Here is a 57,131-nt window from a genome sequence, read left to right on the forward strand (position 1 = left end):
GCTGCAGCAACTGATGAAACGCGGTGTTATGATGTGACAAAGCCTGAATCCTTTGTGATTAAAGTGTTTGCTCGCACACTCATTTTACTCACATGGATTCAGGCTTTCTTATTTATCCCAAACTATGGGACAGCAGTGACCGATTGGTTGCCTTTTTATGATGGAAGTCTGCTTACTTCTTAGCGCGCTTACGCTCGTTCTCTTTCAGCAGTTTCTTACGCAGACGGATGTTGTTAGGCGTTACTTCTACCAACTCGTCGTCTTCGATGAAGTCCAGTGCCTGCTCCAGGGTGAAGCGTACCGGTGGTGTCAACTGGATGTTCTCGTCAGAGCCGGACGCACGAACGTTGGTCAGCTGCTTACCCTTGGTTGGGTTCACGGCCAGATCGTTGTTACGGCTGTGAATACCCAGGATCATGCCTTCGTACACTTCGATGTTCGGATCGATCGCCAGACGGCCACGGTCCTGCAGGTTCCACAGGGCGTAACCCAGGGCCTTACCGGTGACCATGGATACCAGTACACCGTTGATACGGCTTACCACGTCACCTTCCTTCACAGGACCGTAGTGGTCGAAGATGGAGGTCATGATGCCGGTACCGGAGGTCATGGTCAGGAACAGGGAGCGGAAACCGATCAGACCACGGGATGGGATCATGAAGGTCAGGCGTACGCGGCCTTTACCGTCCACTTCCATGTTGGTCATGTCGCCCTTACGTTTACCCAGCTCTTCGATCACAGAACCCTGGTGCTCGTCTTCCACGTCGATCATCACCAGCTCGTACGGCTCCTGAATCTCGCCGTCGATCTCTTTCTGGATTACTTCCGGACGGGATACACCCAGCTCGAAACCTTCACGACGCATGGTTTCGATCAGTACGGACAGGTGCAGTTCACCACGGCCGGATACTTTGAATTTCTCTGGGGTTTCGCCATCTTCAACGCGCAGTGCCACGTTGTGGATCAGTTCACGCTCCAGACGGTCTTTGATGTTACGGCTGGTGATGAACTTACCGTCCTGGCCTGCAAACGGAGAATCGTTTACCTGGAAGGTCATGGAAACGGTTGGCTCGTCTACGCTCAGAGCCGGCAGCGCTTCAACGTTGTCTGGATGACAGATGGTGTCGGAGATGTTCAGCGCATCGATACCGGTGATACAGATGATGTCACCCGCAGTTGCGGTGTCGACTTCGACACGCTCCAGACCGTGGTAACCCATGATCTTCAGTACGCGGCCGGAACGGACCTTACCTTCGCGGTCGATCACTTTTACCGGGGTGTTGGTGCTTACGCTGCCACGGGTCACACGGCCAACACCGATAACGCCAACGTAGCTGTTGTAGTCCAGCGCGGAGATCTGCATCTGCAGCGGTCCGTCTACGTCGACTTTTGGTGCTTCTACGTGCTCAACGATCGCTTCGAACAGTGGCGTCATGTCTTCTGCCATCTCTTCTGGATCGTTACCGGCGATACCGTTCAGGGCGGATGCGTATACAACCGGGAAGTCCAGCTGTTCGTCGGTAGCGCCCAGGCTGTCGAACAGGTCGAATACCTGATCCATTACCCAGTCAGGACGTGCGCCAGGACGGTCGATCTTGTTGATTACAACGATCGGACGCAGACCCTGGTCAAACGCTTTCTGCGTTACGAAGCGGGTCTGAGGCATTGGGCCGTCTACGGCATCAACCAGCAGGCAGACGCAGTCAACCATGGACAGTACACGCTCTACTTCGCCACCGAAGTCCGCGTGCCCAGGAGTGTCCACAATGTTAATGCGGTAGTCGTTCCATTTGATGGCGGTGTTTTTCGCCAGAATGGTGATGCCGCGCTCTTTCTCCTGGTCGTTGGAGTCCATGATGCGCTCGGTGCCCTCGTCGCGGCGACCCAGGGTGCCGGACTGAGAAAGCAGCCCATCGACCAGGGTGGTTTTACCGTGGTCAACGTGAGCGATGATTGCGATGTTACGCAAGTTGTCGATGTTAGAAGACATGTTAACTATTCAACCGGATAATGGAGTGGAATCAGTACACAGGTGTGCCTGTCATAAAAACGAACCCGGCACTGCCAAGCAGTACCGGGTGTATATTTTGCGCGCATTATACATGGATTGTGATGACAGAACCTTATATCCGTGGTGTGAATGATAATTTCCTGATCACTTTCTGAGCGACAGCTTTTGACGCAGATAAACAAAACCCGATATCGACGCTGCAAAAGAGAGCACTTTAAAAAAGGTTGGAGTATGATGTTTCCGCTACTACAAAGCGGATGTGTATGACAAATCCAGTGTTTTGCACCAAGTTGGTGCGTCATGATTGGTCCTTGCATTATATTGGTGCAAAAAAGGGCGGAGCGCTGGTTAGCAATGTCCCAAAAATAAGCACTTACGAGCGATTTCAGTGCTGGCACGCTACTTGCTAAGTGTAATGGCAAGTAACGAACATAAGCTCAGCACTGCATACTGCGAGTCTGGCAAATTCTAATAGTGGAGAAAGCCAAATGTCAGAGAAGACTCTGAATCTGATCAAAGAAAGCGAAGCGAAGTGGGTTGACCTGCGTTTCACCGATTCTCACGGTAAAGAGCAGCACGTAACCATCCCAGTTTCCGACATGGGTGACGACTTCTTCGAAGAAGGTAAAATGTTTGATGGTTCTTCCATCTCCGGTTGGAAAGGCATCAACGACTCCGACATGATCCTGATGCCTGAAGACAGCGCATCCGTACTGGATCCATTCTCTGAAGCAACCACTGTTATCGTACGTTGTAACATCGTTGAGCCTGCGACTGGTCAGGGCTACGAGCGTGACCCACGTTCCGTTGCTAAGCGCGCGGAAGAGTACCTGAAGTCTACCGGTATCGCTGACACCGCTATGTTTGGTCCAGAGCCAGAGTTCTTCGTATTCGACGAAGTTAAATGGCACGCTGATATTTCCGGTTGCGGTTACACCATCGCATCTGAAGAAGCTTCTTGGGCGTCTAGCCACAACATCGAAGGCGGTAACATCGGTCACCGTCCACGTGTTAAAGGCGGTTACTTCCCAGTACCACCAATCGATTCCCTGCACGACCTGCGTGCCGCTATGTGTGACGCGATGGAAGCGATGGATCTGACTGTAGAAGTACACCACCACGAAGTAGCAACTGCTGGTCAGTGTGAGATCGGTGTTGGTCCTAACACTCTGACTAACAAAGCAGACGAAGTACAGGTACTGAAGTACTGCGTACACAACGTTGCTCACGCATACGGCAAAACTGCTACCTTCATGCCTAAGCCGCTGGTAGGCGACAACGGTTCCGGTATGCACGTTCACATGTCCCTGTCTAAAGACGGTGTGAACCTGTTCTCTGGTGACGCTTACGCGGGTATGTCTGAAACTGCTCTGTACTACATCGGCGGTATCATCAAGCACGCTAAAGCACTGAACGCGCTGACCAACTCCTCTACTAACGCTTACAAGCGTCTGGTACCAGGTTTCGAAGCACCAGTAATGCTGGCGTACTCTGCACGTAACCGTTCTGCTTCCATCCGTATCCCATACGTGACTAACCCGAAAGCACGTCGTGTAGAAGCACGTTTCCCTGACCCATCCGCTAACCCATACCTGTGCTTCGCAGCACTGATGATGGCGGGTCTGGACGGTATCGAGAACAAGATCCACCCTGGCGACGCTGCTGATAAAGACCTGTACGACCTGCCAGCTGAAGAAGCTGCAGAGATCCCACAGGTAGCGGCTTCCCTGGAAGAAGCTCTGAACGCTCTGGAAGAAGACCGTGACTTCCTGACCAAAGGTGGCGTATTCACTGACGACATGCTGGACGCATTCATCGCGCTGAAGCGTGAAGAAGTTGAGAAAGTGAACATGACTACTCACCCAGTAGAATTCGACCTGTACTACTCTGTATAAGGTCTCGCTACTGAGCAAAGAAAGCCTCCTTCGGGAGGCTTTTTTTTGGCCTGAAGAAAGCGAATTCCCCGATCTGTGACTCCAACTAAGTGTGGTGGGCAGTTTGAGGGTGGTTGTGACAGGTCAGGATTGATGGTGATTGCAGTGCAATTTCGGGGCAGGATTATTTTGATGCACTAAAATGGTGCAATAGATATGGGCGAGTTTAAAGGGCTTGCGGTAGCGTGCTATCCAAAAGGGCCTGGAATGTGCGCAGATTGGGCGGTTTTTGCCCCGTTTGCCTGTTTGTGGCCCATATGGCGTGAAAAGCATAAAGCTGGTTTGGTTTTTGCATTTTCATAAATAACAGAGAACGGGACGCCGCAGCGGACCGGAGTGAGAGAGGCTCAATACCGATGCTGGTTAGCGAGATGTACAAAAAGATACTGGAGAACCTGGGGACAGCCGTGGTGCTGCTCGATGGTCAGCTGTATATCCAGTACATGAACCCGGCGGCTGAGATGCTATTGGCGGCCAGCGTGCGTCAGCTGCGTCGTCGGGATCTCGGTGACTGGTTTGGTATCGAGCAGTCGCAGATTGATGGTTTACATGAATCGTTGCGGAGCGGCCACCCGTTTACCCGCCGTGAAGCTAAGCTGCGTAACCTCTCCGAGCAGATCCTTACGGTCGACTACACGGTTAACCCATTGCCGATGACCGGTGAAAACTGGTTGTTGCTGGAGATTGAGGCCCGTGACCGCCTGATCCGCATCGAACGTGAAGAGGAGCTGCTGACCCGCCATGCCACTGCGCAGATGCTGGTGCGTGGTCTGGCACACGAAATCAAGAACCCACTGGGTGGCTTGCGCGGTGCCGCGCAGCTACTGGAGCGGGAACTGGATGATATCTCCCTGCACGACTATACCCAGGTAATCATCGAAGAGGCGGATCGCCTGCGCAACCTGGTCGACCGGATGCTGGGGCCGCGTAAATTGCCGGATATTGCGGATGTGAATATCCACGCCATCCTGGAGCGGGTGTGCAGTCTGGTGGCAGCCGAGAGTGGCGGCAGTGTGGAGCTGGTCCGCGATTACGACCCGAGTATCCCAGAGTTCCGTGGTGATGCAGAGCAGCTGATCCAGGCGATCCTGAACATCGTGCGCAACAGTATGCAGGCTCTGCAGAGCAGCAATACCGAACAGCCAACCATCCGTTTGCAGACCCGCACCTTGCGCCAGATTACCCTGGGTACCGAGAAGCACCGCCTGGTATGCAGCGTGCGCATTGAGGACAACGGTCCGGGTATTCCGGAGGAACTGCTGAGCCAGATCTTCTACCCGATGGTCAGCGGTCGTGCGGATGGCTCAGGTTTGGGACTGTCGATCGCCCAGTCGATCATCAATCAGCATCACGGTCTGATCGAATGCGAGACCCGTCCCGGCCGAACCCTATTTGAACTATTTATCCCTTTGGAGCTGAACCATGAGTCTGTCAGGTAGTGTTTGGGTCGTTGATGACGACCGCTCAATTCGTTGGGTACTGGAAAAAGCGCTGTCCGCAGAAGGTATCAACAACACCGTATTCGACAGTGCTGATGTGTTGATTCAGGCGCTGGAACGCCAGAAGCCGGATGCCATCATCAGTGATATTCGCATGCCGGGCACCGATGGCCTCGCATTGCTGGATCATATCCAGGCGCGTTATCCACAGATCCCGATCATCATCATGACTGCGCACTCTGATCTGGATTCTGCTGTCGCTTCCTATCAGGGCGGGGCGTTTGAGTACCTGCCTAAGCCGTTTGACGTGGATGAGGCGATCGCCCTGGTGAAGCGTGCCCTGGAGCATGCCATCGAGCAGCAGAAGCAGGTCGAGGAACAGACCTCTGAGCCGGAAACCGAGATCATCGGTGAAGCACCGGCAATGCAGGAGGTGTTCCGCGCGATCGGGCGTTTGTCCCAGTCCAATATCACTGTGCTGATCAACGGTGAGTCGGGTACCGGTAAAGAGCTGGTGGCCCATGCGCTGCATACCCACAGCCCACGCCGTGATGCGCCGTTTATCCCGCTCAACATGGCGGCGATCCCCCATGACCTGATCGAGTCGGAACTGTTTGGTCACGAGAAAGGTGCCTTCACCGGTGCGGCGGCTGCACGCCGTGGCCGCTTCGAGCAGGCCGATGGCGGTACGTTGTTCCTGGACGAGATCGGTGATATGCCGGCTGACGCCCAGACCCGTCTCTTGCGTGTGTTGGCAGACAGCGAATTCTACCGTGTGGGTGGTCACACCCCGGTGAAGGTGGACGTACGTATTATCGCTGCAACCCACCAGAACCTGGAAAAGCTGGTACAGGAAGGGCGTTTCCGTGAGGACTTGTTCCACCGCCTTAACGTGATCCGTATCCATCTGCCAACGCTGTCTGAGCGCCGGGAAGACATTCCACGTCTGACCCGCCACTTCCTCAACAGCTCTGCCGAAGAGCTGGGGGTCGAACCGAAGATTCTCAGCGGCGAAGCGGAAACCTATATGTGTGGCCTGCCTTGGGCGGGTAACGTGCGTCAGCTGGAAAACACCTGTCGCTGGCTGACCGTGATGGCCTCCGGGCGTGAGGTGCTGGTCTCTGACCTGCCACCGGAACTGCTGGAAGCGGAAGCGGCGCAAACTACCACCGGTAACAACTGGCAGGGTGCTTTGCGCAACTGGGCTGATCAGCAGCTGTCACTGGGGCAGAGTGGTTTGCTGGATGAAGCGGTACCCGCGTTCGAGAAGATCATGATCGAAACCGCACTCAAACATACGGCGGGCCGTCGGCGTGATGCGGCCAACCTGCTGGGCTGGGGCCGTAACACCCTGACCCGTAAGATCAAAGAGCTGGATATGGATGTGGGCAACAACAGCGCCGATCCGGAATAAGCACCCGCTCAGCTCACTGGGGCTGTTGAACCACAGCAGCCCCTGCCTTACACTCCCGCCACACCTCTTTCTCTGCTATTACCGCGGGTATCGCCATGCTGCACGTCGTCCTGTTTGAACCTGAAATCCCACCCAACACCGGCAACATCATCCGCCTGTGTGCCAATACCGGTTTTCAACTGCATCTGGTGGAGCCGCTGGGGTTCGATTTTGACGACAAAAAGCTGCGCCGGGCGGGACTCGACTACCATGAGTTTGCGGCGGTGAAAGTGCACAAGGATCTGGATACGGCACTGGCGGTGATCCAGCCAAAGAACGTCTGGGCGCTGACCACCAAAGGCAGTCGCAACTACTGCGATGCGCAGTTCCAGCCGGGTGATGTGCTGTTGTTTGGACCGGAGACCCGCGGCTTACCGCCTGAGGTGCGTGATGCGCTGCCGCAGGAAACTCTGTTGCGTTTGCCGATGAAGGAAGAGAGTCGCAGCCTTAACCTGTCCAACGCCTGTGCCATCGTTGTGTACGAGGCTTGGCGTCAGCTCGGTTTTGAAGGGGGTAAGTAAGTAGTTGCTTACGCCGGGTATAAAGAAAGTTAGATAAGTGTCCAGTCGCTGAAGGTGGCGGCCTGGCCGCAGTAGTGGCCGTGGGAATCAGTCAGATTCCACACCACGGTTTTGCCCAGCTCAAAACGTTTGCCGGTTTTGCTGATGCGGATGCCCTGGTAGTCATCGATATAACCATCGCACTGCACCCGTTCCAACATCGCGGCGCGCACCTCACGCAGATCCGGTTCGGCCGAGTAACGCGAGGGCATACCGATAAACTCCTCCCACTCCAGTTCCCATAGCTGTTGCGCCGTCAGGTTGGCGTAGGTAAAGCGTGGATCGCTGCCACCGTCGTGGGCCAGCACCACGCAGGGTGCTTCATAGAGCGCTTGGGCTAATTCTTGCTCAGATGCGTGCTCGGACAATCCGGCTAATGGATACTGTAAACGTGCCTGGAAACTCCGGATAATGGTGTTGGAAAGTTGGATAATCGATTTGGTTTGCCAGGGCTGCATAGGGATCACGGAGTCCTTGTCATGATGAAGCTTCCACTGAGATACTACCGCTCTACATGAATAGAATGAACCTTAAATCATGAAGCAGGATGCTATAATCCTCACCCAGTTCGACCCTATAGCGTCGTCGCCAGGCTGCCTTGCGGCAGTTGATCACCTCGGCGGACGGATTCTCTTTCAGGCAGGTGTTTCCCAGCGCGTGAATATTCTGGCGCTGCAGCAACAGTTACTACCCTGTGTAGTGCTGGTGGATGGATTGCAACAACTGGCCGACTTCAAACAGGTTTCAGCAGACAGCATGATCAGTATCTTGCCGATGACGGCGGGCGAAGTTGATGCTGTGTTACAGGCCGGGGCTGCGGACAAACTGCTGCGAATGGCACGCGGAGAATCCGCCTAAGCAAACCGCAATTCGCTTTGATTGATTTAAGTTACAGGTAATAAAATGCGGGTGATCGTTTCCTTTCTCGCGATGTTGTTCGTCAGTGCATCGTTGCATGCAGCGCAGCCTGCTGCCGGTGCTGATGAAGTGGCCCAGATGTGTAAGAAGATCAGTGGCCGTCTGGCCAGCGTCTCTTACAAAGAGTGCTCCAATATTCATTTTTACCAGCCGCGTTTTTACTCCGCCAACAACCTGCCGATTCTGGAAGCGCACTATGCGGCCAAGACCGGCACCAAGAATCCGGTGCGTATTCTGTTTATCGGGGGCATTCACGGTGACGAGCTGTCCAGTGTCAGCGTGACCTTTAAGTGGCTGAACACCCTTAACAAACATCACAGCGGATCGTTCGACTGGCACTTTGTGCCGCTGGCCAATCCGGACGGGTTGATGCGTCGTCCGGCGACCCGTGTGAACGCAAACAACATCGACCTCAACCGCAACTTTATTCCGGCCGAGGCAGAGCTCACGCCGCTGGAGTATTGGCAGCAGCGGGCCAAGATGCGTAAGCGTTACTATCCGGGGCAAGCACCGCTGAGCGAACCGGAAAGTAAGATGATCCACAAGCTGATCGAGGAATACCGTCCGACCGTTATTGTGTCGGTACATGCGCCACACGGTATGCTGGACTTTGATGGCGACAAACAGCCACCACAGCGTCTGGGACCGCTCTACCTGCGCCACCTGGGTACTTATCCTGGGTCGCTGGGTAACTATGGCTGGTATGTAAAAAATATCCCGGTACTGACCATCGAGCTGCAGTACGCAGGCATCATGCCGTCACCGCAGGATATCAGTAAGATGTGGGTGGATCTGGTGCGTTGGGTGCGTTACAAAGCGAAGCCTAAGAATCAGATCGCCGAGGGTGGGGAGGAGCCGTAAGCCTTTTCCTCCAGGTATCCTGCAGATACAAAAAAGCCGGAGCAGTTGCTCCGGCTTTTTTAATGTTAAAACAGACGCTTAGTGTGCGTTGCCTTCTGCCTGTGCCTGCTGCTGTGCCAGCTGCTGAGCGTACAGGGCATCGAAGTTTACCGGTGCCAGCATCAGCGGAGGGAAGCTTGCTTTGGACGCCATGTTGTCGATCGCTTCACGTGCGTATGGGAACAGGATGTTCGGGCAGAACGCACCCAGGGTGTGGTGCAGTTCGCCTTCTTCCAGGCCAGCGATAGTGAAGATACCTGCCTGCTGGATCTCCGCCAGGAACGCAGTTTCGTTGTCGTTCTTCACCGTTACGGTCAGTGTCAGAACTACTTCGTACGCACCTTCACCCAGCTGCTGGGTGCGGGAGTTCATGTCCAGGTTAACTTCTGGCTGCCAAGGCTTGGTGAACACTTCTGGCGCATTTGGGGATTCCAGGGACGCGTCTTTCAGGTATACACGCTGTACTGCAAACTGCGGTGCCTGTGCTTCAGCCTGCTGGTTCTGTTCGTTCTCAGACATCGTAAGATCCTTTCAATAGAAGTTGTGTTATTCGGCGAGCAAGGCGTCGAGTTTACCCTGATGCTCTAACGCAAATAGGTCGTCGCAACCGCCCACATGGGTATCGCCGACAAAGATCTGCGGTACGGTGTGGCGTTGGGCGCGGGCCATCATCTCCTGACGGGCGCCAGCCTGGCGGTTTACGTCGATCTCAGTGTATTGCACACCCTTGTGATCCAGCAGCATTTTGGCACGGATGCAAAATGGGCAGATCGCAGTGGTGTAAATCAGTGTGTCTTTCATGGTTTATTTAACCACCGGCAGTGACTGACCCTTCCATTCGGTCATGCCACCAGACAGGCGCATTACATTGGTGAAACCTGCCGCCTTCAGTTTCTTGGTTGCCGCACCTGCAGTCTGGCCCAAGTTGCAGACAACAATGATCGGCTTCTCTTTGTATTTGTTCAGTTCGTCGATGCGACGCTCCAGCTCCGCCATCGGGATGTGACGTGCGCCGGTAATGCGGCCAGTATCCCACTCTTTCTTTGGACGGATATCCAGGATTACTGCGTCTTCTTTATTGATCATCTGGGTGGCGATGGCCGGTGTCACGGCTTTGCCTGCACGGCGGCTTTCGTTCCACAACAACATGGCCAGGGTCAGCACCCAGGCTGCAACCAGAAAGACATGGTTGCCAATAAACTCAATCACTTGTTCCATCATTTTTTCCGACTCGGAGGACCGCTTGGGTCTGGCGTTAAATCAAAGCCGGTAAGTATACAACGCGATCAAGACGGGTATAACCCGCATTTGTCATGAAGGCGCAGGTAATTATGTTTTAAAGAGAGGTAAGGCATAAGTTCGCGCAAAATATCAGAGGCTTACGCGACAAAACTTCATGTTGCTGATTGGGTATCTGAACATTCTGGCGTTGCATCTTGCTCCATTGGCCTTGAGCCTTGGAACCACCAAGGCCCAGCATCCAATAAAGCAACCTGCTTAGCCATAATGCCCAGATCTTCCAATCCCTTCATGCAAAGTGCGGGTTAAGGCGCATAATCAAAAACTCGACAATTGTCCGATCTTTTCTTTTATATACGCCTTTTTCATGGTGAGAGTCGTTCGCGTTCAGGCGGCGAAATGCGTAGAATAGCGGGCCATCTGAACTCATTTAATGGCGATAAAACAAGAACCGTTATGACGAACGCGCGCGCACCTAAAGCACTTATCATTCTGGATGGTTTCGGTATCGAATCGTCCGAGTCTTCCGCAATCGAAGCGGCGAACACTCCGGTATGGGACAACCTGCTGGCGACCAAGCCGGTATCCCGCATTGCTACCTCCGGTATGGCGGTGGGTCTGCCGGAAGGGCAGATGGGTAACTCCGAAGTGGGGCACATGAACATCGGCGCAGGCCGCACCGTGTACCAGAACTTCACCCGTATCTCCAAAGCGATTGATGACGGCGACTTCTTTGAAAACGAAGTGCTGATAGCTGCAATGGATAAAGCGATTGCGGCAGGTAAGGCGGTTCACCTGCTGGGTCTGCTCTCACCGGGTGGTGTGCACAGCCACGAAGAGCACATCCTGGCGCTGATCGATATGGCGGCCAAGCGTGGTGCCAAGGCGATCTACCTGCATGCGATTCTGGATGGCCGTGATATGCCACCACGTTCCGCCGAGCCATCCCTGCTGAAAGTGCAGGCCAAGTTCGAAGAGCTGGGCCTGGGGGGGATTGCTACCGTTGTGGGACGTTACTTCGCCATGGACCGCGACAACCGTTGGGACCGTGTCCAGCTGGCCTTTGATGCGATGACCCAGGGTAAAGCGCCGCAGACTGCACAGTCCGGTACCGAAGCGCTGGCTGCAGCATACGCGCGTGACGAAAACGATGAGTTCGTACAGGCAACCGTGATCACCGATGCATCCGGTGCACCACTGGCGAAAGTGGAAGACGGCGACACCCTGATCTGCGCCAACTTCCGTCCGGACCGTGCCCGCGAAATTACCCGCAGCTTTGTGGAAGGTGACGCGTTCGCCGGATTCGAACGTGCGGTTAAACCGGCACTGAGCCAATACGTGATGATGACCGAGTACGCGGCCGACATCGACACCGCGTGTGCATACCCGCCGCTGAAAATCAGCAACGACCTGGGTGAGTACCTGTCTGGCATGGGTAAAACCCAACTGCGTATCGCCGAAACCGAGAAGTATGCCCACGTGACCTTCTTCTTCAACGGCGGTCAGGAAGATGTATACCCAGGTGAAGAACGTATCCTGGTGCCAAGCCCAGACGTTGCAACCTACGACCTGCAGCCGGAAATGAGCGCACCGGAAGTGACCGAGAAGCTGGTGGAAGCGATCAAAAGTGGCAAGTTCGACCTGATCGTTTGCAACTTCGCCAACGGTGACATGGTGGGTCATACAGGTGTATTTGATGCCGCGGTGAAAGCGGTGGAAACCGTGGACGACAGCATCCGCCAGGTACTGGAAGCGATGGCTGAAGTGGGCGGCGAAACCCTGATCACCGCCGACCACGGTAACGTGGAGATGATGGTGGATCCGAAATCCGGTCAGCCTCACACCGCACACACCATCTGGCCGGTAGCGCTGGTATACGACGGTCCGCGTGCCGACGAGATCAAACTGGAAGACGGTGCTCTGTGTGACCTGGCGCCAACTCTGCTGGATCTGATGGCGCTGGAGCAGCCAGCGGAGATGACCGGCAAATCCCTGCTTGTTGCCAAGTAAGCGACAGGCCGGATCAGGATGGAGCCGTACTTGACCCGGCAAACAGGGGCAGGCTTGGTGCTGCGCGTTTTCGCCAGAGTCTGCCTGCCGCTGCTACTCCTCTTTTCCCTGACGTCTGTGGTGCATGCCGCAGACGGTCAGGCCTCCGAAGCCCAGATTCGCAAGCTGAAGAAAGATATTGCGAGTCTGCAGAAACAACTCTCCAAGAGTGAAGGCGAGGCCTCCAGCCTCAGCAGCCAGCTACGCAAAAGCGAGTTGGCGATCTCCCGCATCAGCAAACAGATCAGTGCCCTGGACAAGCAGCTTTCCCGCCTGGGGTCCCATGCCGGGTCTCTGGAGGGCAAACGTGACGCCCTGCGCAAGGAGCTGAACAAGCGTGCGGTGTCGATTAGTCAGCAGCTGCGTGAACAGTACAAGCTGGGGCAACAGCCCTGGTTACAGGTGCTGTTGATGCAAAAAGACCCGGAAGAGCTGTCGCGCATGATGCGCTACTTCGGTGTCATCAACAGCGAGCTGGCCGGTCAGATCAAAAGCTTCAAATCCCGTCTTGCCCAGCTGAACAATACGGAAACCGAGCTGTCCGACACAGAGCAGAAGATGGTGGTGAAACGCCGTCAGCTGAAACTGGAGAAAAACGACCTCGAGAAGAACCGCGCCCAGCGCGCTAAAACGCTGGCAGCGATTCGTGGTGAGATCAAATCGGATCAGCAGCGTCTGGCGCGTCTCAAGGCCAACCGTGAGCGCATGGAAAAAGTGCTGAAAGAGGTTCGGCGGGCGATCGACAAGGTCGCGCTGGATCGTGACGGCAAGGCGTTCCGCGAACTCAAAGGCAAACTGCCATGGCCGGTGAGCGGCAAGATCCGGCGCGGCTTTGGTAGCGTATCGGACAATATCCGTTATGATGGAGTCTGGATCGCTACCAAGGCGGGGCGGGATGTCAAAGCCGCCCACCACGGACGTGTGGTGTTTTCCGACTGGCTGCGTGGCCATGGTCTGGTGATGATTATCGACCACGGCGGAAACTATCTTTCCCTTTACGGCTACAATGAAACACTACAGCGTGATGTCGGGGATTGGGTCTCTGCCGGTGAAACCATCGCCACCGTTGGCGCCAGCGGCGGCCGCAGTGAACCGGGGCTCTATTTTGCGATCCGATATAAAGGAAAGGCGACCAACCCGAAACGCTGGCTGGCAAAACGATAGCCGCTTCCGGACGATAAGGAACAGAATATGAAATTGCGCAAGGCAGTGCAGACCGCACTGCGTTCACTGGTGTTGGCATCCCTCTGTGGTGTGGCGTTTAACGCAACCGCAGAAACCCCGGCCGCACCGCAGGAGCCCGCCAAGCAGCTGCCACTGGAAGAGTTGCGTCTCTTTGCCGAAGTATATGACCGCATCAAAAACGCCTACGTAGAACCGGTCGACGATGCCAAGCTGCTGCAGGATGCCGTACGTGGCATGCTCGCTGGCCTGGATCCCCACTCCAACTACATGGACGCCGAAGAGTTTGAAAGCCTGCAGGTACACACCAGCGGTGAGTTCGGTGGCCTGGGCATCGAAGTGGGGATGGAAGAACCCTACATCCGTGTGATCACGCCCATCGACGATACCCCGGCGCAACGTGCCGGGGTGAAAGCGGGTGACCTGATCACGCAGCTGGACGACAAACCCGTTGCCAGCATGACGCTGGAGGAAGCGATCAACCTGATGCGAGGTGAGCCGGGCGAGCCGATCACCCTGACCATCCTGCGTGAGGGCCGTGATGCGCCCCTGCAGATCAAGGTGGTGCGTGACATCATCCACGTGGCCAGCGTGAAAAGCCGTCTATTGGAGCCGGGTTACGGTTACCTGCGTATCACCCAGTTCCAGGTAAATACCGGTAAGGAACTGATCCGCCAGCTGGAGAAACTGCGCGAAGAGGGTGAGCTAAACGGCATGGTGCTGGACCTGCGTAACAACCCGGGTGGTGTACTGCAGGCCGCAGTGGACGTGAGTAACGCGTTCCTGTCCGAAGGTACCATCGTATATACCGAAGGTCGTCTGCCGAACTCTGACCAGTTGTTTGAAGCCAACGGCCAGACCGTGGCGGCGGACCTGCCGCTGGTGGTGTTGATCAACGGCGGTTCCGCGTCCGCCTCCGAAATCGTGGCCGGGGCGCTGCAGGATCAGAAACGTGCCGTGATCATGGGCACCGACAGCTTTGGTAAGGGCTCGGTGCAGACCATCCTGCCGCTGGCCAAGGACCGTGCGATCAAGCTGACCACCGCCCGTTACTTCACCCCGAACGGTCGCTCCATCCAGGCACAAGGTATCGAACCGGATATCGAAGTGGCGAATGCCGAGCTGAAACCGCTGGATAGCGGGGTTGGTCACCTGAAAGAGAAGGACCTGAGTGGCCACCTGGAAAACGGTCAGAACAGTGAGGGCGAAGCCGCTGCCAGCCGGGTGCAGGATAAAGCCTTGCTGCGCGAAGACTTCCAGCTGTTTGAGGCCCTGAGCCTGCTCAAAGCACTGTCGATCGTGAAGTTACAGGATAAGTAAATTTGATCTCACTAAGGACGCTGGGCCTGCGGCTCAGCTTTTTGCTGTGGATAACAGCGTTTTCCGGGCTCCTGCAGGCGGAAGAGTCCGACTTCGAACCACGGATGGTGCTGATCATTGATGATATGGGTTACAACCTGCGAAAAGGTGAGGCCGCCCTGGCCCTGCCCGGCGCTGTAACCTACTCAATCCTGCCGTTTACCCCCTATGCCAAGCGTTTCGCCAATGCAGCCCATGACAGTGGGCGTGAAGTGATGCTGCACGTGCCGATGGCCAACACCCGTGCCAAGGAGCTGGGACCGGGTGCACTTACGGCGGATATGCAGCGCGAAGCGCTCCAGGCGGGCCTGAACAAGGCATTGGATGCAACGCCGCATGTCAGTGGCGTAAACAACCATATGGGCAGCCTGCTGACCAGCATGGAGCAGCCGATGAACTGGGTAATGGAAACTCTGAAGGCGCGGGATCTCTACTTTATCGACAGCCTGACCACGGTAAAAACCGTGGGCTGGAAGAAGGCGCGGGAAGCTCAGGTGCCGTACCTGAAACGCCACGTCTTTCTGGATCACCAGATCGATGAGACGTTTATCGATGGCCAGTTCAAGCGTGCGCTGGATGTTGCGGAGAAATTTGGTTTTGTGGTGGTGATCGGACACCCCTACCCGGAAACCTCCGCGTATCTGGCCAAGACTTTGCCTACCCTGGGCGAGAAAGGCATCCGCCTGGTGCCGGCGTCGGCCATCGTGAATCCCGACGTTAAGCGTCAGCTGACCCGCTATGCCCAGAACCGCATTGAATTGGCGGCTGCAGCGCAACTTTCGTCAAAACAGCCGCCTTCAGAACAGCAGGGCGAGGCCGTCACCGATTAGCTTGATCCCCACCATTACGGTCAGGGTCTCAAAGGCCCGCTTGACCAGCTTGTTGCCACGGCTGATCGCTAGATGGGCGCCGGTATAGGATCCGATGATGGCCCCCACCAACAACGCCGGCAGCCAATCCCACTGGGGTGGTTGCTGTAGCGCCACGGTCACCGCGCCGGATGAGTTCCAGAACAGTCCCACCAGAATCAGCACATAGGTGACGGCACGTTTGTAGTCGAAACCAAACCAGAACACCAACCACAGGGTCACAAACAGACCGGTACCCGAGGTCAGCGAGCCGTTGAGGAAACCGATCAGGAACAACACCGCGCCACCGATAATCAGGCCTTTGCCCTCCCGATTGCGTGGTTCGTACGTCATACCCAGCTGTTTCTTGCTAAACGAGTAGATCCCGAGGCCTGCGGTGAGTATGCCCAGCGCCAGGATGGTCCAGGCTTCCGGCAGTTGCAGGATGACGTAGGCCCCCAGCACAACGCCCGGCAGGCCCCAGGCGAGGATATACCCGCAGAAACGGTAATCCAGCGAGCCTTCGCGCAGGTGACGCAGGGTCGCGCCGATACCGAGTGCGACACTGGCGATTTTGTGGGTCGCCAACGCCACCGGAAAACTCAGCCCCAGAAACAGCAGTACCGGCAGTTGTAGCAACCCGGCGCCCCCACCCGCCATCGCCGAGAGGCCGTTGGCAAAGAGGGAGAGGGTGAATAGCAGCAGCTGGTCCAGTATCAGGTCCATGGCGTGGTCAGTCCGTCAGAGTGGTCTTGGAGGTGGTAATACAGATACGGGAGGCAGAGGCCTCCCGTATTGGATCGAGCAGGGTGGTTAACCTGCTGGGCGGAATACCGCAGCGGCCAGGCGTGGCCACTGGTCGTCCCACTGCTCGGTAGGGCTACGCTTGAACTCGCTGCGCACAAACTGGCGGATACGGCCTTCTGCCGCGGCCATCAGTAGGTTGGCGCTGGCGCCCGGGGTGATCTGCGTACGCAGGCCTTCGCGGGCTTCCGCTTCGCGCAGAACCTGCTTGATCTGGGTTTCCAGCCGTTCGAAGAACTGGTTAACACGGGTGCGCAGGCGATCGGTTTCGCCGGACAGGGCGTCACCGGTCAGGATGCGGGCCATGCCCGGATTCTTCTGGACGAAAGCCAGCAGCAGTGTGAGGATCTGCTCACACTGACGGATGCCGTCGACGTCCGATTTGGTAATCATGCTCACGCGGGTGAAGACGGTGTCTTCGATAAAGCCGATCAGGCCTTCAAACATGCGTGCCTTGCTTGGAAAGTGGCGGTACAAAGCAGCTTCCGATACGCCAACCTCTTTGGCCAGCGCAGCGGTAGTGATGCGGGCACCCGGATTTACTTCCAGCATCTGGGCCAGGGCCTGCAGGATCTGCTCGTAACGGGATACTCTCTGTTTCTCTTGTGCGGTCATTCCCGGTCCTTACTACGAACGGTTGGTAATCAGCGTACCCACACCTTCATCGGTGAAGATCTCAAGCAGGCAGGAGTGTGCCACACGACCGTCGATGATGTGAGAACTGGTTACGCCGGATTTTACCGCACCCAGGGCGCAGTCGATCTTCGGCAGCATGCCGCCGTAGATGGTGCCGTCTTCGATCAGCTCGTCCACCTGCTTGGTGGTCAGGCCGGTCAGTACGTTGCCGTCCTTATCCAGCAGACCGGCGATGTTGGTCAGCAGGATCAGCTTTTCAGCCTGCAGCACCTCAGCAACCTTACCGGCTACCAGGTCAGCATTGATGTTGTAGGAGTCGCCGTTTTCGTCCACACCGATCGGTGCAATCACCGGGATGATGTCGGACTGGGCCAGCATATCCAGCACCTTCACGTTCACCTGGGCTACTTCGCCCACGTGACCGATATCGATGATCTCCGGTGCTTCCATCTCTGGGGTCTTGTGCTTCACTTTCAGCTTGCGGGCGCGCAGCAGCTGGCCGTCTTTACCGGTCAGGCCGATGGCGCTGCCGCCGTTGGCGTTGATCAGGCCCACGATCTCTTTGTTCACCATACCGCCCAATACCATCTCCACCACGTCCATGGTTTTGGAGTCGGTGACCCGCATGCCGTTGATGAAGTGGGATTCGATACTCAGCTTGTCCAGCAGATCGCCGATCTGTGGGCCACCACCGTGAACCACGATCGGATTGATGCCGATTAGCTTCATCATCACGATGTCACGGGCGAAGCTGTTCTTCAGTTTTTCGTCGGTCATGGCGTTGCCGCCGTACTTGATCACGATGGTCTTACCGACAAAACGCTGGATGTATGGCATCGCTTCGCTGAGAACCTCAGCGGTGGTCATGGCTTCTTTACGATTAAGAGGCATTTTTTATTGTCCTTCTGTACGCAGAAGCGCCCGACACCTCAGGGTATCGGGCGCTTGGGATCAAACTCACTCCTGAGGGATGGTCAGGGACGCATCAACCTGTGACAGGCGCTGTTGGAACTGGTCGCGAATACGCTCCAGGGCGGTTTCTGATTCTGCTTCAAAACGCAGCACCAGAACCGGTGTGGTGTTGGATGCGCGGATCAGGCCCCAGCCGTCCGGGTAGTCCACACGTACACCGTCGATACGGTTGGCGTTGCCACCTTCGAACTCCAGGGCCTGCAGCCCTTCGATGATGCTGAATTTGCCTTCGTCGGTGACATCGATGTTCAGCTCCGGAGTACTCACGTCTTCCGGGTAGGCGTCAAACAGGGCGTCGGCATCTTCTTCACGGTTGGCGAGGATCTCCAGCAGACGCACGGCACTGTACAGGCCGTCGTCGAAACCGAACCAGCGCTCTTTGAAGAAGATATGGCCGCTCATTTCACCGGCCAGCAGAGCACCGGTCTCTTTCATCTTGCCCTTGATCAGGGAGTGGCCGGTTTTCCACATGGTCGCCTTGCCGCCCGCGTCGCGAATCACGTTGGCCAGCAGACGGGAGCATTTCACATCGAAGATTATCTCTGCGCCCGGGTTACGGCTCAGGATATCTTCGGCAAACAGCATCATCACGCGATCCGGGTAGATGATCTTGCCCTGTGGGGTGATCACACCCACACGGTCACCGTCACCGTCAAAGGCCAGACCCAGGTCGGCACCAATCTCTTTTACCTTGGCAATCGCATCGACCAGGTTCTTTGGCTTGCCCGGATCCGGGTGGTGGTTCGGGAAGGTACCGTCCACGTCGCAGTACAGCGGCGTGACGTCGCAGCCCAGCTTCTCGATCAGGCCCGGTGCGATGTCGCCCGGGATGCCGTTACCGCAGTCCACAACCACTTTCAGTGGGCGTGCCAGTTTCACGTCGGACAGTACGCGCTCCAGGTACTGTGGGCGTACATCCTGCTCGCGCACGCTGCCTTCACCTTCGGAGTAATCTTTTTCGATGATGCGGCGCTTCAGTTCCTGGATGTCGTCACCGGACAGGGTGTGGCCGTTGATCATCATCTTGAAGCCGTTGTAGTCACTTGGGTTGTGACTGCCAGTGATCATTACACCGGTGCACTGCTCGTCGTGATTCGCTGCGAAGTAGAGCAGTGGGGTTGGTACGTAGCCGTTGTCGATCACGTTGCAACCACCGTCAGTCAGGCCCTGGCTCAGCAGGCCTTTCAGGTGGGGGCTGGACAGACGACCGTCGGCCGCCACGTTAACGGTGTTGATGCTCTGGCTCAGTGCCTCGGCCGCGAAGGCTCGGCCCAGGTGGTACACGGTATCGTCGGTCAGCGCGGTGCCTACAATGCCGCGAATGTCGTAGGCACGAAAGATGGTCTGATCGAGATCCTTAAGTTCGTAACGCATGGTGCAATGTCCTTTTGAAAAATGATTAATGGCGACCCGAGGAGCCAAAGCCGCCTTCACCGCGGTGGCTGTCAGTAAATTCGTCTACAACTTCAAATTCGGCCTGGACCACAGGGACCAGGACCAGCTGGGCAATCCGTTCGCCCGGCGTAACTTCAAATGTGGTGTGACCGCGGTTCCAGCAGGAGACAAACAGCTGTCCCTGATAGTCGGAATCGATCAGGCCCACCAGATTGCCCAGCACGATGCCGTGTTTGTGACCCAGGCCGGAACGCGGCAGGATCATTGCGCACAGGTTTGGGTCTTCGATATGGATCGAGAGGCCGGTTGGGATCAGCTCGGTTTGACCCGGTTCCAGAGTCAGGGTCTCATCCAGGCAGGCGCGCAGGTCGAGGCCTGCTGAACCCGGCGTGGCGTACTCCGGCAGCGGAAACTCGGTGCCGATGCGGGGATCGAGCAGTTTAACTTGTAGTTTCTTCATGGCCTGGTAATCAGCGTACTTTGTGATAAGACTGGGCGATATGCTCGATCAGCTGGCCTGCCAGCTGGCGTTTGGAGGCCTGCGGCAGTTCCAGCTCGGCATCGGCGGTCACCAGGGTGACGGCGTTTTCGTCGCTGTTGAAACCGATATCGCTGCGGGATACGTCGTTGGCCACGATCATATCCAGGTTCTTGCGCTCCAGTTTGCCGCGGGCGTAGGTCAGCACGTCCTGGGTCTCGGCCGCAAAACCAACGGTGAACGGTTTGTTTTGCTGAGAGGCTACGGTTGCTACAACATCCGGGTTTTTCACCAGGTGCAGCTCCATGATCTCCTCGTTACCCTTCTTGATCTTGTGCTCGGCGATCGCCGTTGGGCGGTAGTCGGCCACAGCAGCGGAGGCGATAAAGATATCGCACTGCTCCAGACCATTGAGGGAGGCGGCCAGCATATCTTCAGCCGACTGTACGGAGACCCGTTCGACACGATCAGGGGGCGCCAGGTTGACCGGACCACTGATCAGTTTCACCTTGGCGCCAGCGTCGATTGCGGCTTCCGCCAGGGCGTAACCCATCTTGCCGGAGCTGTGGTTGGAGATATAACGCACCGGATCCAGCGGTTCGCGGGTCGGGCCTGCGGTGATAAATACAGTCTTACCGGTCAGCAGTCCACGCTCGAACTGGTTCGCGGCCAGCTCGGCCAGTTCAACCGGCTCCATCATGCGACCCGGACCGGTATCGCCACAGGCCTGTTCGCCGCTCGCCGGACCGAACAGCTTCACGCCACGGGCTTCCAGCTTCTTGGCGTTTGCCTGGGTGGTATCGTCACGCCACATCGCCTGGTTCATGGCCGGTGCCAGGCAGATCGGCGCATCGGTGGCCAGGCACAGGGTGGTCAGCAGGTCGTTGCCCTGACCGGCCGCCATACGAGCCATAAAGTCGGCACTTGCTGGAGCAATCAACACCAGGTCGGCCCACTTGGCCAATTCGATGTGGCCCATGCCCGCTTCCGCTTCGGTATCCAGCAGGTGCAGATGCACCGGATTGCCAGACAGCGCTTGCAGGGTCAGTGGGGTAATAAATTCGGTCGCTGCCTGGGTCATCACTACCCGAACATCAGCACCGGCACCCTTCAATAAGCGGGTCAGTTCAGCGCTCTTATAGGCGGCAATTCCGCCGGTAATACCTAAAACAATCTGTCGGTTAGTAAGTCTCTGCATACCGTGCAACCACGATCAACTGTGAATTCTGTAAAGAGCGTGTAAGATACCATTTCAGCGTAAGGTTGCGTAGGGCAGGAAGCCTATAAATACGTAGCAGGCGGTGTCCATCGGGTCGCAATGACCGGTATCAAATCTGTTTGGGCACAGTCTCCCTCAAGACCATGACAAGGAGGTGAATATGGCAATTCGTGACTGGCCGGAAGGTGAACGGCCCCGTGAAAAATTACTCAATCTGGGCGCCCAAGCCCTGTCGGATGCCGAACTACTGGCGATCTTTCTGCGAACCGGTGTGGCCGGGAAAAGTGCTGTCGATCTGGCGCGGGAGCTGCTGACCACCTTTGGTGGCCTGCGTCCGCTATTGGAGAGTGGTGCGGATGATTTCTGTGCCGCCCATGGTTTGGGACCGGCCAAATACGTGCAGCTGCAGGCGGTGCTGGAGATGGGGCGTCGCCATCTGGCCGCCTCCCTGGAGAGGGATTCTGCGCTGGAGAGCCCCGATGCGGTGCGCGCTTATCTCTCTTCCCGTCTTCGCCACGAAGCGCGTGAGGTCTTTGCGTGTCTTTTTCTCGATAACCGCCACCGGGTAATCCGTTTTGAACCGATGTTCTTTGGCACCATCGATGCCGCATCCGTCTATCCGCGCGAGGTGGTGCGGCGGGCGTTGGAGAACAATGCTGCGGCACTGATCCTGGCCCATAATCATCCCTCAGGTGTAGCGGAGCCCAGTCGCGCCGACAAGCAGATCACCGACCGGTTGGTGCAGGCGCTGGGGCTGGTAGACATTCGGGTACTGGATCATATGGTGGTGGGGGATGCCGAAGTGGTGTCGTTTGCCGAACGTGGACTGATCTGAGGATAGCTTGATGCCGTGCAACGTAACCTTCCGTTAGCGATGTAAAGTTTGGTTAAAACAGAGTTATTTAAGCGCCCGCTGATATATAACTATGCTGAACTATATCTTCTTGCTATCTCTTTCGGCCGCTGGTGATTGGATCCGACGATGAAAAAACTGCTGCAAAAACCCATTATCCTGCTGATTGTTCTGGCCCTGGGCATTGGTCTCACGGTCATGATGGTGAAGAACAAACCTCCGGTGCAGCACAACAACACTCAGATGAAACCCCGCACGGTGGAGGTGATCCCGGTTGAGTCGCTGCCGTTCCGGGCCCGCGTGAGTGCCTACGGTAATGTGGAGCCCGCCATCAGCCTGCAGAGCAAAGCGGAGTTGAATGGCAAGATCACCTACCTGCACCCGGAGCTGAAGCAGGGCGGCAGTATTGCGGCCGGTACCGTAGTGGTGCGGATCGAGGCGGATGACTTCCTGGTCTCCCTCAAGCAGAGTGAAGCAGATCTCCAGTCCAGCGAGTCGGCACTGAAACAGATTCAGGAGGAGCAGCGCACCACGGCCCGCTCGCTGAAGCTGGCACAGGAAAATCTGCGGGTGGGCGAGAAGGAGCTGGCCCGTGTGCAGGATATCTGGAACAAACGCCTGATCGCCCGCTCCACTCTGGATGCTGAAGAACAGAAGGTGATCCAGTTGCGTCAGTCGGTGAGTGACCTGCAGGGGCAGATGAACACCTACGCCAGCCGCATCGCTGCCGAAAAAGCCAAGATCACCCGTGCCGAGGAGCAGGTTAAAGGCCAGCAGACCACACTGGGCCGCACCGAGATCACCATGCCGTTTGATGCCCGTATCGGTGATGTGCCGGTGGAGCAGGGCGAGTTTGTCACTGCCGGAGCCCTGCTGTTTGAAGCGCTCAACCTGGATGGCGTAGAAATCAACGCCCAGGTGCCGGTGCGTCAGATGCGTGGTCTGGTGGCGCCGCTGGGCACCCGGGAGGTCAATCTGGATGTCACCAACCTGTCCAACGTCCTGAAGGCGATGCAGTTACAGGCCGAGGTGACGCTGGTGGGGGATCCACAACAAGCGCGCTGGCAGGCGGAAGTGCAACGTTTGTCCGAATCGATCGATCCCCAGCGCCGTACCCTCGGGATTGTGGTGGCTGTGGATAAACCCTACGAAAAAGTGATTCCAGGTGTGCGCCCGCCGCTGATCAAGGGAATGTTCACCCAGGTTGAGATCTACACCCCACCCCGTGACGCCCTGGTGATCCCGTATAAAGCGTTGCATCAGGGGCGCGTGTATCTGGTAGATGCCGAAGGCAATCTGGAGATCCGTCCGGTTGAGGTGGCGCTGCTGCAGGGTGAACTGGCGGTGATCAAACATGGCCTCAGCGGTGGCGAGCAGTTGATCGTGAATGACCTGATCCCGGTCATTCCGGGCATGCCTCTGACTGCACAGGTGGATGAAGAGCTACAGCAAGATCTGCGTGAGCAGGCCGCCGGGGCCCGTTTGCAGGCTTCCCCGGCTGAAGGAGCGGTGGCGCAATGATCCGCTATTTCGCAGCACACCCAACCGCCGCCAATATCCTGATGGTGGTGATACTGCTATTGGGCGCGGTGGCGTTGCCGTCGCTGAACAAAGAGACCTTCCCGGAAGTGAAGCAGAACAAGGTGCAGGTGACCGTGCCGTACCCGGGCGCTAGCCCGTCCGAAGTGGAGGAGGGGATCTGCAACCGCCTGGAGGATGCTACCGACGGTATCAGCTTCCTGGAAGAGCAGGCCTGTGAGGCCCGTGATGGCCAGGGTACCCTGACCCTGGATATGCAGGAGCAGGGCGACATCAAGCAGTTCCTGGACGACGTCAATGCGGCCGTGGACGGCATTACCGAGTTTCCGGATAACGTGGAAAAGGCGGTGGTGAAAGAGCTGGGCCGTACCGAAGCGGTGCTGAGCGTGGCAATCACCGCCGACCTGACCCAGCCCGAGCTGAAAGCGCTGGCCGAGTACTACCGTAACCGCCTGCTGACCTTGCCGGAAGTGCCAATCGTCACCGTCAGTGGTTTCTCTGATCACGAACTCAGTGTGCTGCTGAAACCCGAGGTGTTGCGCCAGTACAACCTCAGCGTGCAGGACGTAGCCGACCTGATCAGTGCACAGGCGCTGGATCTGCCGGCCGGTGTGCTGGATGCCAGCGCGGGTTCCTACCAGGTCCGCTTTGAGAACGAGCGCCGCACCATCCGCGAGTTGGAAGAGTTGATCATCCTCAACAGCGAAAAGGGTGGTCAGCTACGTCTGGGGGATATCGCCCGCATCGAGGATAACTTCTCCGACGAGGAGAAACGCACCGAGCTGAACGGCCATCCGGCGGCACTGATTCAGGTGAGCAAGAATAAAACCGACGATACGCTGACCGTCTTCAACGCAGTGAAAGACTTCGTGGACCAGGAGAACGCCCGCCTGCCGGAGACAACCCGCCTGGTGATTACCCAGGATGCGGCATCCATCGTCAAGGACCGACTCAACCTGCTGCTCAACAACGGCTGGCAGGGATTGCTGCTGGCGACCTTTGCTCTGTTTATGTTCTTTGCCTGGCGTTACACCTTCTGGGTGGCGATGGGACTGCCGATCTCCTTCCTCGGTGGCCTGGTGGTGATGAGCACCTTTGGTATCAGCATCAATATGATCTCCATGGTGGCGCTGTTGATGGCGATTGGCATCCTGATGGATGACGCGATTGTACTGTCGGAGAGTATCGAGAGCGAATTCCGCAAGGGTAAAGACGCCCTGAATGCGGCGATCGACGGGGTGAAAAAGGTGGCGCGTGGGGTATTCTCCTCCTTTGTCACCTCTGCCATCCTGTTTGGCAGCCTGTTGTTCCTGAAAGGTGATATGGGCCAGATCCTCGGCGTACTGCCCGTGGTGCTGCTGGCGGTGCTGACGGTCAGCCTGGTGGAGGCCTTTCTGATCCTGCCGCACCACCTCAAACACTCCCTGGAGCACCGTGCCCAGGAGCAGAAGCCTGCATGGCGTGACAAATTTGAACGCGGCTTTGAGCACCTGCGTGAGCGTGTCGGGTGCCTTGCCGATCTGGCAATTGCCTACCGTTATCTGGTGGTGGGCCTGGCGCTGGTGATGTTTGTTTTCTCGGTGGGCCTGATGGCTGCCGGGGTGGTGAAGTTTAAGGGCTTCCCGGATATCGAGGGCAACCGTCTGGAAGCGCGAGTGCTGATGCCGCAGGGCACACCGTTTGCCCGCACCGAAACCGTGGTCAGCGAACTGCTGGCCAGCCTCGACAATTCCCTTGCCCAGCTGCCGCCGGAACCACAGGGGGAGCTGGTGAAAAACGTCCAGGTCTCCTTCAGTCAGAATGCCGATGCCAATGAAGAGGGTGGCCATCTGGCCACTATCAGCCTCGACTTGCTTGATGCGGAGAAGCGCCAGACCTCGCTGGTGGAGCTGATGCGTCTGTGGCGGGAAACCTCGCCGTTATTCCCGGATGCGGTATCGATCCAGTTCAAGGAACCACAGTTTGGCCCGGCCGGACAGGCGATCTCAATCCGCCTGCAGGGCGATGATCTGCAGCAACTGTCCCGTGCCAGCTGGGAGTTGCAAACCTGGCTCAAGGGTTATGACGGTGTCTCCAACATCATGGACGACCTGCGACCGGGTAAACCGCAGTTAAACGTGCGTCTGCTGCCGGGTGCGCTGGATTCGGGTATCGATGCACGTGATCTGGCGAACCAGCTGCGGGCTGCCTATCAGGGCGTGAAGGTCAGCGATATTTATCAGGGCCGTGACGCCTACGAAGTGACGGTAAAGCTGGACAGTAGCGAAGAACAGGCCCTGAGCGACTTTGAAAACCTGGTGCTGTTTAACAAGTCAGGTCTGGATATCCCCCTGAGTGCAGTGGCGGCGGTACAGGAGGAGCGTGAGTTCTCCCGTATCCAGCGCATCAACCATCAGCGCACGGTGACTATCTCCGGTGATGTGGACTCGGAGATCGCCAATACCAGCGAAATCATCAGTGATACCCGTAACCGCTTCCTGACGACCTTGCAGCAACGTTATCCGGAGCTGACCTTCAGCCTGGAAGGTGAGGTGAAAAACAACCAGGAGACCAGCGGTTCGGTGCTGACCGGTTTTGTGCTGGGCATCGCCGGCGTGTTCTTGCTGCTCAGTTTGCAGTTCCGTAACTACAAGGAACCGCTGATTGTCCTGCTGAATATTCCGCTGGCGCTGATCGGGGTGATCTGGGGCCATATGCTAATGGGGCTCAACCTGAGCCTGCCGAGTATGATCGGTTTTGTCTCCCTGGCTGGGGTGGTGGTGAACGACTCAATCCTGTTGGTGGAGTTTGTGAAGATCCGCTCCCGCGAGGGGCTGAGCCTGCATGATGCAGCCGGTCAGGCGGTACGTGATCGCTTCCGCGCCATCTTCCTCACCTCGGTGACTACCGTGGCGGGCATGTTGCCGCTGCTGTCGGAAACCAGTTTGCAGGCGCAGGTGTTGGTACCGCTGGTGGCCAGCGTGGTGTTTGGCATGATCACCTCCACCCTGCTGTTATTGCTGGTATTGCCGGCGGCCTACGCCATCCTAGAAGACTTTGGTTTTACCGAGATCGATGAGTCCGATACGGATGAACCGGATGTGGATAATACACCGGGACTGACCACCGCCTGAAACGGTGGTCAGCGGCTAGAACCGGTGCTGAGAGAGGGTTCGGATTAGGCTTAAGCCAGGAACAGGGTGCTGGCCAGCTCGTTGATACGTGGGTGCAGCTTTTCCAGGCGACGGTACTCGGCGCGCAGATCGCTGAAGCTGATGCCTAGCGCGTCGTTTTCCAGCGGGGTCAGACTGTCCGGCGTGGCCTCACCCAGCTGTTTGATCATTGCTTTGCTCAGGCGCAGTAGCTCCGGACCCTGCCACAGATCGTCCCGGTAGTGTGGATCGTTCTGGTGCGCCAGCACCCGGGTGATCGCATCCGGCAGTTGCCAGGTGGTACACAGCGCTTCAGCCGCAACCGCGTAGTCAAATCCACAGGTGCGGATCAGCGCTTCGCTGAGGCTGATGCCGCTATCCTCCAGTGTAAGCGTCAGCGCTGCCTGGGTCTCCTCCGGCATACTGTCGGCCAGCCAGAGCAATCCCAGGTTATGTAGCAGGCCCATGGTACGCATAGTTTGGTCACACAGGGGCTCGGGCAGTTGGTTGGAGCTGAGTCCGAACGCGGCCTCGGCAATCAGCATCGAATCCCGCCAGTACTGCACCGGCGAAAACAGCGGGCAGCGGTTGGGATTAAACGGCGCCGACACGATCAGCGCGATGCTGGTGCTACGCACGACGTTGAAGCCAAGGCGGGTGCAGGCATCGGGCAGGTTGGTGACTTCGCGGGCGGAACCGGCCCAGGCGGAGTTGGCCAGTGCGATCAGGCGTGCAGTGATAGTGGGGAAGCGCTCGATGACCGCTGCCAGCTGGTCAAACGGGATCGTATCGTCCGACAGTTGCTGCATCAGTGTGGCAGCCCCCGGCGAGATAACAGGCAGACGCAGGGTTTTACCCTGCAGGGTGAGCGCGTCGGTCATGCAGTTTAGTTTCCTTATTCAGCCAAATCGGCTGTGGATTCTTTCGGATAGAGTGATTGATCGCCCGACGGCAGTTCCAGCGCCGGAACCGGGTGACAGAAGTAATATCCCTGCACCAGATCACTGCCAACACCATGCAGAATGCGGGCTTGCTCCAGCGTTTCTACCCCCTCTGCGATTACCTTGGCACCAAATGCGTGTGCCGCACCGATAATCGTGCCAAGAAGGATAGCAGCCTCTGGCTGTTCTGCGAGTGGCGCAATAAACGATCGATCAATTTTGATGGTGTCGATCTCCAGCTGTTGCAGCAGCTGAAGTGACGAATAGCCGGTGCCAAAATCATCAACGGCTACATGTACACCCATGCGGCGCAGGGCTGTTGCATTGGCCTGGCCCGCCTGAGTTTGCAGGATACGGGTTTCGGTGATCTCCAGCTCCAGGTACTCCGGCGGCAGGCCGGAACGCAGCAGCGCATCCTTCACCGTTGGCAGCAGTTCCGGATCTTCAAAATGCAGCGGGGAGATATTCACCGCGATGGTAAAGCGCTCGCGGCCACTCTGGTACCACTGCATCGCCTGGGTGCAGGCAGTATTCAGCACCCACTCACCCAATGCATCAATGATGCGCAGGCGCTCGGCGGTTTCGATAAACTGCAGTGGCATGATCAACCCTTTTTCCGGGTGGCGCCAGCGTACCAGCGCTTCGACGCCTTTCAGCATGCCGGTCTGCAGGCAGATCTGAGGTTGGTAGTGCAACTCCAGCTCGTTGTGCTCGATGGCGTAGCGCAGGTCCTGCTCCATCTGCAGGCGCTCCATGGCCGCTTCGGTCATATGGGGCTGATAACAGGCGTAGCGGTGCTTGCCGGCAAACTTGGCGGAGTACATGGCACTGTCGGCCGCTTTCAGCAGGCTGTTGCAGTCTTCGCCATCTTCAGGAAAGTAAGCGATGCCGATACTGGCGCGTGGCATCACCGTACGCGGGCCCAGATCAACCGGATCGCTGATCTCCTGCAGGATACGCTGTGCGGCAGCCGGGGCCGAGTAATCGCCGGACAGGTCCTTGATCAGGATGCAGAATTCGTCGCCGCCCAAACGTGCGGCAAAGTCGGAGCCGCGCAACTGGGAACGCAGGCGACCCGCCACATGCTGTAGCAGGTAGTCGCCGGCATCGTGGCCCATGCTATCGTTTACGTCCTTGAAGCCGTCCAGGTCGATGTAGAAGATCGCCAGGCGGTTGTTCTGACGCTGAGCCAGCGTGATCTCGCGGTTGAGCTGCTCCATAAAGTTGGAACGGTTGGCCAGTGCGGTCAGAGAGTCGAAATAGGCCAGTCGCTGCATCTTCTCTTCAATCGCCATCTTGGCGGTGACATCGCGGGCCACGGCGAAGATCAGTTTTTCGTTCGGGGCTGCGGTGCCGCGCCAGCTCAACCAACGGTAATTGCCGTCATGGGTGCGGTAGCGGTTACGGAAGTCGGTGATGGTTTCACCGTTACGCAGGCCTTCCATAATCTGATTGGAACGTGACAGATCATCCGGGTGAATCAGTTGCTTGAGCGGGGTGTGCAGCAGGAACTCTTTATCGTGACCAAGACTGCTCACCCAGGCCGGGTTGATCTGCTTAAAGTAGCCGTCAAAACCGACCACGCAGAACATATCCACGGACATATCAAAGAAGGCATCGACTTCGCTCTCAGCGAACTTGAGTCGTTTGCGTGTATCCCGCGATGCCAGTCGGTCTTCCAGCAGGCGTGCCGCACCCATTCCAAGTGCCAGGCCCAACAGCATGATCAAAACCGGTGTGGCGTACTGATCCATCCATGAGAGCAACAGCGGCCTTTCGGCGGTCAGGTGCCAGTGGCGTCCTCCAACGGCGAAGGTGACCGAGGCTTTCAGTGGCGGCTGTTGATCAGCGTTGGTGTCCGCAGATTCAGACTGGTGTGGGCTGTAAAGCAGGTCGGCGGCATTGAGTTGCTTGGGATGAGCCAGTTCCGTACTGCCTGCATCGTACAGACTGAACTGCAGGTTGTTTTGGGTCTCTTCCTTGAGAATCTGCTGCAGTGCATAGCGGATGGTAAATCCGGCCGATATAAAACCGATATGGGCGTTACGCCGCTCCTGCAGGGTATCTGTTGGCATACCGGCCGCATAGATCGGGCTGAGCAGGAGCACACTCTTGATGCCGGTTTCCGCATCCTGTGACAGCACCACCGGGGCCGAGAGGATCGGGCGGCCACCATCAAGGGCGCGCTGGGCCGCGTATCGTCGGGCAGGCAGGGCCCAGAGATCAAAACCGTACACCTTGTCGTTGCCCGCCAGCGGTTCGACCAGGATAGCAGGGAAGTACTCCTCCCGATCTCCGTCCGGCTGGAGTTGGAACTGGGGGTATTTCAGGTGCTGTCGCTCCGGATCACTCGCCAGGCGTTTCTCCAGCAGGGGCAGATCTTCCGCCATCAGGCGTGGAGCATAAGCGATCGCCCGAACGGTGGGAAACTGCTTAAACAGGTCGGCGCTGTACAGGTAGTTATGGAATTCGTGTGCGCTCAGGCCCGGGTGTGTGGAGGCGAGGCCGCCGACACCGTTCACCGCCACAAAGATACGCTGCATCTGGGTCTGGATATGGCTGGCCAGCGCTTCGGTCTGGTAGCGGAAGTCGCGTTCGTGGTCGCTAGTCTGATAGCTGTAGGTGATGAGTGCGGCCCAAGCGGATGCCAATAGGAACAAGGCGACTACGGATAACTGGCGCAGAAACTTTGAACTAGGCATACAGCGAAACATCCTGCTTGTCGGTGAATAATACCTGGCTTGATCAGGCGCAAATGATTGGGTGAAATCTGCGCTATTTCTGGTATCGAGTCTACATCAAATGGGGGTAACCCCGCACGTTCCATTTGTAGCCGCAATCCTCAGACCTGATCTCAATCAGCTGTGGGCAGCCTGCGTCCCAGCGGCCAATGATGTGTTGGTGACAAAATACGCAGAAAAGCTGGTGCTGGCTATGGGATCGTGTATAATTTGCCGCCTTCTTGCCCCACTCCGGTATGGTATTCTGTCTTCGTATAGGACGCTCCGCCTGAGAAACAGCATGTTGTGAGCCTGAGAGTGCAGGTGTTGAAAGCTGTTTCAATAAATATCCGGTGAGAAGTATACGAACATTTATATAAGGGTTTTTAGCAATGGCTAAAGTATGCATGGTAACTGGTAAGCGTCCAGTAACCGGGAACAACGTTTCCCACTCTCAGCGTAAGACTCGTCGTCGTTTCCTGCCTAACCTGCACTGGCACCGTTTCTGGGTAGAAAGCGAAAACAAATTCGTACGCCTGCGTGTATCCTCTAAAGGTATGCGTATCATCGATAAAAAAGGTATCGATGTTGTTCTGGCTGACATCCGTGCCAACGGCATCAAAGTTTAAGGAGCTGGATCATGGCTAAAGGTACTGTTGATAAGATCAAACTGGTTTCCTCTGCGGGCACTGGTCACTTCTACACCACTACTAAGAACAAGCGTAACACTCCGGACAAGTTCGAATTCAAGAAATACGACCCGGTTGTTCGCAAACACGTGATCTACAAAGAAGCTAAAATCAAATAAGATTTTTCTTCTGATAAAAAACCCGGCCTTGGTCGGGTTTTTTTGTGCCTGCAAGACAGGAGCCGACGCCCGGGGTACGGGGCATATGAAAGACCGGTGGGTGGTTTGCGATGCGTGAAAGGGGAGGCTTGCGGCAAATAAAAAGGAGTGGATACAGCGCCACTCCTTTTTACAATTACTACTGACGCGACTTACTTCGCTTTTTTCAGCAGTTTTTTCAGTTTTTTCAGTTTGCCTTCATGCTTAGCGATTTTAGCCTGGCGTGCTTTGATGTCTTTCTTGACTGCTTTGACTTTAATCTTAGCCATGATTTAGAGCTCCTAGCGTGAGTTGTGTCATACATTGACAAAAGGCAGCTGAAACGACGCTTCAACTGCCGGAATCGGTACCATTCTCTGCGACAAAGGCGCGAATGAAACGACGTATCTCACGGGCAGCACTGGTATCCAGCTCTTCACACAACGAAACAAAGTTGTCTCGTTCCTGATCATTTATGCGAATGACCAGTTGGCTATTCTTCTTCGCTTTCTTCTTTTTTGTTCCAGTCATCTAATTCTGACCTCAGGCCGGTGTCCTTGCAGTGGCTAAAGAATAAAGCAAATCGTGCTGATACCCAATGCATATCGTTTGTACATCGAATGTATATACAGTTTTATAGCAATAGGTTTTTGATATTTCAAACCTTTCAGGCAAGTTTCATAAAACTGTAGTAAAGGTTGATTGATATTCAACCTGGGTGCTTTCCCAACATTCTCGCAATTCGGGTTTTGGCCTATATTGATGCTATTTGGCACCGGGAATCAGGGGTTAAGACGGGGCGTTAAAAATGGAGCTGGGACGTAAGTTAAAAGTCTACTATTTCACGGCGGTGTTCAGTGTGGCCTTCTCGTTGGTCGGGTTCAGTTACAACGCCTGGCGACTGGAGGTGACGGAAGACAACAGCAATATCCGTATGGCGGCGTTCGAGGTGCTGAACAACCTGTCGGAGCTTGAGCAACTGGTCTTTGCCGCACACTACGATCAGGACCAGGTTGCAGGTAATCCGCGCAAAGGCTGGGTCAAAGTGGGCCTGATACAGGACCTGAGCAGCCTGATCAGTCCCGAAGTGGGTAACAAAGCGGAGCAGTTACGTAAAACCTGGGGCGGAAGCTGGAATGCGCTGGGCCGTGACGATGATGCCGCTAACGCAGTCGTGGGTGAAATCGACGCGGTGCGGGCCGAGATCAAGATGGTGATCAAGGATCTGAAATAGGTACCAGGGTGGATCGGCCACTGGTACATGTAGGGCCAGAAAACTTAAAACAACGGGGAGGGAGTTTCGATGGTATTTAAGAAAGTAGGTATAGCGTTGGCTGCAGCGCTGATAAGTGGCCAGGCATTTTGGGTGCAGGCCGAAAATCATGGGCATAAGGCGGATGCACCCGCTTTTCGCACTACACCTGTAAGCGAGCAGGTGCTGTTACTGCAGGGGAAAGGCGGCAACATCGCGCTGTTGAAAGGTGATCAGGGGATGTTGCTGGTGGATGATGACTACCGCCACCTGTCGCCCGCACTGAAAGAGGAGCTGAACCGGCAGGGTGGCCTGGATGCTCTGACCTACGTGATCAACACCCATTGGCATGGTGACCATACCCAGGGCAACCTGGCGTTGGGTGAGCACGCCCGGATCGTCGCCCATGACAATGTGCGTACCCGACTGCTGACGCGGCAGGAGATCAAGCTGTTTAATATGGTGTCAGAGCCCTACCCGGAGTCGGCCGTTCCATCCCTTACCTACGACAGTACCCTGACACTGCATATGAACGGTGAAACGGTCAAACTGGTGCACTATCCGGGTGGGCATACCGACGGTGATACCGTGGTGTTCTTTGACGAAGCCAACGTGGTTCATACGGGCGATCACTTCTTTAACGGTTTCTTCCCCTTTGTGGATGTGGACAGCGGTGGCAACGTGCTGCAGATGGCCGACAACGTGAAGGCGATCCTGGACCGGATTAACGACGACACCAGGATCATTCCAGGGCACGGTCCATTGGCGAATAAAGCTGACCTGCAAGCGTTCCATGAGATGCTGGTGGGGACCGCTGCGGAAGTGAAAGCGATGAAGGACCAGGGTATGAACCTGGGGCAGATCCAGCTGAAAGGATTGAGCGATCGCTGGGATGCGTGGGCTGATGGTTTCCTCTCGACCCGGGTCTGGATCGGCATCGTATACGCCAGTCTTTGATCCGTTTACCCAGGCTGGCGTTCTGCTGGTCTGGGGGATTCCGCTTTCTCTCATCCAATACAAAGCCCTGGCTGGTACAATGCCCGTTCACCTTTCGCAACGGTAGCCGTATGACCTCCCGATCCTCCAAGGCTCAGTCCCATTCCCGAATAAAGGCCCGGACACAGCCACAAACAAAGCCATCTAAAGCCCAGTCCGGCAAGCCGGGTTTGCATCCGCGCAATCCACACTCGGGGCGTTACGACCTGCCAATATTGATTGAGGCCTGTCCCGAGCTGGAACCGTTTGTGGCCGAAAACCGGTTTGGTGACCTGTCGGTTGATTTTGCTGATCCTGCGGCGGTGAAAACTCTGAATAAAGCGCTGTTGATCCATCACTACGGTTTGCTGCATTGGGATATTCCGCCCGGTTATCTGTGCCCGCCGGTGCGGGGCGCGCCGACTATATCCACCACCTGGCAGATTTGCTGGCCCGTGACAACGGTGGCGAGGTTCCAACGGGACGTGGCATCCGGGGACTGGATATTGGTACCGGTGCCAACCTGATTTACCCGATTGTGGGTCATCGCAGCTACGGCTGGGGTTTTGTGGGGGCGGAGATCGACCCGGTTGCGTTGGCTTCTGCGAAGCTGATCAGCGAGGCGAACCCGGTATTGAAAGGTGCTATTCGTCTGCGTCAGCAGAAGCAACCGCAGCAGATTTTCAACGGTGTGATTAAGCGGGACGAGCTGTTTGACTTCAGCCTCTGTAATCCACCGTTCCATGCCTCCGCAGAGATCGCGGCCGCCGGAACCCGCCGTAAGCTGAAAAACCTGGGGCTGGAAAAGAACACGAAGGGCAAACCCACGCTGAACTTTGGCGGTCAGAACAACGAACTGTGGTGTCCGGGGGGCGAGTTGGCCTTTGTGCGTAGCATGGTGGAGGAAAGCCAGGCTTTTGCCGACCAGGTGTGCTGGTTTACCAGCCTGATCGCTAGCAGCGACAACCTGTCCCCCCTGAAAAAGGCACTCAAACAGGTAGGCGCAGTCTCTGTTGAGGTGATTCCAATGGGGCAGGGCAACAAGGTCAGCCGTATCCTGGCGTGGAGTTACCTGAGTGAGGACGACCGCTGGCAATGGGCGGCATCCCGCTAAAGATGCCGTCAGCCTGCGCGCTGTATCTCCGCACGGACCAGTTCACTTACCCGGACCAGGGCATTACGGATCTCGCTACTGCCATCGTAGACCGAGAAGTTAAGGCGGATGCAGTGGCGGTAGATCCCCTCGGTTGAAAACAGGCTACCCGGTGTGATGGCGATCTGCTCTGCCAACGCTTGTTGGTAGATGCGGTCGCCGTCACAGCCTTTGGGCAGTTCCAGCCAACACAGATAGCCGCCTTCCGGATGGGAATAGATCACCTCGCCGGGCATGTGGCGGTTCATATCTTCAGCAAACAGTTCCCAGCGTTGCTTATAGGTTCGCTTCACCCGGCGCAGGTGACGGGCAAAACGACGTTCGGCCATAAACTCCGCACAGGCCTCCTGGATCAGACCGGAGGAAGCCAGCGTGGTGACGTACTTGAAGTAGTTCACCTCCTCGTAGAACTTGCCGGGAATCACCCAACCCAAGCGGATATCGGTATCCAGTGTCTTGGAGAAGGAGCTGCACAGAATCACGCGACCATCGCGGTCCAGTGCCTTGAGGGGCGGTGCGCGGTGGCTCTGGTAGTTGAGTTCGCCAAACACGTCATCCTCGATGATTGGCAGCTGATACGGGGCGGTGAGTGCCATCAACTTTTCCTGATGGCTGCGCTGTACCTGAAAGCCCAGCGGATTATTGATATTGGGGTTGAGCAACAGGGCCTTGACCGGCCATGCCTTCAGCAGTTTTTCCAGCAAAGAGAGATTGATCCCCTCGCCGGGAATCGTGGGCACTTCCAACACTTTGAGTCCCAACGCTTCAATACACTGCAAGGTGCCGTAAAAGCTGGGTGATTCCACGGCGATGATGTCGCCGGGCTGGGCAACTGCGCGCAGACTCAGGCTGATCCCCTCCTGAGTGCCGTTGCAGATGATGATCTCCTGCGGCTGGCAGCTGAAGGCGGTCTCGCTAATATGGTGCGCCAACCGGGTACGCAGCAGGTCGCTGCCAGGTGGCGGCTGGTAATGGCTGATTGCAGGCTGGAAATGGGCGCGGGCCCGGGCGTTGCGCGCCACGGTTTTGTACAGCTGGGTACGCGCCGGAAAACGGGTGTCCGGGTCGGCACTGCCCAATGGTTGCAGGTCGGACTGGGAGGCCGCACGGATTACGTTCAGCGCCAATGCCCCCAATGTGACCGGGCGGGGGGTTGCCGACAACTCCGGCTGCGGCTGGTTGTGGCTGACAAAGAACCCCTGGCGAGAGCGTGGCTCGATCAGGCCCTCCGCTTCCAGCTGTTGGTAGGCATGGATCACGGTGTTTTTGCTCACTGCCAGGCGCTCGCTCAGGCTGCGCAGGGAGGGCAGGGGTTCGCCCGGACGCAGTTGGCTGCTTTCGATCTGCTCTCGCAGATGGTGGGTGACCTGTTCATAACGTTTCATGGGTACAGTAAGTCATTAATGTATATAAATGGCAATTAATTAGTGTCTGTACCCATGTTTTTAGATCGGTGCTGTGCCTTTAAAGCATCACGCGCAGCCCGTACATTGTCGGCTCAAATCAACAGATTCGCAGTGGATTGGGTTATGGGTGATTTACAGAAACGTTGGGTACAGGCGGTGCCCTTTGTGTTTGTCGTGCTCTGGAGTACCGGTTTTATCGGTGCCAAGTACGCCGGTCCCTATATCGAGCCGTTCCATGTCCTGCTGATCCGAATGCTGCTCACGCTGGTGGCCTTTGGTGCCCTGGCGCTGGTCTTGAAATCACGCTGGCCCTCGCCGGTTCAGGCGATGCACCAGATGGTGACCGGCTTTCTGGTCCACGCAACCTATCTGGGTGGTGTCTTTGCTGCCATTGAGTGGGGCATGCCGGCGGGGGTGACCTCGCTGATCATGGGCTTGCAGCCCCTGCTGACGGCGTTGATGAGCTGGCAGTTGATGGGCGAAAGCCTGCGCGCCAAGCAGTGGTTGGGTCTGGTGATTGGTTTTATCGGTGTAGCGCTGGTGCTGGCCTCCGGTGAACAAGGCGGTCAGTTTGAGGTGGAGTGGTCCACCATGAGTGCCGCCATTGCCGCGCTGGTGGCTATCTCCGTGGGTACGCTTTACCAGAAGCGCTTTGGTGGCGGTACCGACCTGATTACCGGGGCATTCTACCAGTACCTGATGACCGCAATCGCCATGGCAGTGCTGGCATTCAGTTTTGAAACCGGTCATATCGACTGGCAGCCTGAACTGATCGCGGCGTTGCTATGGATGGTGTTTGGTTTGTCGGTCAGCGCCATCCTGCTGTTGATGCTAATGATCCGTGAGGGGGAATCAGCCAAGGTGGCCAGTTACTTCTATCTGGTACCACCGCTGACGGCGATTGAGGCCTGGTTGTTGTTTGACGAGACCCTGAACCTGATGGGGATGCTGGCCATCGGCATCACCGTACTGGGGATCTACCTGGTGCTGCGCCGCGCCTGACGTTGTCATATAGATCGGGTATGATGGCCTGCCATTGTTCATTTCATGATCCATCATGCCCGAGTTACCTGAAGTAGAAACCACCCGGCGGGGCATCGAACCCCATGTGGTGGGGCGAAAAGTTTCCACTCTTGATGTACGCCAGCCCCGTTTGCGCTGGCCCGTTCCCGCTGAACTCAGTGCTCTGTTACCCGGCAAAACCGTAGAAGCAGTGAAGCGCCGTGGTAAATACCTGCTCCTGCAATTTGATTGTGGTTACCTGCTGGTACATCTTGGCATGTCCGGCAGCTTGCGCGTGGTGGAGCGCAGCAAAGAGCCCGGTAAACACGACCATGTGGATCTCTGCCTGAGTGACGGCAAGGCCCTACGCCTGACCGATCCGCGTCGCTTTGGCGCAGTACTGTGGCAGGATGCGGGCGAGGTGCACGAGCTGCTTGCTCACCTGGGTCCGGAACCGCTCAGCGATGACTTCGATGATCAGTACCTGCTGGCCAAAGCCAAAGGACGCAAGACAGCGATCAAAACCTTCCTGATGGACAGCAAGGTGGTAGTGGGTGTGGGGAACATCTACGCCAACGAAGCCCTGTTCGCCGCCGGTATCCATCCCAAGCGTGCTGCCGGTCAGATCTCGGCGACACGTATGAACCGTCTGGTGTACGAGGTCAAACGCGTGCTGGCAGCTGCAATCGAACAGGGCGGCACAACCTTGAAGGATTTTGTCGGTGGCGATGGTAAGCCGGGGTACTTCAAGCAACAACTGAACGTCTATGGCCGGGCAGGGGAGCCCTGCGTGAGCTGTAAGAAACCCTTAAAAGAGATTCGTCTGGGGCAGCGGTCTACGGTCTACTGTAGCCACTGTCAGCGCTAGGAAGTGAAACTATGAACGTACGTGTACGCCACGCGGCGCTGACGCAGGAAGGCAGCAAGGACCGGGAACGTCTGCGGGAAAAACTGCAGTTGCAGCCATGGCTGGAGAAACGTCAGGCCTTTCGGCTGGGCAGCGACGGTGTGCACTGTGAGTTGTATGAATATGACGTAGCAGCGCCAACGGTCATTTTCCTGCCGGGCATCGGAACCTACTGTGAGCTGTACGCCGAGATGCTGGGTAAGCTTAGCGCGCGTGGTTTCAACGTGGTGGGTATCGATCTGCCGGGGCACGGTTATTCCGGTGGGCCACGCGGCCTGTACACCGTGCCTCAGGTATGTGACTACGTTTCCCAGTTGATCGATCATCTGCAGCAGCGTTTTGATGGCCCGTTTGCGGTGTTTGGTTACTCCATCGGCGCATTGCTGGGGGTGGCGGCTGCGGAGCAGGATGAGCGTCTGGAAGCGGTCCTGTGCGGTACACTTCTGCTGCCGGATATCGCCCCGGATTTTGTGCATCAGATGGGCTGGCAGTGGACCCACGCCAGCGCCATGTTCTTCCCATACATGAAAGTGCCACTGCGGATGTTTGTCGACTTTGAACTGCTGCTGGCCAGTCATCCGGCCGGGGAGGAGATCAACAACGACCCGCTGGTGGTGTTCGACTACCCGCTGCGCACCCTCTCCAGTGTCTTTTCCCAGACCTGCGGCGTGCTGAAACAGGCGTATCCGTTTAAGAGTGCAATCATCCATGGCGACCGTGATGAAGTGTTGCCGCTGATGTACTCAAAACGGGTGGTGGAGCAGTGTAAACACCCGTTTGAACTGCTGGAAATGGAACGATGCGGCCACATGGTGCCCTGGCTGCGTACCGACAAACTGGTCGATGTCGCCGCTAACTGGTTGTTGGAAAACCTGTAATCAAAGCGTAAAAAGGGTTTCACCGGACTGTCACCTGCGTGGACCACACTGCTCACCAAATATCCAAGGTTATATTTGGTGGCAGCCATGAATACCCTGCGTAAAATTACCAGCTACGACGCCGTTGCTTTCTACTGGTGTCACGGCTTCACCCAGTTGCCACGCCTGGCAACCATCAGTCGCCTGATCTCCCGTCTGGGTGATGGTGGTCTGTATCTGGCGCTTGGTCTCTCTCTGGCGCTGCTGGAAGTGCAGGACGGAGAAACGTTCCTGATGGCAGGCCTGCTGGCTTTCGCAATCGAGCTGCCGCTTTATCTGATTCTTAAGAACACCATCAAACGGGACCGTCCTTGTCACCGTTTCGATAACTTCGACGCGTTCATTGTACCGTCTGACAAGTTCAGCTTCCCGTCCGGCCACGCTGCTGCCGCTTTTGTGTTTGCGACTGTCTTCAGCCACTTCTACCCATCCATGCTGGAACTGAGCTATAGCATCGCCGTGCTGATCGGCCTGTCCCGCGTGATGTTGGGGGTGCACTACCCAACCGATATCGCTGCCGGTGCCGTGCTGGGTGTAAGCAGTGCGGTAGTGGCACTGAGCCTTTACGGAATCTGATCGCATGCGAGTTCTCTACGGGGTACAGGCGACAGGTAATGGGCATATTACCCGTGCGCGCGTGATGGCGCCGGCGCTGAAAGCGGCCGGTGTGGACGTGGACTACCTGTTCAGCGGCCGCCCGGCGGATCAGCTGTTCAACATGGAGCCATTTGGCGATTACCAGACGCGTGAGGGACTCACCTTCGTCCAGCGCGACGGTCAGGTAAAGGTCTGGGATACCCTGCGTAAGAACAATGTTCTGCGCTGCTGGCGCGATGCCAAGGCTTTAGACCTGAGCGGTTACGACCTGGTGATCACCGATTTTGAGCCGGTCACTGCCTGGGCGGCTAAACGCAAAGGTGTGCGGTCCGTGGGGATCGCGCACCAGTATGCACTTTGTTACCCGATCCCGGGTCATAACCACCATGTGCTTTCCCGCCTGATCCAGCTGTTTGCGCCGGCCAAGACCGCCATCGGTGTGCACTGGCACCACTATGACTACCCGGTCCTGCCGCCGCTGATCCAGCCACCGCTGTTTGAGCCATCGCTAGAGCAGGACAAAGTGCTGGTCTACCTGCCGGTGAATCCGATTGAGGAGCTGGAAGCCCGTTTTGCCGGGATCTCCGATTACCGTTTCTATATCTACTGCGCCATCGACGAGCCGTATCAGCGCGACAACCTCTACTTCATGCCGTTCTCCCGTGAAGGTTTCCAGCGGGATCTCTCCAGCTGCAACGGCGTGGTGACCAACTGCGGTTTTGGCCTGATCAGCGAAGCACTGCAGTTGGGTAAAAAGATCTTCTCCATGCCGGTTAAGGGACAGGTAGAGCAGCAGTCCAACGCCCATGTACTGGATGAGCTGGGGTTGGCAACCATCGCCAAGGATTTTGACAAGGAACTGCTCTTTGACTGGCTGGAACTGCCGCAGCCCGAGCCACGCCTGAACCCGGATGTGGCTGGTCAGCTGGCACAGTGGATTGCCTGTGGCTGTGGCGAAAGTGCCGATGTGCTGGCGAAGCGCTTGTGGAAGAATGAGGCGGACGTCGAGGTCGGCGTGTGAAACGGTGCATTTGCCCCAAGCGATAGAGAGCTGGCACAATGCCGGCTTCTTTTCTTTCCGGGCCTCCAAATCTACCGCCTATGTTATCCGGTGTACTCTACGGCTTTGCTGCTGCCCTGATGCAGTCGATCTCCTACGTCTTTTCTGCACAGTTTATCCTGCAGCACAGGGCAACCCCGCTGACCCTGCTGATCCTGATGCATCTGGTGCTGGGGGGCGTGTGTCTGGTGATCCTGCCGTTTCTCTGGCACCCCAAACTGTTGAGTGTAGGTGACTATATTGGGCCGTTGCTCTGCACTACGCTTTTCTATTGTGTGGGGCAGATCTCCCTGTTTAAGGCGATCCGTGCCTCGGAAGCGTCGCGGGTCAGCCCGTTGTTGGGGCTTAAGGTGCTGGTCCTGGCGGCGATGGGGCTGCTCTGGTTTGGCGACAGCTATCAGTTGGTGCAATGGCTGGCGATCGGTTTGTGTGCGTTGGGAGCGGTCTGGCTGAGTGCCAGTGGTGGCCGTATCAGCCTTTCGGCCCTGGGGTGGGTGGTGCTAGCCTGTGTTGGTTATGCGCTGTCGGACCTTTCGATCCTCTATACCATGCGCAGTCTGGAACCGCTTTCGCTGATCCATGCCGCCGCCGTGGGCGTGTGCCTCTGTTACATGATCTGTGGTGTGCTCAGCCTGTTGTTCTATCCCGGATTGAAGGACAAGCAGCTGCTGGCTCAAAGCGCGCCGTCGGCGTTGACCTGGCTGTTGGCAATGGTATTCCTGTTTGCCTGCTTTGCAGAGATTGGTGTGGTGTTTGGTAGCATCGTGCAGTCCAGTCGGGGGCTGATCTCGATCTTCCTGGGTGCCTTTTTGACCTGGGTGGGTTTCAAATATGCGGAGAAGATGCCCGCGCGTTCGGTCTTTATGCAGCGTTTTGCCGCGTCGACCCTGATGTTGGTTGCGATCGCGATGTTTTCGCTGGGGGCAGAGGGGTAATCAATTGCCGAACGGCAGAAAAAGTTAAGGGGGCGCTCAGTTCCCTTGAGACACCCCCTCATTGGCTTCCATTTTCCATGCGATCGGTTGTTCAAATCCGGTTAGGGGATTTCAACCACCTGGCTTCCAGCCGCGGCATCATGCCTTCCCTTTCGCTTGTCTAGGCCTTCCTTGTTATTCATTCCATGAACAGGAGATCCACAAGACGCATTATGCTGATACGACAGGCTGGGATATATAGGAAAAATTCCTAATTTTCAGGTGATTAGACTTAAGTCTTAGAAGGCGGCTGGAGAGGTCGTGTAAAAGGGGCAAGGCCAGAAACGAAAAAGGGCGCCTCGATCCGTCGAAGCGCCCTTCATTGGCAATCCTAATCCGTGCAGTAAATCCTTGAGCGTCCAGCCAGCGGCATCCTGCCAGTCCGTCCTGCTTTCCTATGCCATCCGATGTATTCGTTCCATGAACAGGAGATCCACGAGACTTATTATGGCTCGGAGGTACCTAGGTTGATATAGGAAAAATTCTTAATTTTTCCTGTGTTTTGATCAATAAGGCATAAGGAATTGTGGTTCTAATGCCTCTAGGTTATTTAAACAGGTATTTGTATTGAATTATTTCATATCCGTCATTTTTCTTAGTGCAGTGCGATAAGGCGAGCCCTGCTGGAGGCTGCAGAGCAGAAATTCACATCTATCGCTTCGGAGCTGTATTCATAGAGCGTTACACCAGTGTGTTTGGTACAGAGTCATTCCCGGAATCTGGACCTATACGCAGCTGTTTGCATTGAAATATGCTGGCAGAGTGGACAAGCCTGGTGGGTGACACATACACTTAGTGCTTAATGTCTTGGTCGGGGTGCCCCTGCAGTTGCAAGGGCTGAGAGTAAACCCGCTGAACCTGATCCGGTTAACGCCGGCGTAGGAAATCGAGATTGATAATGTATTTGGCAAACCATTTTTCAGGCAGCTGCGTAGCCTTCCGAACTGATCAGGAGGTGCGTTGATGTCCCACTCTTCCCATACCCCTATCGCCCTGACCATCGCGGGTTCCGACTCTGGTGGTGGCGCGGGTATTCAGGCCGATCTTAAAGCGTTTTCGGCGCTGGGCGCTTATGGCGCGTCGGTCATTACAGCGCTGACCGCGCAAAATACCCGTGAAGTACGTGCGATTCATCCGGTTCCGGTGCCGTTTATCCTGCAGCAGCTGGAGACCGTTTTTGACGACCTTAACGTTAACGCGGTGAAAACCGGCATGCTGGGTGATGCCAGTATTGTTTCGGCGGTGGCCGAATTCCTACGTGGCCAACCTCAGGTCAAACTGGTGGTTGATCCAGTCATGCTCTCCAAAGGTGGTGATGCGCTGCTGCGGGCCGATGCGGTATCCGCACTAGTATCAGAACTGATCCCACTGGCGACCCTGATTACACCGAACCTACCGGAAGCGGCTGCGATTCTGGACTGTAATGAACCGGAAGATCTGGCGGGTATGGAACAGATGGCGCGGGATCTGAAAGCGCTGGGGCCTGACGCGGTGCTGCTGAAAGGTGGGCACCTCAATAACAGCGAGCAGAGCCCGGATATCTTCTTTGACGGTGAGCAGTGCATCACGCTGAACACCAAACGAATCAACACAAAAAATACCCATGGTACGGGATGTACATTAGCGTCTGCGATCGCCGCACTGCTGGCGAAGGGTGAGCTGCCGTTAGCGGCAGTAGAGCAGGCCAAGCAGTATATTTCCGATGCAATCGCGGTAGCCGATACGCTTGAGGTGGGCAGTGGTCATGGACCGGTGCATCACTTCCATGCGTTTTGGCAGCATTGATTGGCAGACAGGGTGCAATAACGAAAAGCAAGCAGGCGACTTATGGCAGATAATATGAAACATCTCAGTGAAAGTGCACAGGTGGACGGCAACTCCGTTCAGCCGTTTCCAAAATCCCGCAAGGTTTATGTTGAGGGCAGCCGTCCGGACATCCGTGTACCGATGCGTGAGATTACCCTGGATGACACACCTACCGGTTTCGGTGGCGAGCAGAACGATCCGCTGTATGTTTACGACACCTCTGGTCCGTACACCGATCCGGAAGCGTCCATCGACATCCGTAAGGGTCTGGCACCGCTGCGTGAGAAGTGGATTCTGGAGCGTGAAGACACCGAACAACTGGACGGTATGACCTCCGAGTACGGCCGTGCGCGTGAAGCGGACCTGCGCCTGGATCATCTGCGTTTCGACCTGCAGCGTAAACCACGCCGTGCTGCACCGGGTAAGAACGTAACCCAGCTGCACTATGCACGTCAGGGCATCATCACCCCTGAGATGGAATACATCGCAATCCGCGAAAACATGAAGCTGGCGAAAGCCAAAGCGGAAGGCAACGTGGTTGCCCAGCAGCACCCGGGCCACAACTTCGGTGCGTACCTGCCGGAAGAGATCACGCCGGAATTCGTACGTAAAGAAGTGGCGGAAGGTCGCGCGATCATCCCTTGTAACATCAACCACCCGGAACTGGAGCCGATGATCATCGGTCGTAACTTCCTGGTGAAGATCAACGGTAACATCGGTAACTCCGCAGTAACTTCCTCCATCGAAGAGGAAGTGGAGAAGATGACCTGGGGTACCCGTTGGGGTGCGGACACCATCATGGACCTGTCCACCGGTGACAACATCCACGAGACCCGTGAGTGGATCCTGCGTAACTCCCCAGTGCCAATCGGTACCGTACCGATCTACCAGGCGCTGGAGAAAGTGAAAGGTGTTGCAGAAGACCTGAACTGGGAAGTATTCCGTGACACCCTGATCGAACAGGCTGAGCAGGGTGTGGACTACTTCACCATCCACGCCGGTGTACTGCTGCGTTACGTGCCGCTGACCGCTAAGCGTATGACCGGTATCGTATCCCGTGGTGGTTCCATCATGGCGAAATGGTGCCTGGCGCACCACAAAGAGAACTTCCTCTACACCCACTTCGAAGAGATCTGTCAGATATGTAAAGACTACGACGTGGCGTTCTCCCTGGGTGATGGCCTGCGTCCGGGTTCCGTGTACGATGCCAACGACGAAGCACAGTTTGCCGAGCTGGAAACCCTGGGTGAGCTGACCAAGATCGCCTGGAAGCACGACGTACAGGTTATGATCGAAGGTCCGGGTCACGTGCCGATGCACATGATCAAAGAGAACATGGACAAGCAGCTGAAGGAGTGTCACGAAGCTCCGTTCTACACGCTTGGCCCACTGACCACCGATATTGCACCGGGTTACGACCACATCACCTCCGGTATCGGTGCGGCGATGATCGGTTGGTACGGCTGTGCCATGCTCTGCTACGTAACACCAAAAGAGCACCTGGGTCTGCCGAACAAAGACGACGTGAAGACCGGTATCATCACCTACAAGATCGCTGCCCACGCGGCTGACCTGGCAAAAGGTCACCCGGGTGCACAGATCCGTGATAACGCGATGTCCAAGGCACGTTTCGAGTTCCGTTGGGAAGACCAGTTCAACATCGGTCTGGATCCGGACACTGCCCGTGCCTACCACGACGAGACCCTGCCAAAAGAGTCTGCAAAAGTGGCGCACTTCTGCTCCATGTGTGGACCGAAGTTCTGCTCCATGAAGATCTCTCAGGAGGTGCGTGAGCTGGACGACGAGCAGGTTGCTGCGATCAATGCGCAGGCGGAAGAAGGGATGCAGGCCAAGTCGGCTGAGTTCAAGGAAACCGGCGCTGAGATTTACCACAAAGTGTAAATCGTTCTATCGCACTAAAAGCAAAAAAGCCGCCCGAATGGGCGGCTTTTTTGTGTGTGGATCTCCCATCATGTCCGTACGGGGAGAATTCGTTATCGCAATATTACAGCTGAGCGACGGGGCGATTATGTTTCAGTGAATTTGGCTTTACAACAGATTTCGGTAAACGGCTGTTTGAAAAGTAAGCTTTTCAGAAATTAGTAGTAGAAATAACGTTCAAAATCGGAGTCACTGAAAATTTTTGGCAACTTCGCAGAAGTATCGAATTAAATGCCGCAGATTGCAGGCTTTTACTGCCATTGGGAGAAGCTGGATGGCGAGTGAGTTTCCGTATTTAGCACGTGGAAACTGTCGATCATTCAATAAACCATCAAGCACATGAGTGAACGTTTAATCGTTTAAGGTGCCTATTATTGAGTTGAATTAAGCCGATACACTAAAGCGCTTGATAACCAAGCCGAGATTTAAAGCAGTGCGATATTAAACTTTTTCGGCAGCCCGGCAGGGCGGCCAATAAAAGAATCAGGAGTAGTGATGTTTTGGCGAAGAAAACCTGCACCGGTTGAGCAGCATCAACATGCACAGGGACTGCTGACAACACTGTATGTGATGGCGGCGATGGTGGAGGCACGTGATCCCTACACCGGCGGTCATCTGTGGCGTGTGAGCCAGTACAGCCGTCTGGTGGCGGAAAAACTCGGATTACCGGCTGCCGATATTGCCCGCATCGGCCTTGGCGCCTTCCTGCACGATCTGGGTAAAGTGGGCGTACCGGATGAGATTCTGCGTAAACCGGGTCGTCTTACCGATGAAGAGTACGATGTGATCAAAGCACACCCCGAGGTAGGGATGCGTGTGCTGGCGGGTCACCCGCTCAGCGGCCTGGTGGAAGCAGCAGTATTGGCCCACCATGAAACGCCGGATGGACGGGGTTATCCACAGGGACTGTCGGATGCGGAGATTCCGGACGATGCCCGTATCGTTGGGGTCTGTGATGCATTTGATGCGATGACCAGTCATCGTCCCTACCGCGCGGGTATGCCGGTGGAAAAAGCGCTGAATATTATCGAAGAGAATATGGGACGTCAGTTTGATCGGGCAGCGGCCACTGCGTTGTTGGAACTGGCAGGTAGCGGTGAACTGGACCCGATTCTGGGACATACCGATGACGGGATTCCGTTGCAGGACTGTCCTGCCTGTGGCCCGACCATCGTTGTGCGGCGTGATCAGCAGGCCGGTGATCTGAGTTGTTGCCGCAGCTGTGGCGCCGAGGTCAGTGTGGTTGAGCAAGCAGGTAAACTGGCCATCACACCAACCGGACAGCTGGCGACAAAAGCGGCCTTGGCGCCGGAAGCGGATGACGCGCTGATCAACGCGCTGGTGGAATCGGTGATCGCCCATCTGGAGCTGCCAGAAAACCTATAGCCTGGGTTGCCTCTAAAGGTCTAACAGAGGGACTCGACCTGCCCGGCGGCCAGTACCTGCTGGCCAAAGGCTTCGGCGGGCATCGGGCGTCCGTACAGGAAGCCCTGGGCCTGGTCGCAGCCTTCACTGATCAGTATTTCGGCCTGACCCTCCAGCTCCACGCCCTCGGCAATGACCTGCAAGCCCAGGGTTTTGCCGAGGGCGATAATCGCCTCGCTGATCGCCCGGTCCTCGGCATCCTCAATCAGGTCCTGGGTGAAGGAGCGGTCGATTTTAAGCTTGGAGATGGGTAACTGCTTCAGATAAGACAGTGAAGAGTAACCGGTGCCAAAATCGTCGATCGCCAGTTTGATGCCCATTTCGCGCAGCTGATTGAGCACGCCCAGCGAGTTCTTGGTGTCGTTGATAAAGAAACTTTCGGTGACTTCCAGTTCCAGTTTGTGAGCTGGCCAGCCGGTCGTTTGCAGAATTTTTTGGATCTGCTCAGGCATATCCTGCTGGCTGAGCTGTCGCGCGGAGATGTTTACTGCCAGCACGCCCGGATCAAAGTGGTCATGCAGCCACTGTGCGCACTGACTGCAGGCCTGGGTGAGCACCTGCAGGCCCAGTTCGTGGATCAGGGCGCGTTCCTCAGCCAGCGGAATAAACTCCATCGGCGGGATCACTCCCTGCACCGGGTGGTTCCAGCGTACCAGTGCTTCCACACCCACCAGTTTTTTGCTGTGCAGATCGTACTGGGGTTGGTAATACACGGTGAGCTGCTGTTGCTGCAGTGCCGTGCGCAACTCCTCTTCCAAGATCAGCTTACGCCGCGCTTCCAGTGTCATTTTTTCGCTGTAGAAGCTGAAGCGATTGCCGCCTTGCTCCTTGGATTGATACATCGCCAGGTCGGCGTTGCGCATCAGGGCCGATACGTCGTGGCCATCCTGGGGGAACAGGCTGATGCCAATGCTGGTGCCCAGGTGAAGTTCATGGTGTTCGATCTGCATCGGTGCCTGCATCGCCTCAATCAGGTGGCACGCAACGGTGGCGGCCGCCTGGACGGAGTCCAGTGGATCGATGATGATGGTAAATTCGTCGCCCCCCAGGCGTGCGAGAAAGTCGCTGCTGCGCAGACTGTTGCGAAAACGGCGGGCTGCTTCCTGCAATACCTCGTCACCCACGTTGTGGCCAAGGGTATCGTTGACCTGCTTGAACTTATCCAGATCCAGAAACAGCAATGCGGCGTTTTGGCCGGAGCGTTGGTTTTTCTGGAGCGTGCTGCGCAGTGTGTCGCGGAAGTAGCTGCGGTTGGGCAGACGCGTCAGTTCATCGTGGTCTGCCAGCTGGCGCAGGATCTGCTGTTGTTGCTCCAGCTCCTGGGTGCGTTTGTCCACTTCGGTTTGCAGCTCGTCACGGGAGATCGATGTTTCCCGCAGGCGGTCGGTCATTGCGTTAAAGTGCTGGGCGACGCTACTGAGTTCATCCTTTTCATTCAGGCTGATATGGCTGTACAGGTCCCCCTCGCTGAGGCGATGGATACCCTGGTCCAGCATCTCCACCCGGGCATTAAACATCCGCGCCGTATGCAGACTCAGACCCGAAAGCAGGAAGGCCAGAGTCAGAATCAGGCCGCCACTGAGCAGGTAACTCTGTGTTTGCAGCTCGCGAGAGCTGTTGATCGCCAGTTGCTCCAACCGCACGCTGTCTTCCTGCATAGTCTGAATCACGGAGTCCAATAGATTGGATAGATGAAAAAGTGCTGCGCTTTGAGTGGTGCTGTTGCCGGCATCGTGGATGGCGATCATCTGGTCCAGCAGTTTACATACGCTGTTGTTGCGCTTTTGCAGACTGTGCAGGTAGATCAGTTGCTGGTCCGACGCCCTGGTGGCGTTGGCAAACATCTGGTCCAGTTTTTCATACAGTTTCCGGTTATGACGCAACGGTTCCACGTTCGGATTACGGGCGTATTGGCGCAACTGCACACGCATCGCTTCGATGCTGGTTTGTACCTTGGTGGACGCTTCCAGGCGTTCAAAGTAACGGTTCTGCTGGTAATCCTGCCAGAACATATTGGCGGTCAGGATGACCGACAGGGTGACGGCTATTGTGGCCATCAGGACAAGGCGCAGTGAGATCTTCATTGTATCTGGGATGCCGTTGCATCGGTGGCGATCAGAGCGCGTTCATCGAACAGCGCCCGGTAGTTGGGCATCGACTGCTGTGCGACCCGTTTGTTATTCAGTGCCCAGCGTGCTTCATGCTCCAGGGTGGTGATCAGGGAGTTGCTGAGCGACAGCTTAAACAGGTAGTCATCCCAGCCATGGCCGATCTTGTGTGGATCACGCTGCAGTTGAGTCGCAATGATCCGTTGTGAGCGCGCCGGATTCACGGCGATAAATCGCGTGGCATCATTGAGCGCGGCGATCACCCGGCGGTGTGCTTCCAATTGAGCGGTGGCCTGATCCTGCATGGTAATCAGGTTAAACGACAGGGTGTAGATCCCCCGGCTGTTCAGGATCGGTTGCCCGTGGCTGGAAAGCTGTGCGGCTTCCTGGGCAAAGGGTTCCCACAGGGCAGCGGCATCGATCTCACCTGCATCCAGGGCCGCGACCATCTGATCGGGGCGTAACGACACCAGTGTGATGGTTTCGGCAGGAACACCGTGGATCAGCAGCAGGGTGTGTAGGAAAAACTCGCTGGATGAGTTGTGGATAATGCCGATCCGCTTGCCGCGTAACTCTCTGGCGTCGCGAAGGTGCTGATCTGGGGCCGAGACGATCTTGATGTCGTTATCAGATTCCACAAAACTCGCCAGGATGGAAAATTGCTTGTCACCAAAACTGTTGAACATGATGACCGAATCGGAGGTGGTGGCCAGGTCCGCTTCGCCCTGAATCAGCGCGTTAAAACAGCGGTGTCCGCCAACATAGGGCAGCAGCTCGACCTCAATACCATGATCGGCAAAATAGCCCTGCGCCTGCGCCACATAAAAGGGTGTGGAGAGTGGTGTTTGGGAGACCGCGATGCGAATGGACAGGGTGGGGCTGCGACTTTCCAGGCCCTGTTGAATGTAAAAGCCAAGGCCAAGCCCTGCGAATAACACCAGAAGCAGCAAAATCCTTTTGGGGGACGTCATTGTCGAGTCCTGAGTCAGCCGAATTTAAGTAAATAAATGGGCTATCAACCAAGCGCTTACTGCCAACCGCCGTGCCGGGCAGTCGAAGTGTTATCGGATAGTTTGTTCAATAAATGTAGTGGGTGTTGCGTGGTTTTTGTAGCGCTGTAGGTGGGAAGTTGCGAGTTTTATGATCAGATGCAGGATTTCGTTCAAAAACTCACCTTAAAGGCAAAAGACCGAAGAGCATAAAAGTACCTGTTCTCTTCGGCCCGGCGTTATTCAGCCTTTGAGTGCATGCCCGTCGGGCAGCTGTTTCTCCATCCAGATCGCCAGTTTGTGCTTCATGTTGGGTTCATTCTCCTGGTCTTTCGCCAGGGGGTGGATCAGACCGTCATTGACCAGCAGACGGTAAAGGGCTGTGATCTTGTTGCTGGCACTGTCAGTGGGCTCAAACTTACCCGCACCGCGTTTTTCAAAGTAAACCGCTCCGACCACCAGGGCCTGTCGCACCAGGTCCGCTTCGTGTTTGAGTTTTTTCATGTTGCCACATCCTTCCGCTTGGCTGGGGAGTTCCTCCATTTATGCGGAAATCTGCTGGCGCTGTAAAGTGATAAGAGGGATTAAAGTAAGCGACGACCGGAGTGTCGCCGCTTACAAGAGGCCTAAGTAGGGGCAGAGTGTCAGTAGCTGATTCTGCCGTGGGGCTGATTTTTCATGGAGTCCAGGAAGCTGTCCCGGCTCATACGGACCAGTTCACGGTGGTCGCCAGCTTCAAGATAGCATTCAGGCTCTTCACCGAGGTGGTCATCCCAGATTACAGGCAGATTGTAGGTCTGACCCAAGCTGGGAACTGCACCCTGTGCACAGTCCCGGAACAGGATTTTTACATCGTTCTGACGGGCCGTGGTCAACAGGCGATTGGTAAAGTGATTAACAGCGCGTAGGTCGACCTGGCGGTCGGCGGGTACAACGGCCATCACAAAGCCTTCGTCATCTCTCAGCACTACACCTTTTGCAACCCGTTTAGGGGGAACTTTGGCTGCCAGTGCACAGCCCATAGCGGTTTCGGCGTAAGGGTGAAAGACGCGTTTGTACGCGATGTGTTGACTATCCAGGAAGCGCTGAATGGTTGGCGCAAGGGACATGAGGTTCACCTCTGTTTGAGGCTCCTGCCAGTTAGGGCTCCTGCACCTCTCAGTGTAGCTCATCTGGTGGTCTATTCTTGAAAGAGATGTAAACAGAGAGTGAGGCGGACCATGGCGATTGCACTGCGGGCATCGTCCCGGTTGGGCAGTGCAGCCCATAAAGCGGTGGATAAACACCTGAATAGCCTGGATAAAATGCTGTCCGGGGTGACCGAAGCCGATGTGGATGAGGTGATTCACGATACCCGCACCGGGATGAAAAGGATGCGTGCCTTTCTGCGCCTGATTCGTGCCTCCATCGGTAAACCCGCTTACCGACAAGCCAATGCGCAAAGCAAAGCCCTCGCTGGCGCCCTGTCCGGTAGCCGTGATGCCCGTGTGCTGCTGGATACTGTGGATATGCTATTGCTGGAGCTTGAGGACCGGGAGTGTCGGGCCCGGCTACGTGAACCCTTCTTGCAACATTACGCTCGGGCCTGTGAGGTTGCCGGTGGTACACGACCTCTCAAGTATGCGCGGAAACGGTTGCACAAGTTGCAACACAAGGCCTGTCGCTGGCGTTTGAAAGGGTACGATTACCAAGCTCTGATGCAGGCGGTTGAAACGGAATACGGCCAGGGCCGGGCGCACTGGTTGCAGATTCAGCAATATCCGGAGGCGGAAGAGCTGCATGAGTGGCGCAAGGAGGTGAAGCGGTTCTATTACCAGGTTTCGCTGTTGTTTCCCCACGGGAATAAAATGCAGCGGGCGCGTTTGAAGGATCTGGGGGAATATCTGGGGCAGTTGCATGATCTGCACATCCTGCTGGAGTACATCGCCAACCACCGTCCACTTTACTGGACCGACGACCTTTCACATCTATGGAGAGCCGCCCAGCATCGAGAGCAGATCCTGATGGATCTGATCTGGCGACTGGCACCTAAAGCCTATGGCGAACCCGCACCAAGCTACAGCCGCAAACTGATCAAACGCTGGCGTGATCTGAGTCAGAAAAAGCACTGACAGGAAGCGTTCTGCGGTTATGCCCCAGTCAAATTGCCTCTGATATACTCGGGCTATCTTTCAGTGAGGCATCGTATTTCTATGAAATTCCGAATTATCCCTGTGACCCCGTTTCAGCAGAACTGCACCCTGATCTGGTGTGAAGAAACCAACAAAGCCGCGGTGGTTGATCCGGGCGGTGACGTGGACCGCATCCTGGCGGCGGTTGAGGAAGAGGGCGTCGAGTTGGAGAAGATCCTGCTTACCCACGCGCACCTTGACCATGTTGGTGGTACGGCTGAACTGGCCAAGCGCACGGGTGTGCCGGTGGAAGGCCCGCACATCGACGACAAATTCTGGATCGATGGCCTGGACCAGCAGTGCACTATGTTCGGATTTCCACCGGTGGAGGGGTTCGAGCCGGATCGCTGGCTGGATGAAGGTAACGACATCGAAGTGGGCAACCAACACCTGAGCGTGTTGCACACGCCGGGGCATACCCCGGGCCATGTGGTGTTTTTCCATCCGGGGGACCTGCTGGCAATGGTGGGTGATGTGTTGTTCCAGGGTTCAATCGGCCGTACCGACTTTCCGAAAGGTGACCATCCAACCCTGATCGCCTCCATCCGTGAAAAGCTGTTCCCGCTGGGCGACGATGTGGACTTCATTCCGGGACACGGACCGATGTCCACCTTTGGCCGCGAGCGCACCAGCAACCCCTTTGTATCCGATCACCGCGGTTGATCAGTTGCCGTTGTTACGCTCGGTGGAGACGCCGCCGCTGACCACAAAGGCCGTCACCTGACTGGCGGCCACATCCAGTGATTCCACCTGCGATTTGGGCACGATGATCAGGTTGCCGGCGAAGTTGTACGACTGCGGCAGATACACCGCGACCTGATCCTGCAAACCAAAGCTCTCCATACTCTCCCGGGTCATAAAGCCCATCGCTTTGATCCGCTTGTCCTCGGTGAGGTATACCAGTACCGGTTTATCGAAGCTTTTGGTATCCCCCAGAAACGCATGGAACAGGTCCTTCAGCGCGTTGTAAAGCAGCTTGACCAGTGGGATGCGCTCCAGGAAACGGTCCACATAACCCATCATGTAGCGCCCCAGATAGAGCGAACCCGCGACACCGGTAGCGGTGATCACAATCAGGGTGACCGCTGTGCCGAGTAGAGTTGCGGTAAGGCCCGGTTCCAGCGCCGGAGAGTAGTGGGCCAGCAGGCTACCGATTGCCGAAAAGACGGTTTCGTTGAGTGCGGTGAAAATCAGGTACACCAGGTAGATGGTGAGTACCACCGGTAGCAGGATCAGCAGTCCCTGGAAGAAAAATCGCATCAGGCTTCGTATCATCATAGGCTCCTTGTGACTGGCCCGAGATTAAATGTTGATGACTGAGTGAAAGCTTAACAGGTTTGTTTTTTCTGACCCGTTTTGTACCGGCACCGGGAAAAGCTCCATGGGTCGCAGCTATTAAGCCTCGGGCTTGTTGCTCGCTTATGGCTGATGTGGTGTCTGTTGATACTCCAGCGATGCCATTTCGGTCAGACGGCTGATGGTGCGCTGGAATTCAAAGGCCAACAGGTCACCCTGGTACAGCACGTCCAGTGTGGTCGCGGCGTTGAGGAACAGGTTAACGCGACGGTCGTACAGCTCGTCCACCAGGGCGATAAAGCGCCGTGCCGGATCGTCCGAGCGGCCAACCATCACCTGGCGTTCGCCTGTTGATTGCGAACCCACTGCGCCGTCTTCCGTCCCCCGCGCCTTTATCCGTTCAAACTGCTTACCACCCAGCAGCGGCACATTGCTGAGAAACAGGGTGTGGAAGCGCTGGGCAAGATCGATGTAGTCGAGGTGGCTACGTGGGCCTTCACACAGGGCCTGGAAATTAAACCAGGCAACTTCTTCCGTGGCCGCGATACAGGGGATCGGCCGATTGCAGACCAGGATCTCTGCGTCGCCATTGAGCTGCGCATCACTGTGTGGCGCGAACAGCTCATGCAATGGTGTGTGGTCGCCGACGAAGTACGCGGTACTGTGAGTCAGGCTGCGTAAACGGTGATCCTTCTCGCCCGCCATCGCCACCACGTTCAGGTGCTGGCGCAGTAACTGGACTGTAGGCTCAAAGCGATCCTTGTGGATATCGCCACGGTACAGCTCTTCCGGTGGGCGGTTGGAGGTGCACACCAGCGTAACACCAAGGCTGAACAGATGGCGGGTCAGGCGGCCCAGCAGCATGGCATCGCCAATCTCGGCCACCAGAAATTCGTCAAAGCAGAGTACCCGGTAACGTTGGGCAAGTCCCTGAGCGACGAACAGCAGCGGGTCTTCCTGGCCCGAATTCTCCTGCAGTTGCTGGTGGATCAGCGCCATAAAACGGTGGAAATGCAGGCGCAGGGTGCAGTCGTTGCCGAAATCTTCTCGCAGGGAGTCGCAGAACAGATCCATTAGGAAGGTCTTGCCGCGACCCACCTGTCCCCACAGATAGAGGCCTCTAGGTGGCGTATGATGTTGCTCGGCCAGCTGTGGCTGCAGTTCGGCCAGGTAGGTCAGGGCCTGACGTTGCACCGGGTCGTCGTCATAACCGTTGGCCAGAAGCGCTTGATAACGCTGCAGCAGCGGCTGTTCTTGGGAGGGATTGTTCGGGATCATGGGGACGCATCTTAACGCCCCCAGGGGTAGGATGCTACTTGTGCAGCAGGCGGGTCATCTCGATCCATTCGCGATCCAGGCTCTTGTTGCGTTCCAGTACTTCCCGCAGTGGCACATCCAGGATCTCTCCTTTCTGTACGCCCACCATGATGCTGGAGTAACCCGCACGCAGGTAATCCACCGCCATTGCTCCCATACAGGAGGCCAGTACACGGTCGTGTCCGGTAGGGCTGCCACCGCGCTGGATGTGGCCCAGAATACATACTCTTGGCGCCTGATCGTGTTCCTCCAGTTGCTGGGCAATCCGGTAGGTCAAACCGGAGCGTGGGCCTTCCGCTACCACGATGATGCCGCTGGAACCTTTGCCTTTTACGCGGTTGTTGGCCAGCTGGAAACAGAGGGATTCGATCTTAAACTCCACTTCCGGAATCACTACCATCTCGGCACCGCAGGCGATCCCCACCTGGGTGGCGATAAAGCCGGAATCTCGGCCCATTACCTCCACCAGGAACAGGCGTTCGTGGGAGAGGGCGGTGTCACGGATTTTGTCGATTGCATCCAGCGCGGTATTGATGGCGGTATCAAACCCGATGGTGTCTTCGGTGCCGTGGATATCGTTATCAATGGTACCTGGCAGGCCGACTACAGGAATACCACTCTCTTCGGCAAGCAGGGCCGCACCGGTCAGGGAACCGTCGCCACCGATTACCACCAGACCTTCGATATCGCGTTCGCGCAGAATTTCCGCGGCCTGCTTGCGCACCGCCGGGTCTTTGAACGCTTCGCAACGGTCACTTTTCAGCATTGTGCCGCCACGCTGTACGATGTTGGATACGGAGCGGGAGTTCATCTCCCAGATATCACCAATGATCAGGCCGCTGTAACCACGATTGACGCCATATACCCGAATGCCGTGACTGAGGGCTGCACGGACCACGCCTCGAATCGCCGGGTTCATGCCTGGAGCATCGCCACCGCTGGTCAGTACGGCGATCGCTTTCAGCTCTTTGACTGCGTCCAGCGCAGGTAGCTTATACATCAATTCTCTCCTATCGTGTAATCCACAGACAGTTCACCTTTCGCTCAAGCCTACTGCCGTTTTTTGACGCTTATATGGCAGTGGATGAGTGCTCGGAAAGGGACTGAGGTCTGTCATCCATACCCCTCATTATAGGGTTATGCGGAGGTTAGGCTGCAACGGGAGAGTCGCAAGATGACGCTAGCGGAACAGATCGCTCAGGATATTCTGCGCAGTTTTTCCAACTATCGGGCGCATTTTCAGCGCATAACCGAGGGTGCCCGCACGCGCTTTGAGATGGCCGATTGGCAAGCGGTGCAGCGAGCGGCGGCGGAGCGGATCAACCTGTACGAGAGCATGTGTCAGGATGCGGCCGAAACGCTGCAACGTAAGATCAAAAAGGACCTGCACGATTCAGAACTCTGGCGTCACGCCAAACTTGCCTATATCCAGCTGATCACCCAGCGTGACGACTTTGAGCTGGCAGAAACCTACTACAACTCCATCTACTGTCGGGTGTACGCCCGCAGGCAGCTGGATGACCTGCATATGTTTATCCACAGTTCTATGGCAGGACGCATCGTGCAGTCAGGGGAACAGATCTACCGTACCTACGACCTGAGTAACGGTGTACAGAACATGCTTTCCCGAATACTGGATGATGTAGCTTTTGCTATCCCCTGGGAGAACAAACGCCGGGATATCCGCAATATCCTGCGCTACGTGCGCAACAACCTGACGGAACAGTTTGAGAACCCCGCGGACACCCGCATCGAAGTGGTCAAAAGTGTGTTTTACCGCAATAAAGGCGCCTATATCGTTGGCCGTGTGTGCACCGATCATAAACAGCTGCCTTTTGTCCTGCCGGTGCTCAATAACGAGGCGGGTGGCGTGTATGTGGATACATTGATTACCGAGGAGAACGATGTTTCGGTGATTTTCAGTTTTACCCGCGCCTACTTTATGGCGGATGTGAACGTGCCCTCCGAGTTTGTGCGATTCATGCAGTCGATCCTGCCGATGAAGTCCGTGGCTGAGATTTACAGTTCGGTGGGTTTTTACAAGCAGGGCAAGGCGGAGTTCTACCGCAACTTTGTCGAGCACCTGAAGAACTCGGACGATAGTTTTGTGATCGCCCCCGGCATCAAGGGAATGGTGATGACGGTGTTTACCCAGCCCAGCTATCCCCTGGTGTTCAAGATCATCAAGGACAGCTTCTCCTCCTCCAAATACATTTCCCGCAGCACCGTGATTGAGAAGTACCAGCTGGTAAAACGGCACGACCGCGTGGGGCGGATGGCCGATACCATGGAGTTCACCAACTTCAGTTTTCCCCGTGATCGCTTTTCCGACGAATTGATTGATGAACTGCAGCGGGTGGCTGCCTCCAGTGTGGAGGTGCGTGATGATGTGGTGCTGATCCGTCACCTCTGGACCGAACGTCGCATGA

Annotated in this window: 52 protein-coding genes, 1 pseudogene and 1 riboswitch (1 of these 54 running past the window's edge); of the genes and pseudogenes, 31 read left to right on the forward strand and 22 right to left on the reverse strand. The window is 56.3% G+C overall.

Annotation, left to right across the window (positions count from 1 at the left end; genetic code table 11):
• A partial coding sequence (locus ACEQ15_RS12510; RefSeq protein WP_370279527.1) for a hypothetical protein occupies nt 1-183 on the forward strand: 183 nt, incomplete at its 5' end.
• On the opposite strand, the gene typA is transcribed toward ACEQ15_RS12510, so the two are convergent.
• On the reverse strand, nt 173-1,990 hold the full coding sequence (typA, locus tag ACEQ15_RS12515; RefSeq protein ID WP_370279528.1) for a translational GTPase TypA: 1,818 nt from the start codon (nt 1,988-1,990) through the stop codon (nt 173-175). The two genes, ACEQ15_RS12510 and typA, sit on opposite strands and share 11 nt — an antisense overlap.
• 509 nt (nt 1,991-2,499) lie before the next feature.
• Between typA and glnA the strand changes: the two genes are divergently transcribed.
• From glnA to trmL, 4 genes are all read left to right on the forward strand, one after another.
• Nucleotides 2,500-3,906 carry a glutamate--ammonia ligase gene (glnA, locus tag ACEQ15_RS12520; RefSeq protein WP_370279529.1) on the forward strand — a complete coding sequence of 469 codons (1,407 nt, stop codon included), beginning with the start codon at nt 2,500-2,502 and terminating at the stop codon, nt 3,904-3,906.
• Between the two features lie 410 nt (nt 3,907-4,316).
• Nucleotides 4,317-5,384, forward strand: coding sequence for a nitrogen regulation protein NR(II) (gene glnL, locus ACEQ15_RS12525; RefSeq protein ID WP_370279530.1), 1,068 nt, complete (start codon nt 4,317-4,319; stop codon nt 5,382-5,384).
• A complete protein-coding gene (gene glnG, locus ACEQ15_RS12530) occupies nt 5,368-6,798 on the forward strand; it encodes a nitrogen regulation protein NR(I) (RefSeq protein WP_370279531.1) in 1,431 nt (476 codons plus the stop codon). Before glnL ends, glnG begins: the two co-directional genes overlap by 17 nt.
• A 95-nt stretch (nt 6,799-6,893) precedes the next feature.
• Nucleotides 6,894-7,358 (forward strand): tRNA (uridine(34)/cytosine(34)/5-carboxymethylaminomethyluridine(34)-2'-O)-methyltransferase TrmL, encoded by a 465-nt coding sequence (trmL, locus tag ACEQ15_RS12535; protein WP_370279532.1) that lies wholly within the window; start codon nt 6,894-6,896, stop codon nt 7,356-7,358.
• Between the two features lie 29 nt (nt 7,359-7,387).
• Here trmL and ACEQ15_RS12540 read toward each other — a convergent pair whose 3' ends face one another.
• Nucleotides 7,388-7,855: an MEKHLA domain-containing protein gene (locus tag ACEQ15_RS12540; protein WP_370279533.1), complete on the reverse strand. Its 468-nt coding sequence runs from the start codon at nt 7,853-7,855 to the stop codon at nt 7,388-7,390.
• A 79-nt stretch (nt 7,856-7,934) separates the two neighbouring features.
• On the opposite strand from ACEQ15_RS12540, the gene ACEQ15_RS12545 reads away from it, so the two are divergent.
• Nucleotides 7,935-8,255, forward strand: coding sequence for a hypothetical protein (locus tag ACEQ15_RS12545; protein ID WP_370279534.1), 321 nt, complete (start codon nt 7,935-7,937; stop codon nt 8,253-8,255).
• Between the two features lie 45 nt (nt 8,256-8,300).
• Nucleotides 8,301-9,176 carry a M14 family zinc carboxypeptidase gene (locus ACEQ15_RS12550; protein ID WP_370279535.1) on the forward strand — a complete coding sequence of 292 codons (876 nt, stop codon included), beginning with the start codon at nt 8,301-8,303 and terminating at the stop codon, nt 9,174-9,176.
• A gap of 78 nt (nt 9,177-9,254) precedes the next feature.
• Here the strand turns inward: ACEQ15_RS12550 and secB are convergent, their stop codons facing one another.
• Genes secB through ACEQ15_RS12565 form a run of 3 tightly spaced genes read right to left on the reverse strand, consistent with a single transcriptional unit; the run spans nt 9,255 to nt 10,433 of the window.
• Nucleotides 9,255-9,734, reverse strand: a complete 480-nt coding sequence (secB, locus tag ACEQ15_RS12555) for a protein-export chaperone SecB (RefSeq protein ID WP_370279536.1) — start codon at nt 9,732-9,734, stop codon at nt 9,255-9,257.
• A 27-nt stretch (nt 9,735-9,761) separates the two neighbouring features.
• Complete coding sequence (grxC, locus tag ACEQ15_RS12560; protein WP_370279537.1) at nt 9,762-10,016, reverse strand: glutaredoxin 3; 255 nt, start codon at nt 10,014-10,016, stop codon at nt 9,762-9,764.
• 3 nt (nt 10,017-10,019) lie between these two features.
• Nucleotides 10,020-10,433, reverse strand: a complete 414-nt coding sequence (locus ACEQ15_RS12565; protein ID WP_370279538.1) for a rhodanese-like domain-containing protein — start codon at nt 10,431-10,433, stop codon at nt 10,020-10,022.
• Between the two features lie 477 nt (nt 10,434-10,910).
• On the opposite strand from ACEQ15_RS12565, the gene gpmI reads away from it, so the two are divergent.
• Genes gpmI through ACEQ15_RS12585 form a run of 4 tightly spaced genes read left to right on the forward strand, consistent with a single transcriptional unit; the run spans nt 10,911 to nt 15,874 of the window.
• Nucleotides 10,911-12,464 (forward strand): 2,3-bisphosphoglycerate-independent phosphoglycerate mutase, encoded by a 1,554-nt coding sequence (gene gpmI, locus ACEQ15_RS12570; protein ID WP_370279539.1) that lies wholly within the window; start codon nt 10,911-10,913, stop codon nt 12,462-12,464.
• 30 nt (nt 12,465-12,494) lie between these two features.
• Nucleotides 12,495-13,667 (forward strand): murein hydrolase activator EnvC, encoded by a 1,173-nt coding sequence (locus tag ACEQ15_RS12575; protein ID WP_370279540.1) that lies wholly within the window; start codon nt 12,495-12,497, stop codon nt 13,665-13,667.
• Nucleotides 13,668-13,694: 27 nt separating this feature from the next.
• Nucleotides 13,695-15,005 carry a S41 family peptidase gene (locus tag ACEQ15_RS12580; protein WP_370279541.1) on the forward strand — a complete coding sequence of 437 codons (1,311 nt, stop codon included), beginning with the start codon at nt 13,695-13,697 and terminating at the stop codon, nt 15,003-15,005.
• 2 nt (nt 15,006-15,007) lie between these two features.
• Nucleotides 15,008-15,874, forward strand: coding sequence for a divergent polysaccharide deacetylase family protein (locus ACEQ15_RS12585; protein WP_370279542.1), 867 nt, complete (start codon nt 15,008-15,010; stop codon nt 15,872-15,874).
• On the opposite strand, the gene ACEQ15_RS12590 is transcribed toward ACEQ15_RS12585, so the two are convergent.
• From ACEQ15_RS12590 to coaBC, 6 genes are all read right to left on the reverse strand, one after another.
• Complete coding sequence (locus ACEQ15_RS12590) at nt 15,842-16,618, reverse strand: sulfite exporter TauE/SafE family protein (RefSeq protein ID WP_370279543.1); 777 nt, start codon at nt 16,616-16,618, stop codon at nt 15,842-15,844. The two genes, ACEQ15_RS12585 and ACEQ15_RS12590, sit on opposite strands and share 33 nt — an antisense overlap.
• Before the next feature lie 87 nt (nt 16,619-16,705).
• Nucleotides 16,706-17,311 (reverse strand): nucleoid occlusion factor SlmA, encoded by a 606-nt coding sequence (gene slmA / locus ACEQ15_RS12595; protein ID WP_370279544.1) that lies wholly within the window; start codon nt 17,309-17,311, stop codon nt 16,706-16,708.
• A gap of 12 nt (nt 17,312-17,323) precedes the next feature.
• Nucleotides 17,324-18,223, reverse strand: coding sequence for an acetylglutamate kinase (gene argB / locus ACEQ15_RS12600; RefSeq protein ID WP_370279545.1), 900 nt, complete (start codon nt 18,221-18,223; stop codon nt 17,324-17,326).
• 66 nt (nt 18,224-18,289) lie between these two features.
• A complete protein-coding gene (locus ACEQ15_RS12605) occupies nt 18,290-19,678 on the reverse strand; it encodes a phosphomannomutase/phosphoglucomutase (RefSeq protein WP_370279546.1) in 1,389 nt (462 codons plus the stop codon).
• A 25-nt stretch (nt 19,679-19,703) separates the two neighbouring features.
• Nucleotides 19,704-20,159, reverse strand: a complete 456-nt coding sequence (gene dut / locus ACEQ15_RS12610; RefSeq protein WP_370279547.1) for a dUTP diphosphatase — start codon at nt 20,157-20,159, stop codon at nt 19,704-19,706.
• A gap of 10 nt (nt 20,160-20,169) precedes the next feature.
• Nucleotides 20,170-21,375, reverse strand: coding sequence for a bifunctional phosphopantothenoylcysteine decarboxylase/phosphopantothenate--cysteine ligase CoaBC (gene coaBC / locus ACEQ15_RS12615; protein ID WP_370279548.1), 1,206 nt, complete (start codon nt 21,373-21,375; stop codon nt 20,170-20,172).
• A gap of 181 nt (nt 21,376-21,556) precedes the next feature.
• Between coaBC and radC the strand changes: the two genes are divergently transcribed.
• From radC to ACEQ15_RS12630, 3 genes are all read left to right on the forward strand, one after another.
• The gene (gene radC / locus ACEQ15_RS12620; protein ID WP_370279549.1) at nt 21,557-22,231 is read left to right on the forward strand and encodes a DNA repair protein RadC; all 675 of its coding nucleotides are present in this window, start codon (nt 21,557-21,559) and stop codon (nt 22,229-22,231) included.
• Nucleotides 22,232-22,378: 147 nt separating this feature from the next.
• Nucleotides 22,379-23,770 (forward strand): efflux RND transporter periplasmic adaptor subunit, encoded by a 1,392-nt coding sequence (locus tag ACEQ15_RS12625; protein ID WP_370279550.1) that lies wholly within the window; start codon nt 22,379-22,381, stop codon nt 23,768-23,770.
• A complete protein-coding gene (locus ACEQ15_RS12630) occupies nt 23,767-26,901 on the forward strand; it encodes an efflux RND transporter permease subunit (RefSeq protein ID WP_370279551.1) in 3,135 nt (1,044 codons plus the stop codon). Before ACEQ15_RS12625 ends, ACEQ15_RS12630 begins: the two co-directional genes overlap by 4 nt.
• Before the next feature lie 50 nt (nt 26,902-26,951).
• On the opposite strand, the gene ACEQ15_RS12635 is transcribed toward ACEQ15_RS12630, so the two are convergent.
• Both ACEQ15_RS12635 and ACEQ15_RS12640 read right to left on the reverse strand, forming a co-directional pair.
• Complete coding sequence (locus ACEQ15_RS12635; RefSeq protein ID WP_370279552.1) at nt 26,952-27,800, reverse strand: HDOD domain-containing protein; 849 nt, start codon at nt 27,798-27,800, stop codon at nt 26,952-26,954.
• A gap of 14 nt (nt 27,801-27,814) precedes the next feature.
• Nucleotides 27,815-30,562 carry an EAL domain-containing protein gene (locus ACEQ15_RS12640; protein WP_370279553.1) on the reverse strand — a complete coding sequence of 916 codons (2,748 nt, stop codon included), beginning with the start codon at nt 30,560-30,562 and terminating at the stop codon, nt 27,815-27,817.
• 410 nt (nt 30,563-30,972) lie between these two features.
• On the opposite strand from ACEQ15_RS12640, the gene rpmB reads away from it, so the two are divergent.
• Nucleotides 30,973-31,209 carry a 50S ribosomal protein L28 gene (rpmB, locus tag ACEQ15_RS12645; RefSeq protein ID WP_282354370.1) on the forward strand — a complete coding sequence of 79 codons (237 nt, stop codon included), beginning with the start codon at nt 30,973-30,975 and terminating at the stop codon, nt 31,207-31,209.
• 11 nt (nt 31,210-31,220) lie between these two features.
• On the forward strand, nt 31,221-31,388 hold the full coding sequence (gene rpmG, locus ACEQ15_RS12650) for a 50S ribosomal protein L33 (RefSeq protein ID WP_282354367.1): 168 nt from the start codon (nt 31,221-31,223) through the stop codon (nt 31,386-31,388).
• Nucleotides 31,389-31,757: 369 nt separating this feature from the next.
• On the opposite strand, the gene ACEQ15_RS12655 is transcribed toward rpmG, so the two are convergent.
• Nucleotides 31,758-31,937 carry a hypothetical protein gene (locus tag ACEQ15_RS12655; protein WP_370279554.1) on the reverse strand — a complete coding sequence of 60 codons (180 nt, stop codon included), beginning with the start codon at nt 31,935-31,937 and terminating at the stop codon, nt 31,758-31,760.
• Between the two features lie 277 nt (nt 31,938-32,214).
• On the opposite strand from ACEQ15_RS12655, the gene ACEQ15_RS12660 reads away from it, so the two are divergent.
• The 3 genes and pseudogenes from ACEQ15_RS12660 (at nt 32,215) to rlmF (ending at nt 34,747) form a co-directional block, all read left to right on the forward strand.
• On the forward strand, nt 32,215-32,640 hold the full coding sequence (locus ACEQ15_RS12660) for a hypothetical protein (RefSeq protein WP_370279555.1): 426 nt from the start codon (nt 32,215-32,217) through the stop codon (nt 32,638-32,640).
• Nucleotides 32,641-32,709: 69 nt separating this feature from the next.
• Nucleotides 32,710-33,615, forward strand: a complete 906-nt coding sequence (locus ACEQ15_RS12665) for an MBL fold metallo-hydrolase (RefSeq protein ID WP_370279556.1) — start codon at nt 32,710-32,712, stop codon at nt 33,613-33,615.
• A gap of 110 nt (nt 33,616-33,725) precedes the next feature.
• A pseudogene (rlmF, locus tag ACEQ15_RS12670) lies at nt 33,726-34,747 on the forward strand (23S rRNA (adenine(1618)-N(6))-methyltransferase RlmF).
• An 8-nt stretch (nt 34,748-34,755) separates the two neighbouring features.
• On the opposite strand, the gene ACEQ15_RS12675 reads toward rlmF, so the two are convergent.
• A complete protein-coding gene (locus ACEQ15_RS12675; protein ID WP_370279557.1) occupies nt 34,756-36,171 on the reverse strand; it encodes a PLP-dependent aminotransferase family protein in 1,416 nt (471 codons plus the stop codon).
• A gap of 144 nt (nt 36,172-36,315) precedes the next feature.
• Here ACEQ15_RS12675 and ACEQ15_RS12680 point away from each other — a divergent pair, with 144 nt between their 5' ends.
• The 9 genes from ACEQ15_RS12680 to ACEQ15_RS12720 all read left to right on the forward strand — a co-directional run bounded on the left by ACEQ15_RS12680 (nt 36,316) and on the right by ACEQ15_RS12720 (nt 46,782).
• Nucleotides 36,316-37,194: a DMT family transporter gene (locus tag ACEQ15_RS12680; protein ID WP_370279558.1), complete on the forward strand. Its 879-nt coding sequence runs from the start codon at nt 36,316-36,318 to the stop codon at nt 37,192-37,194.
• Between the two features lie 55 nt (nt 37,195-37,249).
• Nucleotides 37,250-38,062 carry a bifunctional DNA-formamidopyrimidine glycosylase/DNA-(apurinic or apyrimidinic site) lyase gene (mutM, locus tag ACEQ15_RS12685; RefSeq protein ID WP_370279559.1) on the forward strand — a complete coding sequence of 271 codons (813 nt, stop codon included), beginning with the start codon at nt 37,250-37,252 and terminating at the stop codon, nt 38,060-38,062.
• A gap of 11 nt (nt 38,063-38,073) precedes the next feature.
• On the forward strand, nt 38,074-38,979 hold the full coding sequence (locus ACEQ15_RS12690) for an alpha/beta hydrolase (RefSeq protein WP_370279560.1): 906 nt from the start codon (nt 38,074-38,076) through the stop codon (nt 38,977-38,979).
• Nucleotides 38,980-39,066: 87 nt separating this feature from the next.
• Complete coding sequence (locus ACEQ15_RS12695) at nt 39,067-39,594, forward strand: phosphatase PAP2 family protein (RefSeq protein WP_370279577.1); 528 nt, start codon at nt 39,067-39,069, stop codon at nt 39,592-39,594.
• Between the two features lie 4 nt (nt 39,595-39,598).
• A complete protein-coding gene (locus tag ACEQ15_RS12700) occupies nt 39,599-40,636 on the forward strand; it encodes an MJ1255/VC2487 family glycosyltransferase (protein ID WP_370279561.1) in 1,038 nt (345 codons plus the stop codon).
• Nucleotides 40,637-40,716: 80 nt separating this feature from the next.
• Entirely contained in the window at nt 40,717-41,610 is an 894-nt protein-coding gene (locus ACEQ15_RS12705) for an EamA family transporter (RefSeq protein WP_370279562.1), read from the forward strand.
• Nucleotides 41,611-42,451: 841 nt separating this feature from the next.
• A riboswitch (TPP riboswitch) is annotated at nt 42,452-42,551 on the forward strand.
• 61 nt (nt 42,552-42,612) lie between these two features.
• Nucleotides 42,613-43,434: a bifunctional hydroxymethylpyrimidine kinase/phosphomethylpyrimidine kinase gene (thiD, locus tag ACEQ15_RS12710; protein WP_370279563.1), complete on the forward strand. Its 822-nt coding sequence runs from the start codon at nt 42,613-42,615 to the stop codon at nt 43,432-43,434.
• A 42-nt stretch (nt 43,435-43,476) separates the two neighbouring features.
• Nucleotides 43,477-45,357 (forward strand): phosphomethylpyrimidine synthase ThiC, encoded by a 1,881-nt coding sequence (thiC, locus tag ACEQ15_RS12715; RefSeq protein WP_370279564.1) that lies wholly within the window; start codon nt 43,477-43,479, stop codon nt 45,355-45,357.
• Nucleotides 45,358-45,891: 534 nt separating this feature from the next.
• A complete protein-coding gene (locus ACEQ15_RS12720) occupies nt 45,892-46,782 on the forward strand; it encodes an HD-GYP domain-containing protein (protein WP_370279565.1) in 891 nt (296 codons plus the stop codon).
• Nucleotides 46,783-46,802: 20 nt separating this feature from the next.
• On the opposite strand, the gene ACEQ15_RS12725 is transcribed toward ACEQ15_RS12720, so the two are convergent.
• From ACEQ15_RS12725 to ACEQ15_RS12740, 4 genes are all read right to left on the reverse strand, one after another.
• A complete protein-coding gene (locus ACEQ15_RS12725; protein ID WP_370279566.1) occupies nt 46,803-48,905 on the reverse strand; it encodes an EAL domain-containing protein in 2,103 nt (700 codons plus the stop codon).
• Nucleotides 48,902-49,900, reverse strand: a complete 999-nt coding sequence (locus ACEQ15_RS12730; protein WP_370279567.1) for an ABC transporter substrate-binding protein — start codon at nt 49,898-49,900, stop codon at nt 48,902-48,904. Before ACEQ15_RS12730 ends, ACEQ15_RS12725 begins: the two co-directional genes overlap by 4 nt.
• A gap of 261 nt (nt 49,901-50,161) precedes the next feature.
• Nucleotides 50,162-50,422, reverse strand: a complete 261-nt coding sequence (locus ACEQ15_RS12735) for a DUF5062 family protein (protein WP_370279568.1) — start codon at nt 50,420-50,422, stop codon at nt 50,162-50,164.
• Between the two features lie 140 nt (nt 50,423-50,562).
• Nucleotides 50,563-51,027 carry an aminoacyl-tRNA deacylase gene (locus tag ACEQ15_RS12740; RefSeq protein ID WP_282354339.1) on the reverse strand — a complete coding sequence of 155 codons (465 nt, stop codon included), beginning with the start codon at nt 51,025-51,027 and terminating at the stop codon, nt 50,563-50,565.
• A 111-nt stretch (nt 51,028-51,138) separates the two neighbouring features.
• Between ACEQ15_RS12740 and ACEQ15_RS12745 the strand changes: the two genes are divergently transcribed.
• Both ACEQ15_RS12745 and ACEQ15_RS12750 read left to right on the forward strand, forming a co-directional pair.
• The gene (locus tag ACEQ15_RS12745; RefSeq protein WP_370279569.1) at nt 51,139-52,029 is read left to right on the forward strand and encodes a CHAD domain-containing protein; all 891 of its coding nucleotides are present in this window, start codon (nt 51,139-51,141) and stop codon (nt 52,027-52,029) included.
• Nucleotides 52,030-52,110: 81 nt separating this feature from the next.
• Entirely contained in the window at nt 52,111-52,752 is a 642-nt protein-coding gene (locus tag ACEQ15_RS12750) for an MBL fold metallo-hydrolase (protein ID WP_370279570.1), read from the forward strand.
• Here the strand turns inward: ACEQ15_RS12750 and ACEQ15_RS12755 are convergent, their stop codons facing one another.
• The 3 genes from ACEQ15_RS12755 to pfkA all read right to left on the reverse strand — a co-directional run bounded on the left by ACEQ15_RS12755 (nt 52,753) and on the right by pfkA (nt 55,702).
• Nucleotides 52,753-53,367 (reverse strand): DUF502 domain-containing protein, encoded by a 615-nt coding sequence (locus tag ACEQ15_RS12755; protein ID WP_370279571.1) that lies wholly within the window; start codon nt 53,365-53,367, stop codon nt 52,753-52,755.
• A gap of 141 nt (nt 53,368-53,508) precedes the next feature.
• Nucleotides 53,509-54,663, reverse strand: a complete 1,155-nt coding sequence (gene zapE / locus ACEQ15_RS12760) for a cell division protein ZapE (protein WP_370279572.1) — start codon at nt 54,661-54,663, stop codon at nt 53,509-53,511.
• Between the two features lie 34 nt (nt 54,664-54,697).
• Nucleotides 54,698-55,702, reverse strand: a complete 1,005-nt coding sequence (gene pfkA / locus ACEQ15_RS12765; protein ID WP_370279573.1) for a 6-phosphofructokinase — start codon at nt 55,700-55,702, stop codon at nt 54,698-54,700.
• 174 nt (nt 55,703-55,876) lie between these two features.
• Here pfkA and aceK point away from each other — a divergent pair, with 174 nt between their 5' ends.
• Nucleotides 55,877-57,131, forward strand: the 5' portion of a protein-coding gene (gene aceK, locus ACEQ15_RS12770) for a bifunctional isocitrate dehydrogenase kinase/phosphatase (protein ID WP_370279574.1). The gene runs 473 nt beyond the window's last position; 1,255 of the gene's 1,728 nt are visible here — the first part of the coding sequence; its start codon is at nt 55,877-55,879; its stop codon lies beyond the right edge, outside the window.

The sequence above is a fragment of the Pontibacterium sp. genome, assembly GCF_964228735.1.
GTDB lineage: Bacteria > Pseudomonadota > Gammaproteobacteria > Pseudomonadales > Balneatricaceae > Pontibacterium.

Coding starts and splice junctions, on each gene's coding strand:
- typA (WP_370279528.1), bottom strand. CDS start 1,990: ATGTCTTCTAACATCGACAACTTGCGTAACATCGCAATCATCGCTCAC.
- glnA (WP_370279529.1), top strand. CDS start 2,500: ATGTCAGAGAAGACTCTGAATCTGATCAAAGAAAGCGAAGCGAAGTGG.
- glnL (WP_370279530.1), top strand. CDS start 4,317: ATGTACAAAAAGATACTGGAGAACCTGGGGACAGCCGTGGTGCTGCTC.
- glnG (WP_370279531.1), top strand. CDS start 5,368: ATGAGTCTGTCAGGTAGTGTTTGGGTCGTTGATGACGACCGCTCAATT.
- trmL (WP_370279532.1), top strand. CDS start 6,894: ATGCTGCACGTCGTCCTGTTTGAACCTGAAATCCCACCCAACACCGGC.
- ACEQ15_RS12540 (WP_370279533.1), bottom strand. CDS start 7,855: ATGCAGCCCTGGCAAACCAAATCGATTATCCAACTTTCCAACACCATT.
- ACEQ15_RS12545 (WP_370279534.1), top strand. CDS start 7,935: ATGAAGCAGGATGCTATAATCCTCACCCAGTTCGACCCTATAGCGTCG.
- ACEQ15_RS12550 (WP_370279535.1), top strand. CDS start 8,301: ATGCGGGTGATCGTTTCCTTTCTCGCGATGTTGTTCGTCAGTGCATCG.
- secB (WP_370279536.1), bottom strand. CDS start 9,734: ATGTCTGAGAACGAACAGAACCAGCAGGCTGAAGCACAGGCACCGCAG.
- grxC (WP_370279537.1), bottom strand. CDS start 10,016: ATGAAAGACACACTGATTTACACCACTGCGATCTGCCCATTTTGCATC.
- ACEQ15_RS12565 (WP_370279538.1), bottom strand. CDS start 10,433: ATGGAACAAGTGATTGAGTTTATTGGCAACCATGTCTTTCTGGTTGCA.
- gpmI (WP_370279539.1), top strand. CDS start 10,911: ATGACGAACGCGCGCGCACCTAAAGCACTTATCATTCTGGATGGTTTC.
- ACEQ15_RS12580 (WP_370279541.1), top strand. CDS start 13,695: ATGAAATTGCGCAAGGCAGTGCAGACCGCACTGCGTTCACTGGTGTTG.
- ACEQ15_RS12590 (WP_370279543.1), bottom strand. CDS start 16,618: ATGGACCTGATACTGGACCAGCTGCTGCTATTCACCCTCTCCCTCTTT.
- slmA (WP_370279544.1), bottom strand. CDS start 17,311: ATGACCGCACAAGAGAAACAGAGAGTATCCCGTTACGAGCAGATCCTG.
- argB (WP_370279545.1), bottom strand. CDS start 18,223: ATGCCTCTTAATCGTAAAGAAGCCATGACCACCGCTGAGGTTCTCAGC.
- ACEQ15_RS12605 (WP_370279546.1), bottom strand. CDS start 19,678: ATGCGTTACGAACTTAAGGATCTCGATCAGACCATCTTTCGTGCCTAC.
- dut (WP_370279547.1), bottom strand. CDS start 20,159: ATGAAGAAACTACAAGTTAAACTGCTCGATCCCCGCATCGGCACCGAG.
- coaBC (WP_370279548.1), bottom strand. CDS start 21,375: ATGCAGAGACTTACTAACCGACAGATTGTTTTAGGTATTACCGGCGGA.
- radC (WP_370279549.1), top strand. CDS start 21,557: ATGGCAATTCGTGACTGGCCGGAAGGTGAACGGCCCCGTGAAAAATTA.
- ACEQ15_RS12625 (WP_370279550.1), top strand. CDS start 22,379: ATGAAAAAACTGCTGCAAAAACCCATTATCCTGCTGATTGTTCTGGCC.
- ACEQ15_RS12630 (WP_370279551.1), top strand. CDS start 23,767: ATGATCCGCTATTTCGCAGCACACCCAACCGCCGCCAATATCCTGATG.
- ACEQ15_RS12635 (WP_370279552.1), bottom strand. CDS start 27,800: ATGACCGACGCGCTCACCCTGCAGGGTAAAACCCTGCGTCTGCCTGTT.
- ACEQ15_RS12640 (WP_370279553.1), bottom strand. CDS start 30,562: ATGCCTAGTTCAAAGTTTCTGCGCCAGTTATCCGTAGTCGCCTTGTTC.
- rpmB (WP_282354370.1), top strand. CDS start 30,973: ATGGCTAAAGTATGCATGGTAACTGGTAAGCGTCCAGTAACCGGGAAC.
- rpmG (WP_282354367.1), top strand. CDS start 31,221: ATGGCTAAAGGTACTGTTGATAAGATCAAACTGGTTTCCTCTGCGGGC.
- ACEQ15_RS12655 (WP_370279554.1), bottom strand. CDS start 31,937: ATGACTGGAACAAAAAAGAAGAAAGCGAAGAAGAATAGCCAACTGGTC.
- ACEQ15_RS12660 (WP_370279555.1), top strand. CDS start 32,215: ATGGAGCTGGGACGTAAGTTAAAAGTCTACTATTTCACGGCGGTGTTC.
- ACEQ15_RS12665 (WP_370279556.1), top strand. CDS start 32,710: ATGGTATTTAAGAAAGTAGGTATAGCGTTGGCTGCAGCGCTGATAAGT.
- ACEQ15_RS12675 (WP_370279557.1), bottom strand. CDS start 36,171: ATGAAACGTTATGAACAGGTCACCCACCATCTGCGAGAGCAGATCGAA.
- ACEQ15_RS12680 (WP_370279558.1), top strand. CDS start 36,316: ATGGGTGATTTACAGAAACGTTGGGTACAGGCGGTGCCCTTTGTGTTT.
- mutM (WP_370279559.1), top strand. CDS start 37,250: ATGCCCGAGTTACCTGAAGTAGAAACCACCCGGCGGGGCATCGAACCC.
- ACEQ15_RS12690 (WP_370279560.1), top strand. CDS start 38,074: ATGAACGTACGTGTACGCCACGCGGCGCTGACGCAGGAAGGCAGCAAG.
- ACEQ15_RS12695 (WP_370279577.1), top strand. CDS start 39,067: ATGAATACCCTGCGTAAAATTACCAGCTACGACGCCGTTGCTTTCTAC.
- ACEQ15_RS12700 (WP_370279561.1), top strand. CDS start 39,599: ATGCGAGTTCTCTACGGGGTACAGGCGACAGGTAATGGGCATATTACC.
- ACEQ15_RS12705 (WP_370279562.1), top strand. CDS start 40,717: ATGTTATCCGGTGTACTCTACGGCTTTGCTGCTGCCCTGATGCAGTCG.
- thiD (WP_370279563.1), top strand. CDS start 42,613: ATGTCCCACTCTTCCCATACCCCTATCGCCCTGACCATCGCGGGTTCC.
- thiC (WP_370279564.1), top strand. CDS start 43,477: ATGGCAGATAATATGAAACATCTCAGTGAAAGTGCACAGGTGGACGGC.
- ACEQ15_RS12720 (WP_370279565.1), top strand. CDS start 45,892: ATGTTTTGGCGAAGAAAACCTGCACCGGTTGAGCAGCATCAACATGCA.
- ACEQ15_RS12725 (WP_370279566.1), bottom strand. CDS start 48,905: ATGAAGATCTCACTGCGCCTTGTCCTGATGGCCACAATAGCCGTCACC.
- ACEQ15_RS12730 (WP_370279567.1), bottom strand. CDS start 49,900: ATGACGTCCCCCAAAAGGATTTTGCTGCTTCTGGTGTTATTCGCAGGG.
- ACEQ15_RS12735 (WP_370279568.1), bottom strand. CDS start 50,422: ATGAAAAAACTCAAACACGAAGCGGACCTGGTGCGACAGGCCCTGGTG.
- ACEQ15_RS12740 (WP_282354339.1), bottom strand. CDS start 51,027: ATGTCCCTTGCGCCAACCATTCAGCGCTTCCTGGATAGTCAACACATC.
- ACEQ15_RS12745 (WP_370279569.1), top strand. CDS start 51,139: ATGGCGATTGCACTGCGGGCATCGTCCCGGTTGGGCAGTGCAGCCCAT.
- ACEQ15_RS12750 (WP_370279570.1), top strand. CDS start 52,111: ATGAAATTCCGAATTATCCCTGTGACCCCGTTTCAGCAGAACTGCACC.
- ACEQ15_RS12755 (WP_370279571.1), bottom strand. CDS start 53,367: ATGATGATACGAAGCCTGATGCGATTTTTCTTCCAGGGACTGCTGATC.
- zapE (WP_370279572.1), bottom strand. CDS start 54,663: ATGATCCCGAACAATCCCTCCCAAGAACAGCCGCTGCTGCAGCGTTAT.
- pfkA (WP_370279573.1), bottom strand. CDS start 55,702: ATGTATAAGCTACCTGCGCTGGACGCAGTCAAAGAGCTGAAAGCGATC.